General features: G+C 49.0%; 50 protein-coding genes and 1 tRNA gene (2 of these 51 running past the window's edge). 26 read left to right on the top strand and 25 right to left on the bottom strand.

Translation table 11 applies throughout. From position 1 onward, the window contains the following. Positions 1-542, bottom strand: partial view of a response regulator transcription factor gene (locus BC349_RS07875; RefSeq protein ID WP_187256207.1) — the 5' portion only. 163 nt of this gene lie to the left of the window's left edge; only the first 542 of its 705 coding nucleotides appear in the window; it begins with the start codon at positions 540-542; its stop codon lies beyond the left edge, outside the window. A 123-nt stretch (positions 543-665) separates the two neighbouring features. On the opposite strand from BC349_RS07875, the gene BC349_RS07870 reads away from it, so the two are divergent. From BC349_RS07870 to BC349_RS07860, 3 genes are all read left to right on the top strand, one after another. After that, positions 666-1,037, top strand: a complete 372-nt coding sequence (locus BC349_RS07870) for a co-chaperone GroES (RefSeq protein ID WP_187256206.1) — start codon at positions 666-668, stop codon at positions 1,035-1,037. Between the two features lie 42 nt (positions 1,038-1,079). Next, positions 1,080-2,663: a helicase HerA-like domain-containing protein gene (locus BC349_RS07865; protein WP_187256205.1), complete on the top strand. Its 1,584-nt coding sequence runs from the start codon at positions 1,080-1,082 to the stop codon at positions 2,661-2,663. 129 nt (positions 2,664-2,792) lie between these two features. Further along, positions 2,793-4,697, top strand: coding sequence for an LTA synthase family protein (locus BC349_RS07860; protein ID WP_222840119.1), 1,905 nt, complete (start codon positions 2,793-2,795; stop codon positions 4,695-4,697). Here BC349_RS07860 and BC349_RS07855 read toward each other — a convergent pair. After that, positions 4,694-6,598 (bottom strand): RecQ family ATP-dependent DNA helicase, encoded by a 1,905-nt coding sequence (locus BC349_RS07855; protein WP_187256203.1) that lies wholly within the window; start codon positions 6,596-6,598, stop codon positions 4,694-4,696. The genes BC349_RS07860 and BC349_RS07855 overlap by 4 nt on opposite strands. Positions 6,599-6,618: 20 nt before the next feature. Next, positions 6,619-8,769 carry a heavy metal translocating P-type ATPase gene (locus BC349_RS07850; protein WP_246456855.1) on the bottom strand — a complete coding sequence of 717 codons (2,151 nt, stop codon included), beginning with the start codon at positions 8,767-8,769 and terminating at the stop codon, positions 6,619-6,621. 143 nt (positions 8,770-8,912) lie between these two features. On the opposite strand from BC349_RS07850, the gene tsaE reads away from it, so the two are divergent. Together tsaE and BC349_RS07840 are read left to right on the top strand one after the other, a co-directional pair. Beyond that, positions 8,913-9,344 (top strand): tRNA (adenosine(37)-N6)-threonylcarbamoyltransferase complex ATPase subunit type 1 TsaE, encoded by a 432-nt coding sequence (gene tsaE, locus BC349_RS07845; RefSeq protein WP_187256202.1) that lies wholly within the window; start codon positions 8,913-8,915, stop codon positions 9,342-9,344. A gap of 39 nt (positions 9,345-9,383) precedes the next feature. Continuing rightward, positions 9,384-10,598 carry an alanine dehydrogenase gene (locus BC349_RS07840; protein ID WP_187256201.1) on the top strand — a complete coding sequence of 405 codons (1,215 nt, stop codon included), beginning with the start codon at positions 9,384-9,386 and terminating at the stop codon, positions 10,596-10,598. A gap of 8 nt (positions 10,599-10,606) precedes the next feature. Here BC349_RS07840 and BC349_RS07835 read toward each other — a convergent pair whose 3' ends face one another. From BC349_RS07835 to BC349_RS07815, 5 genes are all read right to left on the bottom strand, one after another. Continuing rightward, positions 10,607-11,224: an ABC transporter ATP-binding protein gene (locus BC349_RS07835; RefSeq protein WP_187256200.1), complete on the bottom strand. Its 618-nt coding sequence runs from the start codon at positions 11,222-11,224 to the stop codon at positions 10,607-10,609. Next, positions 11,205-12,011, bottom strand: coding sequence for an acyl-ACP--UDP-N-acetylglucosamine O-acyltransferase (gene lpxA / locus BC349_RS07830; RefSeq protein ID WP_187256199.1), 807 nt, complete (start codon positions 12,009-12,011; stop codon positions 11,205-11,207). The genes BC349_RS07835 and lpxA overlap by 20 nt, the downstream gene beginning before the upstream one ends. 72 nt (positions 12,012-12,083) lie before the next feature. Continuing rightward, positions 12,084-13,490: a bifunctional UDP-3-O-[3-hydroxymyristoyl] N-acetylglucosamine deacetylase/3-hydroxyacyl-ACP dehydratase gene (locus BC349_RS07825; protein WP_187256198.1), complete on the bottom strand. Its 1,407-nt coding sequence runs from the start codon at positions 13,488-13,490 to the stop codon at positions 12,084-12,086. A gap of 47 nt (positions 13,491-13,537) precedes the next feature. Continuing rightward, positions 13,538-14,590, bottom strand: coding sequence for a UDP-3-O-(3-hydroxymyristoyl)glucosamine N-acyltransferase (gene lpxD, locus BC349_RS07820; RefSeq protein ID WP_187256197.1), 1,053 nt, complete (start codon positions 14,588-14,590; stop codon positions 13,538-13,540). Positions 14,591-14,603: 13 nt separating this feature from the next. Further along, entirely contained in the window at positions 14,604-15,872 is a 1,269-nt protein-coding gene (locus BC349_RS07815; protein ID WP_246456854.1) for an HD domain-containing protein, read from the bottom strand. Positions 15,873-15,941: 69 nt separating this feature from the next. Here BC349_RS07815 and porX point away from each other — a divergent pair, with 69 nt between their 5' ends. From porX to BC349_RS07790, 5 genes are all read left to right on the top strand, one after another. Then, positions 15,942-17,498, top strand: coding sequence for a T9SS response regulator signal transducer PorX (porX, locus tag BC349_RS07810; RefSeq protein ID WP_187256196.1), 1,557 nt, complete (start codon positions 15,942-15,944; stop codon positions 17,496-17,498). Positions 17,499-17,636: 138 nt separating this feature from the next. After that, a complete protein-coding gene (locus BC349_RS07805) occupies positions 17,637-17,984 on the top strand; it encodes a hypothetical protein (protein WP_246456853.1) in 348 nt (115 codons plus the stop codon). A gap of 74 nt (positions 17,985-18,058) precedes the next feature. Then, positions 18,059-18,814, top strand: a complete 756-nt coding sequence (locus tag BC349_RS07800; protein ID WP_187256195.1) for an MBL fold metallo-hydrolase — start codon at positions 18,059-18,061, stop codon at positions 18,812-18,814. Positions 18,815-18,899: 85 nt separating this feature from the next. Next, complete coding sequence (locus tag BC349_RS07795) at positions 18,900-19,946, top strand: ComEA family DNA-binding protein (RefSeq protein WP_187256194.1); 1,047 nt, start codon at positions 18,900-18,902, stop codon at positions 19,944-19,946. A gap of 81 nt (positions 19,947-20,027) precedes the next feature. After that, the gene (locus tag BC349_RS07790; protein ID WP_187256193.1) at positions 20,028-21,170 is read left to right on the top strand and encodes an acyl-CoA dehydrogenase family protein; all 1,143 of its coding nucleotides are present in this window, start codon (positions 20,028-20,030) and stop codon (positions 21,168-21,170) included. Positions 21,171-21,332: 162 nt separating this feature from the next. Here BC349_RS07790 and BC349_RS07785 read toward each other — a convergent pair whose 3' ends face one another. Beyond that, positions 21,333-21,533 (bottom strand): helix-turn-helix transcriptional regulator, encoded by a 201-nt coding sequence (locus BC349_RS07785; protein ID WP_187256192.1) that lies wholly within the window; start codon positions 21,531-21,533, stop codon positions 21,333-21,335. Beyond that, positions 21,523-21,999 carry a hypothetical protein gene (locus BC349_RS07780; RefSeq protein ID WP_187256191.1) on the bottom strand — a complete coding sequence of 159 codons (477 nt, stop codon included), beginning with the start codon at positions 21,997-21,999 and terminating at the stop codon, positions 21,523-21,525. The genes BC349_RS07785 and BC349_RS07780 overlap by 11 nt, the downstream gene beginning before the upstream one ends. Before the next feature lie 172 nt (positions 22,000-22,171). On the opposite strand from BC349_RS07780, the gene BC349_RS07775 reads away from it, so the two are divergent. After that, a complete protein-coding gene (locus tag BC349_RS07775; protein ID WP_187256190.1) occupies positions 22,172-23,464 on the top strand; it encodes a helix-turn-helix domain-containing protein in 1,293 nt (430 codons plus the stop codon). 87 nt (positions 23,465-23,551) lie between these two features. Continuing rightward, entirely contained in the window at positions 23,552-24,643 is a 1,092-nt protein-coding gene (locus BC349_RS07770; protein ID WP_187256189.1) for an alpha/beta fold hydrolase, read from the top strand. A gap of 69 nt (positions 24,644-24,712) precedes the next feature. Here the strand turns inward: BC349_RS07770 and BC349_RS07765 are convergent, their stop codons facing one another. From BC349_RS07765 to BC349_RS07735, 7 genes are all read right to left on the bottom strand, one after another. Continuing rightward, positions 24,713-24,892: a hypothetical protein gene (locus BC349_RS07765; protein WP_187256188.1), complete on the bottom strand. Its 180-nt coding sequence runs from the start codon at positions 24,890-24,892 to the stop codon at positions 24,713-24,715. Between the two features lie 19 nt (positions 24,893-24,911). Beyond that, positions 24,912-26,144: an ATP-dependent Clp protease ATP-binding subunit ClpX gene (gene clpX / locus BC349_RS07760; RefSeq protein ID WP_187256187.1), complete on the bottom strand. Its 1,233-nt coding sequence runs from the start codon at positions 26,142-26,144 to the stop codon at positions 24,912-24,914. 130 nt (positions 26,145-26,274) lie between these two features. After that, positions 26,275-26,901: a ClpP family protease gene (locus BC349_RS07755; RefSeq protein WP_222840118.1), complete on the bottom strand. Its 627-nt coding sequence runs from the start codon at positions 26,899-26,901 to the stop codon at positions 26,275-26,277. Positions 26,902-26,929: 28 nt separating this feature from the next. After that, positions 26,930-27,616 carry a ClpP family protease gene (locus BC349_RS07750; protein WP_187256186.1) on the bottom strand — a complete coding sequence of 229 codons (687 nt, stop codon included), beginning with the start codon at positions 27,614-27,616 and terminating at the stop codon, positions 26,930-26,932. A gap of 189 nt (positions 27,617-27,805) precedes the next feature. Next, entirely contained in the window at positions 27,806-29,191 is a 1,386-nt protein-coding gene (gene tig, locus BC349_RS07745) for a trigger factor (RefSeq protein ID WP_187256185.1), read from the bottom strand. A gap of 219 nt (positions 29,192-29,410) precedes the next feature. Continuing rightward, complete coding sequence (locus tag BC349_RS07740) at positions 29,411-30,238, bottom strand: universal stress protein (protein WP_187256184.1); 828 nt, start codon at positions 30,236-30,238, stop codon at positions 29,411-29,413. 130 nt (positions 30,239-30,368) lie between these two features. Continuing rightward, positions 30,369-30,450, bottom strand: a tRNA-Leu gene (locus BC349_RS07735). A gap of 119 nt (positions 30,451-30,569) precedes the next feature. Here BC349_RS07735 and BC349_RS07730 point away from each other — a divergent pair. From BC349_RS07730 to BC349_RS07710, 5 genes are all read left to right on the top strand, one after another. Further along, the gene (locus BC349_RS07730; protein WP_187256183.1) at positions 30,570-32,813 is read left to right on the top strand and encodes a RelA/SpoT family protein; all 2,244 of its coding nucleotides are present in this window, start codon (positions 30,570-30,572) and stop codon (positions 32,811-32,813) included. A gap of 89 nt (positions 32,814-32,902) precedes the next feature. Then, the gene (locus BC349_RS07725) at positions 32,903-35,833 is read left to right on the top strand and encodes a SusC/RagA family TonB-linked outer membrane protein (RefSeq protein ID WP_187256182.1); all 2,931 of its coding nucleotides are present in this window, start codon (positions 32,903-32,905) and stop codon (positions 35,831-35,833) included. A gap of 12 nt (positions 35,834-35,845) precedes the next feature. After that, entirely contained in the window at positions 35,846-37,150 is a 1,305-nt protein-coding gene (locus tag BC349_RS07720) for a RagB/SusD family nutrient uptake outer membrane protein (protein ID WP_187256181.1), read from the top strand. 194 nt (positions 37,151-37,344) lie between these two features. Continuing rightward, positions 37,345-37,947 carry a YeeE/YedE family protein gene (locus BC349_RS07715; protein WP_222840117.1) on the top strand — a complete coding sequence of 201 codons (603 nt, stop codon included), beginning with the start codon at positions 37,345-37,347 and terminating at the stop codon, positions 37,945-37,947. Between the two features lie 10 nt (positions 37,948-37,957). After that, complete coding sequence (locus BC349_RS07710) at positions 37,958-38,371, top strand: DUF6691 family protein (RefSeq protein WP_187256180.1); 414 nt, start codon at positions 37,958-37,960, stop codon at positions 38,369-38,371. A 33-nt stretch (positions 38,372-38,404) separates the two neighbouring features. Here BC349_RS07710 and hypE read toward each other — a convergent pair whose 3' ends face one another. From hypE to BC349_RS07675, 7 genes are read right to left on the bottom strand one after another with little or no spacing between them, the layout of a single operon-like run. Beyond that, the gene (gene hypE, locus BC349_RS07705; RefSeq protein WP_187256179.1) at positions 38,405-39,442 is read right to left on the bottom strand and encodes a hydrogenase expression/formation protein HypE; all 1,038 of its coding nucleotides are present in this window, start codon (positions 39,440-39,442) and stop codon (positions 38,405-38,407) included. 11 nt (positions 39,443-39,453) lie between these two features. Further along, on the bottom strand, positions 39,454-40,557 hold the full coding sequence (hypD, locus tag BC349_RS07700; protein ID WP_187256178.1) for a hydrogenase formation protein HypD: 1,104 nt from the start codon (positions 40,555-40,557) through the stop codon (positions 39,454-39,456). 10 nt (positions 40,558-40,567) lie between these two features. Continuing rightward, positions 40,568-40,846: a HypC/HybG/HupF family hydrogenase formation chaperone gene (locus tag BC349_RS07695; protein WP_187256177.1), complete on the bottom strand. Its 279-nt coding sequence runs from the start codon at positions 40,844-40,846 to the stop codon at positions 40,568-40,570. Then, the gene (gene hypF / locus BC349_RS07690; RefSeq protein WP_187256176.1) at positions 40,819-43,137 is read right to left on the bottom strand and encodes a carbamoyltransferase HypF; all 2,319 of its coding nucleotides are present in this window, start codon (positions 43,135-43,137) and stop codon (positions 40,819-40,821) included. The genes BC349_RS07695 and hypF overlap by 28 nt, the downstream gene beginning before the upstream one ends. Positions 43,138-43,163: 26 nt before the next feature. Beyond that, the gene (gene hypB / locus BC349_RS07685) at positions 43,164-43,910 is read right to left on the bottom strand and encodes a hydrogenase nickel incorporation protein HypB (protein WP_187256175.1); all 747 of its coding nucleotides are present in this window, start codon (positions 43,908-43,910) and stop codon (positions 43,164-43,166) included. Positions 43,911-43,928: 18 nt separating this feature from the next. Further along, positions 43,929-44,270: a hydrogenase maturation nickel metallochaperone HypA gene (hypA, locus tag BC349_RS07680; RefSeq protein ID WP_187256174.1), complete on the bottom strand. Its 342-nt coding sequence runs from the start codon at positions 44,268-44,270 to the stop codon at positions 43,929-43,931. A gap of 1 nt (position 44,271) precedes the next feature. Further along, positions 44,272-44,487, bottom strand: a complete 216-nt coding sequence (locus BC349_RS07675; protein WP_222840116.1) for a hypothetical protein — start codon at positions 44,485-44,487, stop codon at positions 44,272-44,274. A gap of 140 nt (positions 44,488-44,627) precedes the next feature. Between BC349_RS07675 and BC349_RS07670 the strand changes: the two genes are divergently transcribed. The 9 genes from BC349_RS07670 to BC349_RS07630 all read left to right on the top strand — a co-directional run bounded on the left by BC349_RS07670 (position 44,628) and on the right by BC349_RS07630 (position 56,736). After that, positions 44,628-45,755: a hydrogenase small subunit gene (locus BC349_RS07670; protein WP_187256173.1), complete on the top strand. Its 1,128-nt coding sequence runs from the start codon at positions 44,628-44,630 to the stop codon at positions 45,753-45,755. Between the two features lie 18 nt (positions 45,756-45,773). After that, the gene (locus BC349_RS07665; protein ID WP_187256172.1) at positions 45,774-47,498 is read left to right on the top strand and encodes a nickel-dependent hydrogenase large subunit; all 1,725 of its coding nucleotides are present in this window, start codon (positions 45,774-45,776) and stop codon (positions 47,496-47,498) included. 21 nt (positions 47,499-47,519) lie between these two features. After that, positions 47,520-48,314 carry a Ni/Fe-hydrogenase, b-type cytochrome subunit gene (gene cybH, locus BC349_RS07660; protein ID WP_187256171.1) on the top strand — a complete coding sequence of 265 codons (795 nt, stop codon included), beginning with the start codon at positions 47,520-47,522 and terminating at the stop codon, positions 48,312-48,314. Positions 48,315-48,318: 4 nt separating this feature from the next. Further along, the gene (locus tag BC349_RS07655) at positions 48,319-48,813 is read left to right on the top strand and encodes a HyaD/HybD family hydrogenase maturation endopeptidase (protein ID WP_187256170.1); all 495 of its coding nucleotides are present in this window, start codon (positions 48,319-48,321) and stop codon (positions 48,811-48,813) included. Between the two features lie 271 nt (positions 48,814-49,084). Further along, complete coding sequence (locus BC349_RS07650; protein ID WP_187256169.1) at positions 49,085-52,060, top strand: SusC/RagA family TonB-linked outer membrane protein; 2,976 nt, start codon at positions 49,085-49,087, stop codon at positions 52,058-52,060. 21 nt (positions 52,061-52,081) lie between these two features. After that, positions 52,082-53,488 (top strand): RagB/SusD family nutrient uptake outer membrane protein, encoded by a 1,407-nt coding sequence (locus BC349_RS07645; protein WP_187256168.1) that lies wholly within the window; start codon positions 52,082-52,084, stop codon positions 53,486-53,488. 147 nt (positions 53,489-53,635) lie between these two features. Then, a complete protein-coding gene (locus tag BC349_RS07640; RefSeq protein ID WP_187256167.1) occupies positions 53,636-54,898 on the top strand; it encodes an adenylosuccinate synthase in 1,263 nt (420 codons plus the stop codon). 87 nt (positions 54,899-54,985) lie between these two features. Next, the gene (locus BC349_RS07635) at positions 54,986-55,420 is read left to right on the top strand and encodes a hypothetical protein (protein WP_187256166.1); all 435 of its coding nucleotides are present in this window, start codon (positions 54,986-54,988) and stop codon (positions 55,418-55,420) included. Next, positions 55,420-56,736, top strand: coding sequence for an anthranilate synthase component I family protein (locus BC349_RS07630; RefSeq protein WP_187256165.1), 1,317 nt, complete (start codon positions 55,420-55,422; stop codon positions 56,734-56,736). Before BC349_RS07635 ends, BC349_RS07630 begins: the two co-directional genes overlap by 1 nt. Here BC349_RS07630 and BC349_RS07625 read toward each other — a convergent pair. After that, on the bottom strand, positions 56,733-57,671 hold the 3' portion of the coding sequence (locus tag BC349_RS07625; protein WP_187256164.1) for a lytic transglycosylase domain-containing protein. 153 nt of this gene lie beyond the right edge of the window; the window shows 939 of its 1,092 coding nt (coding positions 154-1,092); its start codon lies off the right edge, out of view — the gene reads right to left on this strand; the stop codon is at positions 56,733-56,735. The two genes, BC349_RS07630 and BC349_RS07625, sit on opposite strands and share 4 nt — an antisense overlap.

The following is a 57,671-nucleotide window of genomic DNA, read 5'->3' as shown; positions in this document are numbered from 1 at the left end:
TCACGCGGCAGGAGGTCATTCATGTGTTCGCAAAGCATTTTCAATAATTCATTCTCCTTGGGCGACAGGGTCTGTGTCTGGCCGTTATGACTCAGTTCACGCAGCTTTGGGTTGAAATGAAAACTCGCCAGGTCAAACTCCTTGTTTTCAGTTTCCTTGTTCAGTTCCTCGTTGCGCTTGAGGATTGCCTTGATCTTCATCAGCAATACTTCGCTGTCAAAAGGCTTGGTGATATAATCATCTGCCCCGAGCTTGTACCCCTGGATAATATCCTCCTTCATGGTTTTGGCGCTCAGAAAAAACAAGGGAATATCAGGGTCGATATCACGGATCTCTTCTGCCAGTGAAAAACCATCCATATTGGGCATCATCACATCAAGCAGGCAGAGGTCGAATTTTTCTCTCTGGAAAGCTGCCAGTCCCAGACGGCCATCCCTTTCCAGCACCACGTCAAAATCATTCAACTCCAGGTAATTTTTCAATACCAGTCCAAGGTTCTGATCGTCTTCGCACAACAGTATTTTCGCTTTCTTTTCTTCCATGGCTAATTTTTTATGGTGATAAAATAAAATTAAATCATTTCTACCCGCTTACCAAAGGGGGATAATGTTTTGTTAATACAGTAAAGGTTCCAGTCCATATTTTTGTGTTTTCAAAGATATCTTATGCTTATTACCCCAGACAGTAAACTCAAAAAGCTGATTGTCATCGGCGACAGGGTCCTGATCAGGCCCTCAAGACCCAATGAACAAACTGCCAGCGGACTTTATCTCCCGCCAGGCGTTCAGGAAAAAGAAAAAGTGCAGCAGGGTTATGTGATCAGAACCGGACCCGGATATGCCATTCCAGCTCCGCCCGAGGAAGAGTCCTGGAAACAAACCGAAGATCAGGTTAAATACATTCCCCTCCAGGCCCGCGAAGGAGACCTTGCCATCTTCCTGGTCAGCGGCGCTACAGAAGTGATGTATGAAGGCGAGAAATACTTTATCGTGCCCCAAAGTGCCATCCTTATGCTGGAACGCGAGGAAGATTTATAGCCGGATCAATAATTCCTTTATCTTTCTTACCAAACTTATCAGATGCCAGATACCAATAGTTTTATCGAAACCATTAAGAAGGGGTATACATTTAAAGGCGATGCCGCCAAAATAGGTGTCGGAATGCTGGATGGACATCCTGTTCCGGAAGCGGATATCCTGCTTCCGCTGAAAACCATGAACAGGCACGGGCTTATCGCCGGTGCCACAGGAACCGGTAAAACAAAAACCCTGCAGATACTTGCAGAAGTGCTGAGTGATAACAGTGTTCCGGTTTTGCTGATGGACATCAAGGGTGACCTGAGTGGCATCGCGGCGGCCGGTGTGGCAAATGATAAAATAAAGGAAAGATACCAGCACCTGAATTTGAATTACGAACCTGCGGCCTACCCCGTTGAACTCCTGTCGCTCAGCGATGAACCCGGAGTTCGCTTACGGGCCACCGTTAGTGAGTTCGGTCCTGTGCTGCTGAGTAAGATACTAGGGCTGAATGATACCCAGGCAGGATTGGTGGCCATGATCTTTAAATGGTGCGATGATACCCGGCTGCCATTGCTGGATCTGAAGGATTTTATCAAGGTTCTTCAATATATCAGTGCAGAAGGAAAGGCTGAGCTGGAGAAGGATTATGGCAAAATATCAACCACTTCAACCGGAACCATCCTGCGCAAGGTGATCGAACTGCAGCAACAGGGAGCCGATCAGTTTTTCGGAGAGAAAAGTTTTGAAGTGGATGACCTGATGAGGATTTCTGATGATGGCAGGGGAATGATTTCCATTTTAAGGGTCACTGATCTGCAGGACCGTCCCAAACTGTTTTCCACCTTTATGTTGCAACTGCTGGCCGAACTGTATGGCTCCAGCCCGGAAGAAGGGGATATGGACAAACCCAAACTGGTGCTCTTTATTGATGAAGCGCACCTGATTTTCCAGGAAGCCAGTGAGGCATTGCTGCAACAGATTGAAACAATCATCAAACTGATCCGTTCCAAAGGGATAGGTGTCTTTTTCTGTACCCAAAACCCCATGGATGTACCAAAGGATGTGTTGGGGCAACTGGGTCTTAAAGTACAACATGCGCTGCGGGCCTTTACCGCAGCGGACCGTAAAGTGATCAAACAGACTGCCGAGAATTATCCGGAAACGGAGTTTTATAAAACCGACGAATTGATCACACAACTGGGTATTGGTGAAGCGCTGGTGACGATGCTGAATGAAAAGGGCATTCCGACGCCGCTGGCCCATGTCTTGCTGATTTCCCCGAGAAGCCGGATGGATATCCTCACCGATCAGGAAATAAGCGGAATTATTGGTTCCAGTAAACTGGTTAAAAAGTATAACCAGGATATCGACAGTGAAAGTGCCCATGAGATGCTGACCGCAAAACTGGAGGAAGCAGCAGGCATTGCTGAAAAGGAAAAAGCTGAAAAAGAAGCGGCGAAGGCCGCTGCGCAGGCACAGAAGGAAACCGGTCGCCGTACAAAAGAAGATAAATCCGTCATAGAGGAAATGCTTGACAGTTCAGCGGCCCGCCAGGTTGGACGCACTGCCGCCAGCGTTATTACCCGGACCTTGCTGGGTGCGCTGGGACTGGGTGGCAGGAGCCGTAAGAAAAGCCTCTGGTAGCGGCATTCAGGGTTGGGGGTGATATTTATCACATCTATGAAACAGGAGAAATTATAATTTGCCGACATGCAGTTAAACCGACAGCTTCTACAACGATTTCGCCTTTGGTGGGTTCTGATACTTGTTTTTATGTCCATCAGCTTTCTGACCAGGCTGGCATTGTTGGTTTATTCGGCCGGGGATTTGTCCTGGTCGCCTGTTGATATTGTTTCCCCCTTCCTGATCGGGTTATTGTACGATGCCGTAGCTGCCTTGTATTTCAGCATTCCGATGTTGTTGGTGGTGGGACTGGTATCCCAGCGCTTTCTGAACAGCAGGCCCGGAAGGATATTTTCCCATACTTTTTTTATTCTCAACCTGCTGGTGTTGCTCTTCAATGCCTTGTCAGAATGGCTGTTCTGGAATGAGTTCGCGGTTCGCTATAACTTTATCGCGGTTGATTACCTTATTTACACCAATGAGGTTTGGAAAAATATCCAGCAATCCTATCCCTTGCCAGCCATCTTTTCGGGCCTGGCACTGATCACATTTTTATCCTGGTTCGCCATCAGGAAAACGATTCATTCAAAAAGTGCACCTGCCGGCATTTTCAGCCGACTTGGGTTTATAATGCTTGTTGTTGCGGCCGGACTGCTCAATTTCTTCCTGGTGGACGATGGATTCAGGAATTTTTCTGCCAATAAACTGAACAATGAACTGGCAGGGAACGGACTTTACCAGTTTGGGAATGCTTTCAGGAAGAACTCCATGCCTTACCTGGATTTCTATGCGAACCAGGATGAACATAAAGTGTTCAAAACCCTGCGCCAGTTGTTGCGTGAACCCGGTGCAAACTTTACCGGGAAAAGTGAAACAGACCTGACCCGGCACATTGAGCCTGCAGGGAAGCCGGAGAAATACAATGTAGTACTGATCAGTATTGAAAGCCTGAGTGCTGAATTCCTGGGTTATTTTGAAGAATACCACAATCGTCAGTATCCCGAGGTGATCAGGCAGGCCATGGGTTATATTCCCAAAATAACGCCCACACTGGATTCCCTTGTGAATGAGAGCATCTTCTTTACCAACCTGTATGCTTCGGGAACGCGCACCGTACGTGGACTTGAGGCCTTAAGTACCGGATTGCCGCCAACACCCGGACAATCGGTGGTTAAACGACTGCCGACCTCATCCGGACTGTTCACCATTGGTGAAGTGCTGAAGCAGAACGGGTATGATTGTAAATATGTCTATGGCGGGAACAGCTATTTTGACAATATGGGCGACTTCTTTGGAAAAAATGGTTATGAGGTAGTGGATGAAGATGCCATCCCGGCTGATTCCATACACCATGAAACAGCCTGGGGTGTATGTGATGAAGACCTTTATACCCAGGCCATCAAAGAAATGGATAAAAGTTATGGTGACGGGAAACCATTCTTTGAACATATCATGACCGTTTCCCATCACCGGCCATATACTTATCCCGAAGGTCGTGTGAGCATTCCGCCTTCCATGAAACTTCGCGAGGGAAGTTTGCAGTACACCGATTATGCCGTTGATAAATTCCTGAAAGAAGCCAAAAACAAACCCTGGTTTAAGCATACCGTTTTTGTAATAATTGCCGATCACTGCGCATCCAGCAGTGGCCGCACGGATATGCCGCTGAACCGTTACCATATTCCGGCCTGGATATTTGCACCGGGTATAGTAAAACCTCAGAAGTTTGAACGCCTCACCAGCCAGATCGATATCCCGCCTACAATCCTGGGATTGCTGAACCTGCCTTACGAATCGAAATTCTTCGGCTATGATATGTTCAGGCTGGAAAACGGAAGGGAGCGATTGCTGCTGGTCAATTACCAGGATATTGCTTATGTAAAGAATGGTAAAATGGTGGTACTGTCGCCCAGGAAAGAAGTGCGCATGTATGAGCCTGAATTCAGGACAGGGAATGTGAAGCCGATTCCAATGGATACCCAGATGAAGGAAGAAGCCATTTCATATTTTCAGGGAGCTGCCTGGATGCTGGACCATGGCTCATTTAAATTTTAGCTCCTGCGCTTCAATTCGCCCTCAATGCTGATGATGATTAATTGCTCTGCCTGAAGTAAGGTGACGGCTTTCCGGAAGGCCTCGTCATCACATGGATATGGCAGTTGCTTTTTGACTGACTCCGCAGAACGTGCTTTGTCATTTAATAACGCCAGTATATCCGTGCTTAACTGATGCGTGGATACCTGTTTCTTTTTTTGTTTCAGGCAGTTGTCACATATGCCGCAGGGTCGGATGTTTTCATCGCCAAAATATTTGCCGATGAAAGTACTCCGGCACTGATTACCCCTGATATAAGACTGGAATTGTTTTAGCCTCTCCCTGGCCAGTTCCTTGCGTTTATTGAATGCTGCCTGGTCTATCCTGATATTGGCCGCTTTTACCCTTTCGGTCAGCAGCAATAGCTGGGGCTGGTCCTTCAATGCTTCATACCGGATGATGCCGTAATAGTGCAGTTTTTGGAGATCAGTCCTGATGGCCTCCTTGTCTTTCCTGAGTAACCTTGCCAGGGATAATTCACTGATTATGGCAGGGTAGGAGAAAATCCCTTCATAATGACGGAGCATGGTTGTGATCAAAGGCTCGAGATCGGGATGCTGGGTTTCGATGGTTTCCAGCCAATGGCGGTCGCAGGTAAATTGTACCCTGGGTGGAATGAAGACCGATTCATTTAATGCGCAATATCCTTCGGCCTGCAAGGTCTGCAGGGCGTTGATGGCGGTTACACGGTCAAAATGGAAATTGTTGCAAAACAGGGTTAGATCAAAATCATAGGAATTCCCTTCCCCCATACCTGAGGGAATCTGGAGAAAATCGGCAACAGCCTGGTAAACATTCCTGATGGTTTCAAGGGTGGGGAATTTTTTTTCCAGCTGGCTTTGGAGTTCATCCAGTTCCTGCTGGTTGTACAGGAGTACAGCAAATGCCTTCTGTCTGTCGCGGCCAGCCCTGCCGGCTTCCTGGTAATAATTTTCCAGGCAGTCTGGAACATCATAGTGCACCACTGTCCTGACATCGGGCTTGTCGATGCCCATCCCGAAAGCATTGGTACTGACAATAACCCTGACCTGGTTACTGGTCCAGAGATGTTGTCTTTCATGCCGGTCTTCCTGATCAAGTCCCGCATGGTAATAGGTAGCCGGAATTCCTTTCTCCTGAAGGTGGCGGCATACATCCACCGTGCGTTTCCTGCTTTTACAATAAACAATGCCGCAGCCCGGCACCTGCTGCAGTATGGTGGTCAGTTTACTGAGTTTGTTGTCTTCCTCAAAGCAACTGTAGGAAAGTGCTTCCCTTTCGAAAGAACCCCTGATGATGGTGGGCTTACGGAGCTGTAATTGCTGCACAATATCAGCCTGTACCATCGGTGTGGCAGAGGCAGTTAATGCAAGGATGGGAACTTCGGGTAGTGATTCCCGTAAGCTTGCGATCTTCAGGTAACTTGGCCTGAAATCATAGCCCCATTGTGATACGCAATGTGCTTCATCAACAGCAACCAGGCTTATCGGTAAAGAGGGAAGAAAATCACGGAACAGCCTTGTCTGAATTCTTTCGGGTGAAACATAAAGCAGTTTTACCTTTTCATTGAGGGCCAGTTCCAGCGTTTTCATCACTTCCTTGTAGGGCATACCGGTATGAAGGGCCAGGGCTGATATTCCCTTTTTCCGGAGTTGCTGCACCTGGTCTTTCATGAGTGCGATCAACGGACTGATCACCAGGCAAATTCCATCCTTTGCCAGTGCCGGAACCTGGAAGCAAACTGATTTTCCGCTTCCGGTTGGAAGCAGTGCAAGGGTATCATTGCCGGCAAGGGCAGACAGTATGATGTCTTCCTGCAGCGGCCTGAATTCCTCATGCCCCCAGTATTCCTTCAGTATCCTTTTTATCAGCCCCTCCTCCATAAGTTTTAATTCAGCAGTACTCAGGTGGTTTTCTTCACAAACAGGCGCACAGAGTTGACCGCGAGGACAACATCACTTAGTCCCATCACAAGAGCACCGATGGTGGGCGTCAGCAAACCGAATGCAGCAACCGGTATGGCTACAATATTATAGGCAAATGCCCAGAATAGATTTTGCCTGATGGTGATGAGGGTATGTTTTCCCAGGCCAAGTGCCAGGGGCAGGTTCTTGAGTCCGTGATTCATCAAAACCACATCCGCGGTCTGCATGGCCACCTGCGATGCTTCGCTGAGTGATATGCCGATGGTTGCTTTGGCAAGCGCCGGTGCGTCATTGATGCCATCGCCAACCATGGCGGTTGGAGTCTCCCTGTTCAGGGATTCAATGATCTGTAATTTTTCTTCCGGAGATTTTTCTGCGATCACGGTATCAATGCCCAGTTCCTTCGCCATCTGGTCACATTTTGCCTGGCGGTCTCCGCTGAGTAAGATTGTTTTTACATTCCTGCTATGGAGATAGTTCACCACAGCCCTGGCTTCTTCCCTTATTTCATCTTTCACATCAATCCAGCCGATAAGCTGGTTGTTTCGAAGGATGTAAATATTGTGATGGTCCTCACTGGTATGCGCAGACGCAGTTGAATAGGATCCAGCCAGGTATTCGTCACCGTCCTTGCTGAGGCCGTACATGCCTTTTCCTTTTGCTTCCTCGATCCTGCTCCATCGCAGGGTATTGCTGGTAAGCCATTCTTTGGAAATGCTTTTTGCAATAGGGTGGTTGGAGAATTTCTCCAGTGAATAGGCGATCCTTTTAAATTCTTCTTCCTCCACACCGATGGCTTTAAATGCCGAGATGTTGAATTCGCCTGTGGTAAGTGTGCCGGTTTTATCAAACACCACCTGGCTGATGTTTTTGAATGCTTCCAGTGACCTGGCATTGCGGAAAAGGATGCCATTGCGGGCTGCGCGGCCGAGTCCTACAGCGATGGCGGCGGGAGTGGCCAGCCCCATTGCACAGGGGCAGGCAATCACGAGCACGGCGATGCTTCTCATCAGTGCATCCCTGAAAACATGTTCTGAACTGCCGGCCAGTGCGATATAGTTGCCAATGAAAGTCAGTACCGCTATACCTATGACGATCGGAACAAATATGGCACTGATTCTGTCGGCCATCTTCTGAACGGGAGGTTTGTCGCCCTGGGCTTTTTTCACCAGGTTAATGATATTGGCCAGCACAGATTGATCCGCCGATGCCATCACCTGTGCCTTCACCGTGCCTTCAATCAACAGGCTGCCGCCAATGAGTTTGTCCTTCTGCTTTTTTTCTACCGGCATACTTTCCCCCGTGATGATGGATTCGTTGACACTTGCAGTGCCCCAGAGGATCTTGCTGTCGGCCGGCACCTGTTCGCCGTTTTTGATGAGTATCAGGTCCCCGCTTTTGAGGATAATATTTTCAACCGGGAAAATGATCTCCTGGTGCTTGTCGTCAAAAGCGATCATATTGGCCATTACTTTTTGCGAACGGGCCAGTTTGTTTAGTTCCCGCTGGGTGCTTTGGATGGACATGTCTTCCAGGTAATTGCCCAGGAAGACCAGGGTGATAATGGCAGCCGCTGTTTCATAAAACAGGTACTGGTCCGCCTGACCCAGCAGCGTTCCTGCCAGGCTGTAAAAAAATGCGGCAGTTGCGCCGATGGTGATCAGTACATTCATGTTGGGCGCTCCTGAACCAATGCTTTTCCAGGCACTTTTACCAAAGAAGGACATCCCGATCAGGTAGACCGGCAGGCTCAGTGCAAATTGTACCCATGGGTTCATCAGCCAGTGGATATGTAATCCGGGTACCATGTGCAGCATCAGAAGGAGGGTGAAGGGGAGGCACCACCACATATAGCGCAGATACCGGTTCATGGTTTTTTTGGTGGTGTGGCCCTGGGCAGCCATCTTTTCGTTCACCACCGTATAGCCCAGTGATTCTATCCCTTTGGTCAGGTTTTTTTGTGTATTGTCGTTCAGTTCAACCACTTCGAAATGTACGTCGCCGTCGATCGGATTCACCTTTACGTTTTTCATCCCTTCTTTTTCAAGGTATTTGGTAACGCTAAGTGCGCAATTGGCACAGGACATCCCTTCCACTTTCCAGTTAATTGTTTCCATTTGCTTTTCCATTTGGTATGAACAGTTGCAAATACAAATTTACGAAAGCGCCGGGCACCGGCGGTGGCATTTGTTGGAGGAATTTGGAAACCAAGTTGCAATACGGTGAATGGTGAATGGTGAATGGTGAATGGTGAAAAATGTAAATTTGCAATATGCATTGGACCTTTTCACTAAATGAATTACCGGCAGTGGCGGAAGAAATCCTGAAAGCTATGGGCAATAACAGGGTGATCGCTTTGTCGGGGCCGATGGGGGCTGGTAAAACAACCCTGGTTCATGCTATTTGCGACCAGCTCGGTATAAAGGCTGCCGTTGGCAGTCCCACTTTTTCCATCATCAACGAATATCCGGCCAGTGACGGACCTGTTTACCATATTGACTGTTACAGGCTCAGGGATGAGGCCGAAGCCATAGATGCGGGCGTGGAAGATTGTTTGTTCAGCGGTCATTGGTGTTTTGTGGAATGGCCCGAAAAAATTCCCCACCTGTTTCCTGATAATACAGCCCGGCTGACCATTGTAGCCGGGGAACCAGGTCAGCGCACCATTGATTTGCAGGTCATGGCATCTGCACCAGCCCGATAAACCAGTTTTAATTGTAATTTACTATTCCTTAATCAACACATGGCCCAGCAAAAACCTTTCATCAGTCACTCCTTCAGTTACGAAACCCTCGAGGAAACCCTCGATGTAAAACCCATCGGGGCGCAATTACATATCGGGATACCAAAGGAAGTCGCCTTCCAGGAAAACCGGGTGGCACTTACCCCGGATGCTGTTGGGGTATTGGTAAGCAATGGCCACCATGTGGTGATAGAGCACAATGCCGGGGATGCAGCGCATTACCGCGACAAAGACTACAGTGAAGCCGGTGCTAAAATTGTGTATGAAAAGGCCGAGGTCTACCGAGCGCCCATACTGGTAAAAAGTGCGCCGGTAGTGGAAGAAGATATTCCCTTCCTGCAACCCAACCAGGTGATCATTTCGCCCATGCATATTACCCTGTTGAAGGCTGAATTGCTGGAGAAAATGATGGAAAAGAGGATCACTGCCATCTGCTTTGAGCAGTTAAAGGATGAAAGCGGTTCGCTGCCCATCGTACGCAGCATGAGTGAAATTGCTGGCAGTGCGGTGATGCTGATCGCAGGCCAGTACCTGGGTTCGGCCAACCATGGCAAGGGCGTTCTGCTGGGAGGTATTTCAGGCATCCCGCCATCCAAGGTGATCATTCTCGGCGCCGGGATTGTTGGTGAATATGCCGCAAGGGCAGCCATCGCGCTGGGGGCTTCCGTGAAAGTTTTTGACAACAATATATACCGGCTCAAACAACTTCAGAATAATATCGGTCACCGGCTCTGGACATCCGTGCTGGAACCCAAGATACTGGCCAAGCAGTTAAAGACCTGCGAGGTGGCAGTGGGCGCTATGGGCAGCAGTACCGGCCGTGCCCCCATTGTTGTTACGGAAGAAATGGTCAGCAATATGCGCCCCGGCAGTGTGATCATTGACGTTAGTATCGACTCCGGCGGCTGTTTCGAAACTTCCGAGATTACCAGTCATGAACAACCGATTTTCATGAAATATGGTGTGATCCATTATTGCGTGCCGAATATCCCGTCGGGCTTTGCCCGTACCGCCTCTCATGGTATCAGCAATGTGCTGATGCCTCTTCTGCTGGAAGCGGCTGATGAAGGTGGTATTGAAAACCTGATCTGGCAGAAGGTTTACCTGAGAAGCGGTATCTATCTCTTTAAGGGGGCGCTTACACATTTCCACCTCAGCCAGCGTTTCAACCTGAAATTTACCGATCTCAATTTGCTGATTGCAAGCAGGAGGTGAGGGTGGGGTTATTTGTAATCCTGGATGCGCAGGATCTCTTTGCAAAAACCATATTCCTGGGGATCATTGCTGCTGACAATCACGAGCCGGTTGTCGGCATAGGAGGATATCAACTCCTGGTAAATGGCTATTCCCGCAGCATCCAGGTTGGTGCAGGGCTCATCCAGTAACAGGAGGGAGGTATCCGAAAAAATAGCCTGTGCCAGTTTCAGCCTTTGCTTCATCCCCGAAGAGAAATAACGGATCTGCTTATGCGCAGCCTTATCCAGCCCCACTTCCGATAAAATGGCTTTAATGGGATGCCCGGGCAGCAGGGCCTTGAATCCCTGGTGAAACATCAGCAACTCTGTAGCTGTCATCTCTTCAATTAATTCCAGGTAGGGTGCCGCAATGGATAAATGACGGTAAACGGCGTCTGCTTCTATACTTGTTTCCCCGTGTGAATAGGAGATGGTTCCTTCAGAATGCATTACTGCACCGCCAATGACCTGGAGTAAGGTTGATTTGCCGGAGCCGTTGGGGCCGGTGATGGCATATGAATTACCGCTTTCGAACCGGTAACTCAGCTTGCGGAAGATCCAGTCGCGGTTGAAACGTTTGCCGGTGTCAGATAGAGATATCGTCATCCGTGCTGCCTTTGGTGAAGCGCTTGATGATACCCCTGCCGCTTTCCCTGACGAAGGTTACGATCTCATCCCGCTCGTCAGTAGCGCTGAATTCCTCTTCTATAAACTCGAGGGCCTGGGAAGTATTCATTCCCTTGTTGTAAAGAATGCGGTATATGTCGAGGATATGATTGATACGGTCTACGCTGAATCCCCTGCGCTTGAGGCCTACTGAATTCACCCCTGCGTAGGACAGGGGTGTGCGGGCTGCCTTGATATAGGGCGGTACATCCTTACTGACCAGTGAGCCTCCGCTTACGAAAGCGTGTTGCCCGATCTGAACAAACTGGTGTACGGCACTGACGCCACCAATAATGGCCCAGTCGCCCACCGTAACATGCCCTGCCATCTGTACATTATTACTCATGATGACATTATTGCCAACGATACAGTCATGTGCGAGGTGGCTGTAAGCCATGATCAGGCAGTTTTTACCCACCGCCGTGCGGCCCCGGTCCTTGGTTCCGCGGTTGATGGTTACAAATTCGCGGATAGTGGTGCCGTCTCCGATTTCAACCAGTGAATATTCACCCTCGAATTTCAGGTCCTGCGGAACGGCGGCGATTACCGCACCCGGAAAGATGCGGCAGTTCTTGCCGATTCGTGCGCCTTCCATGATGGTCACATTGCTGCCGATCCAGGTCCCTTCGCCAATTTCCACATCCTGGTGGATGACGGTAAATGGATCAACCTTTACATTGGTGGCAAGGCGGGCATTCGGGTGTATATAGGTATGTGGATGAATCATATTAAAAAAAACGTCAGATTTTTAATCTGACGTGCAAAAATAGGTGTAATTAGGGAATAATCAGGGAGCTTGTTAGTCACGCCTGACAACCTGTGCCACCATGTCCGCTTCTGCGCAAAGCTTGTTCCCGACATATACGGTTCCCCTCATTTCACAGATGCCGCGGCGGATTGGCTGTGTCAGTTCCATTTTCAGCAGCATGGTATCACCCGGAACGATCTTCTGCTTGAATTTGCAGTTGTCGATCTTCAGGAAATAGGTGTCATATGTGCCTTTGGGCATGGAATTGATGGCCAGGATACCGCCGGTTTGCGCCAGCGCCTCACAAAGGAGTACGCCCGGCATCACCGGGTTACCCGGGAAGTGGCCGGTGAAGAAAGGTTCGTTAAAGGTTACGTTTTTCACGCCCACAATGATCTTGTCACTCAGTTCAATGATTTTGTCCACCAGCAGGAAGGGATAACGGTGCGGCAGGGTCTGTTCGATCTGCTGTGCCGTATAAATGGGCGGCTGGGTGCAATCATACACCGGCACATCTTTCAGGTGACGGTTTTTCTTGATGTATTGCTTGATCTTTTTGGCAAACTCCACGTTGGTACTGTGTCCGGGCCTGTTGGCGATGATCCTTGCCTTTACCGGGTAACCAATGAGTGCGAGGTCACCCACCACGTCCAGCAGTTTGTGGCGGGCGGGTTCATTGGGGAATCGCAGTTCGAGGTTGTTCAGGTATCCTTCGTGTTTTACTTCGATTTTGTCGCGGCCGAATGATTTGGCCAGGCGGTGCATTTCGTCCAAGGTAACGGGTTTGTCCACCACCACAATGGCATTGTTGATATCGCCTCCCTTGATGAGATTGTGTTCCAGCAGCATTTCCAGCTCATGGAGGAATACGAAAGTGCGGCAGGGGGAGATCTCCTTTACGAAATCACGCATGTTCTTCAGTCCGGCATGCTGGGTTCCCAGTACAGGTGAATTGAAGTCGATCAGGGTGGTGATCTGGTAATCCACCGATGGCATGGCCACCATTTCAACCCTTTTTACATCATCGTAGTGGTAGATATTCTCGTCAATGCTGTACCAGGCTTTTGCCGCCTGCTGTTCCTGTACACCCACTTCCTGGAGCAATTCCACAAATGGCTGGGAACTGCCGTCCATGATGGGGGTTTCCGGGCCATTGATCTCGATAAGACAGTTGTCAACACCCATGCCTACCAGTGCAGCGAGCACATGTTCTACGGTGCTGACCTTCGCGCCGTTGTCTTCGATGGTGGTTCCACGGGAAGTATCGGTCACCAGGTCACAATCGGCCTTGATCACCGGGCGACCTGGCAGGTCAATGCGCTGAAACTGGATGCCGAATCCCGGAGTGGCCGGCCGGAACGTCATGTCAACTTTAACACCGGTATGTAATCCGGTTCCTGAAATACTGATTTCTGCCCCTACTGTGTGTTGTTTATCGGGATTGAAGGTTGCGTCCATGCTTGCAAATATATTGGTTTGTGGTTTGTAGTGCGAGCCACAAACGGTTAAATGGTTGTTCTTTCAGCCATTAATTGTTTGAGTTGATGTTCCAGTTCCAGGATCCTTCTTTCCAGTTCGGGAAGGTTGCGGCTCACAGCCTGGCTGCGCAGGGCGCTGGTATAATCAAAGGCCGGTGATCCGGTTACTGCGGTGTTCGGTTGTTTGATGGATTTGCTGACCCCGCTCTGGGCATTGATCTTGCTGCCATCTGCGATCGTGATATGTCCCACGATGCCGGCCTGTCCGCCAATCATAACATTGCTGCCGATTTTGGTGCTGCCACTGACGCCCGCCTGCGCGGCAATGACTGTGTTGTTGCCAACTTCCACATTATGGGCCACCTGGATGAGGTTGTCGAGCTTGGCACCTGACCGGATAATGGTAGAGCCGATGGTGGCACGGTCGATCGTGGCATTGGCGCCAATCTCTACCCCGTCTTCCACTACCACATTACCGATCTGGGGAACTTTTTTAAAACTGCCATCCGCCTGGGGCGCGAACCCAAAACCATCGCTGCCGATGACCGTACCGGCATGAATGGTTACTTTCCTGCCGATTTTGCAATCGTGGTATATTTTAACTCCGGGATGGATAATGCTGTTCTCACCCACGCTGGCATTATTGCCGATATAGGCATTCGGGAAAATTTTGGCGTTATCGGCAATGGTTACATTTTCACCGATATAGGCAAATGCGCCGATAAAGACCCCCTGGCCAATTGTTGCACTGGGTGATACATAGCTGGGCTCCTGCCGGCCAACCAGTTGCTGGGTTTTTAATTCCTGGTATTTGGACAATAAGGTTGCGAAGGCGGTATAAGCATCGGGAACCCTCACCAGTGCAGCCGATACCGGTTGTTTCAGTTCCAGGCTTTCGTTCACAATGACGATGGAAGCCGAAGTACTGTACAGGAAATCTTCGTATTTGGGATTGGCCAGAAAGGAAAGCTGTCCGGCAGCAGCTTCTTCAATTTTTCCGAATGAACCAACGGCGGCATTCGGATCCCCTTCTACTTTCCCATTGACCAGAAGAGCTATCTGCGAGGCAGTGAATTGCATATAAAATAATTGTTTAACAGGTCCTTCCCTGCAACAGTGCGGGTGCCGCTGCAGGATTCAGGTAGCAAAAGTAGTATTTTTTGACAGGGCGGGACAAATTGTGCTGGATGAGCGCATTGTCCACTTGTGAGATGTCTTTTACCGTACCGTCCTTGAACAGGATATTGATTCTTTCCTCATAAGGGTCGTAGGTGGTATTACTGGCTTCCCCGCTGAAAACCAGGCAGGCGGCATCTTCCACACCGATACCCGCCTGTTCGGCGAGGGCCCTGCGTTGCGCTGAAATGATTTCCTCGCTGACCGGCTCCGCCTGCAACTTTACCTTTAGCAGTTGCCTGTCCACCAGCATCCGGCAGAGGGCCGCCAAAACCTTGTCGGGATGACCGGTCCAGTCTTTGATCGCTCCCATCACATCGTAGTCATCGAGCTGGCAGAACTTGTCCAGATGCTGCGCGATGTCCACCGGTTCCTGTTGCTGCAGGAAATAATTCAGCACCCTGGAAGGCGCTGTTACGATTTCTCCCGACCGGATCAGGTGCCTGGCGCGGCGGATGATAGTCACCAGCATTTTTTCCGCGCAAAGCACGGTTTTATGCAGGTAAACCTGCCAGTACATGAGGCGGCGGGCCACCAGGAACTTCTCAATGGAATAAATTGCTTTTTCTTCCACCATCAGCTCTCCATCGTGCACGGTCAGCATTTTCAGGATGCGATCGTAGCCAATGACCCCTTCGGAAACACCGGTAAAAAAACTGTCCCGCGTGAGGTAATCCATCCTGTCCACATCCAGTTGCCCCGAAATAAGCTGGTGCAGGAAGGGCTTGTGGTATTTTCCGGTAAAGATGCAGATGGCCAGGTCAAGGGCGCCATCAAACTGCTGGTTAAGTTTCTGCATGATCAGCAGGCTTATCGATTCGTGGTGAACACCTTCAATCAGCGTTTGTTCAAGGGCGTGGGAATAGGGTCCATGCCCGATATCATGCAGCAGGATGGCAATCTTAACGGCTGTATCCTCCTCCGCCGTGATTTCCGCACCCTTGCTCCTCAGTTCATTCAGGGCATTACACATGAGATGGTAGGCGCCGAGGGAGTGATGGAGGCGGGTATGCACGGCACCAGGATAGACCAGTTGCGCAAAAGCCATCTGCTGAATGCGCCGCAGGCGCTGGTAGTAAGGATGACTGATCACCCTGAAAACCAGCGGGTGGTCAATGGTGATGAAACCATAAACCGGATCATTCACAATCTTCCTCGGAACGGGTGCAGTCATCGGTTTTTGCATTTTGTTAAATTCGGCAAATAGTAGCCGGCAAAAGTACGAAGCCGCTACAGATAAATTACATTTGAATCCATGCCATTAGCAACAATACTCTGGGTCGACGACGAAATGGAAAGCCTGCAGTCGCAGAAACTTTTCCTGGAAACAAAAGGTTATTCGGTTCACACCCTTACCAATGGGTTTGATGCCATCGAGTTTATCAAGTCACAGCTGGTGGACGTGGTGCTGCTGGATGAGACCATGCCAGGTATCACCGGCCTCGAGACGCTGGCCAAGATCAAGGAGATCAACCAGCAGATCCCGGTGGTGCTGATCACCAAAAATGAAACGGAAAACCTGATGGATGATGCCATCGGATCCCAGATCAGCGATTACCTGATCAAGCCGGTGAACCCCAACCAGGTGCTGCTGAGCCTGAAAAAAATCCTTGACAATAAGCGACTGGTGGCTGAGAAAACAACCTTCGCTTACCAGCAGCAATTCCGTAACCTCTTCATGGCGCTGAACAGTAATCCCGACTACAATGAGTGGATGGACATCTACAAAAAACTGATCTACTGGGAACTGGAGATGGAGAAAAGTGATAGTCCGGAAATGCAGGAAGTGCTGCAGTCCCAGAAAAAAGAGGCCAACAATGAGTTCTGCAAATTCGTTTCCAGAAATTACCTTGACTGGGTGAACCCGAAATCTTCGGATGCCCCGATCATGAGCAATACCCTTTTTAAGTTTAAGGTATTGCCGCATATTGAGCCGGGTGTGCCGACCTTTTTTATCCTGATAGACAATCTTCGATTCGACCAATGGAAGGCCATACAGCCTGTATTTTCGGAATATTTCCGGATTCTGGAGGAAGATAGTTTCTACAGTATCCTGCCAACAGCCACGCAGTATGCGCGGAATGCGATCTTCGCTGGACTGATGCCGCTGGAAATAGAGAAACAGTTTCCGCAGTTGTGGAAGAACGATGAGGAAGAAGGTGGAAAGAACCTGGAAGAGGAAATGTTTTTTAAGGGACAGCTCAAAAGGCTGAAGCGGGAGGATATCAAGTACTCCTATATTAAAGTGGTGAACCACCAGGCGGGAAACGAACTGGTGAGCAATATTCACAACCTGCTGGGGAATGATCTCAATATAATCGTTTACAATTTCGTGGATATGCTGAGCCATGCGCGCACGGAAATGGAAGTGCTGAAGGAACTGGCCAGCGATGAGATCAGTTACAGGAGTATTACGGTGAGCTGGTTTGAACATTCCCCGTTATTCCAGGCATTGAAAAAGATTGCTGATAAAAAGATCAATCTGGTTTTGGCAACAGACCATGGATCGGTGCGGGTCAATACGCCGCACAAGGTGGTGGGTGACAAGCAAACCACTACCAACCTGCGGTACAAGCATGGCCGCAACCTGAATTATGAGGCCCGTGATGTGCTGGCGGTTCGTGATCCGCGTGAGGCAGGCCTGCCGGTGCCAACCGTCAATTCCTCCTATATTTTTGCGAAGGAAGATGGGTATCTGTGTTATCCGAACAATTACAATCATTACGTGAACTATTATCGTAATACGTTTCAGCACGGAGGGATAAGTTTGGAGGAGATGATCGTGCCGGTGATAAAGATGTCAAGTAAATGAGCAGCCGGTATCAGGCAGCTAGTGGAGGGAGCGCGGACTGGCGGTTGTGGAAAATTGGTGATAACTGAGACGGGGAGGCCGGATTCGATTTGGTATTTTTGCACCGTCAATTGTTTTTTTACAATTGACCCATTGACCATGAAATACACGCAGGCAACGCTTAATAAGATTGAACAGGTGCTGGATGAAGCATCCTATATTGTGCGGTATGAACGGGGCACTTTCCAGAGTGGCTATTGTATCCTGGAACAGAAGAAAGTGGTTGTGTTGAATAAGTTTCTGCCACTGGAAGGACGGATCAATACCCTGGTGGATATTGTTCCCCAATTGCAGATCAACCCGGAGGATCTTTCGCCCGAGGCGCGCAAGACCTATAATGAAATCCTGGAGCGCGTAAGGTTGGCGGCAGAAGAAGATGCACGGGATGCAAACCGGCATAATACAGACGCTCCTTCATCAACTGATATACCTGCTGATCCCCAGTAACCCTGTTAATAATTTATCTGCATCCAGCACTCACCATAACATTTTTAGGAACCGGAACCAGCAGCGGAGTGCCTATGATTGCCTGCGAATGTGAAGTATGTACTTCTGCTGATCACCGCGACAATCGTCTTCGTTCAAGCATTCTCGTGAGGTCGGCCACCACCACCATTGTGGTTGATTCCACCCCTGATTTCCGTTATCAGATGTTGCGCGCAGGTGTGAAGCACCTTGATGCCATAGTGTTTACCCATCCGCACAAGGATCATATAGCCGGACTGGATGATGTGCGGGCCTATAATTTCTTTTCGCGGCAGCCCATGCATATTTATGCCAATGAGATGACGCAGATGGCCATCATCCGTGAGTTTCCCTATGCTTTTGCGGAAAGCAAATACCCGGGTGTGCCTGATATCCAGATACACCCGATTGACCTGGAACCCTTTATTATTGGTGATATTCCTGTTACGCCGATTCTGGTCTGGCATCTGCGAATGCCTGTATTGGGATTCCGGTTTGGTGATTTTACCTATATCACCGATGCAAACCGGATCGATGAGCCTGAAAAGGAAAAGATCCGCGGCAGCTCCCACATGGTCCTCAATGCCCTCCGGCATGAAAAGCATATTTCCCATTTTACGATTAGTGAAGCGGTTGAACTGGTCGGTGAACTCGGGGTGCCCAATGCCTGGTTTACACATATCAGCCACCAGCTGGGCCTGCACGAAATGATCGATGCCGGTCTTCCCGATGGAATGCATCTGGCCTACGATGGATTGGTTATCCCAATTCACCCGTCGGGTGGCACCCGACGGGTGGCACCCGACGGGTGAATTGGTCAGTCACTGGCTGGTTCCGGTACTCAAATTCCGTGAAAAAACGGTTGACGGGCATTTTTATGGAGTGTAGTTTACCTGCATGAAGAGTGGAAAATGGAAATCAGATGTCGCCGATTATTTCAGTTTCTCCAAAAGTGAGCGATGGGGCGTATTGGTATTGATTGCAATTGTATTGATCCTGTTTATTGCGCCCGATTACCTGCCTGATCAGCCTGCACCCGTCGAGGTCCCGGATAGTATGGTAAGCAGGTTGCTGTCAGACTGGGAAAAATCTGACAGCGTTTACTCACGCCGGTTCGGAAACGACCGGTCTTCCGGCAGTATCCGGTCTGATCGCTATTCCTCCTCCGGGGGCTACCAGCCGGATGGGAAGGTTTTTGATGCGGAGGGGGCACATCCCGCCAGAACTGAGGTGAAACGGTTTTATTTTGATCCCAATACCATCGGTGAGGAGGAAATGCGTGGCCTGGGCATACCAGCCAAAACGGCCGCTACTATTTCTAAATACCGTTCGAAGGGAGGGCGGTTCAGAATTCCCGAAGACCTGCAAAAAATTTACAGTCTACCGCCTGCTCTGGCGAATGAGCTGATACCCTGGGTGCGGATAGCTGCGGATAATCCGGTTGCGAAGGGGGGCAATAGTAGTAATGAAAGCAAATCGGTTGTTCCTGGCCGTGAGCAATTGCCTGGCGTGATTCATGCCGGTAAATCCCGGGAGGTAAATATTTCTCGGATTGTCATGAATCAGGCAGACAGCATGGCCTGGCTTGCCCTGCCCGGGATCGGACCGCGACTGGCCGGACGGATCATCGCATTCCGGGAGAAACTGGGTGGATTTTACAGTGCCAGCCAGGTGTCGGAAGTATATGGTTTGGCGGATTCGGTTTTTCAAAAGATACTGCCCATGCTTGACCCGGGTGATGGTGGCATCCGCCAGCTTGATATTAACACGGCTACAAAGGAAGAACTGGCGGCTCATCCATATATCAGGTGGCAGTTGGCTACCGCCATAATTCAGTACCGACAGGCGCACGGACCATTTGGAGCGGTGACCGACCTGCTTAAAATCCATCTTATCAGCGATGAGCAATTCCGGAAAATGGCCCCATATTGTAAAATACGCTAACTAACACTTGTTAGTATAAGAAAAATCGCTTTATATTGCAATGCAATTTGGATTGAAGAATTGCATTTAGGAAAGCAAATTATGAATTTTGAAACACCAGAATTAACCCTGCAGGTTGCGCAGACTGCAAGGGATTTCGCAAGGCAGCACATTCTTCCTCATGTGATGGAATGGGATGAGCGCCAGGAATTTCCGCTCGATGTATTCAGGCAGATGGGTGCATTGGGGTTGATGGGAGTGGTGGTTCCAGAGAAGTATGGAGGGGCGGGACTGGGTTACCTGGAATATGTGGCCATCATCCAGGAAATTGCCAGGGTTTGTGGCTCGATAGGATTGAGTCTTGCGGCGCATAATTCACTTTGTACGGGTCATATCCTGGCATTTGGATCGGAAGAACAGAAACTGCGATACCTCCCCAAACTCGCCACAGCAGAGTGGTTGGGGGCATGGGGGTTGACGGAAGCAAATACGGGCAGTGATGCCGGCAACATGAAAACAACTGCCATCAGGGATGGCAACGATTGGCTGCTTAACGGCACCAAGAACTGGATCACACATGGGAAAAGCGGCGATATTGCAGTGGTGATTGCCCGTACGGGTGAACCCCGGACGAAGAACAATGCCACTGCATTTATTGTCGAGCGCGGAACGCCTGGTTTCAGTGGAGGTAAAAAGGAGAATAAACTGGGCATGCGTGCCAGTGAAACCTCCGAAATGATTTTTGACAATTGCCGTATTCCGGATGCCAATCGCCTGGGTGAAGTGGGGGATGGGTTCAGGCAATCCATGAAAATATTGGATGGGGGCAGGATTTCTATTGCAGCATTATCAGTGGGAATTGCCAAGGGGGCCTGTGAAGCAGCCATACAATATTCAAAGGAACGGTACCAGTTTGACCAGCCGATCTCCAATTTCCAGGGAATATCCTTTAAGCTGGCGGATATGGCAACGGAGATTTTGGCTGCTGAACTGTTGACCAACCAGGCGGCGGACCTGAAAAACCGGGGCCTGAAAATGACTAAGGAAGCCGCGATGGCTAAATATTATGCCAGTGAAGTGGCGGTAAAAGTTGCCACCGATGCAGTGCAGGTTTTTGGTGGCTATGGATATACCAAGGATTTTCCGGTGGAGAAATTTTACCGCGACAGTAAACTCTGTACCATCGGCGAGGGAACATCCGAAATCCAGAAGATCGTCATCGCCCGTGAGGTTCTAAGCGTCTGACGCACGTCTGACGTACGTCAGACGCGCGTCAGACGGGTATTAAAAAGTCTCTTTCGTTTGCTTGCTATAATAAGGCTGTTTCATTCCTGAAACGGCTTTTTTTGTTTACAGGTGTCTGACATGTGGTGTCTGACATCATATGTCAGACACCTGCAGGTGCAACTAGTCGGTTTCTTCCAGCCAGAATATTTCTTCTACAGGTTTGCTGAAAACCCGGGCTATTTTCAGGGCCAGTACTGTGGAGGGGACATATTTGTTGGCTTCCATCGCATTAATGGTCTGCCGGCTGACGGAAACCATCCTGGCAAGGTCTTCCTGCGTAAGTTGCTTTATGGCTCTTTCCACCCTAATATTATTTTTCATCGGAAACGGTTGGTTTTGATTTGTACAGGAGATAATTGAACCGTGCAATGAAGATCACCAGCACAGTGAACATGTTGTAGATCATAACATTCATAAAAGCCAGCCCGTAAATAAACAGAAATCCCAGCAGAAGCAGCCCATAACTCAGGAGTACAGCCCACTGAAGAGAAGAAAGCCTGAGTCCGGAAATAAACTCGTCTTCCTCTTTTTCCTTTGAAAAGGAGACCAGGAGCCCGCCAACCAGAAACAAAGTTCCTACCAGGGTATTGGTAATATTGGTTCGGATGAACTGAAAACTTCGGTCTTTTTCAAAAATTGAGTCATCGATGATTGCAAATACCCTTCCACTGACCCAGTTGGCATCAAATTCCTGAAAGGCCAAAGCAATGCCTGCAATGGTAGCCGGTATAAATATCAGCCAGCCGATTTTCTTAAAACGTGCCGGAAGTAAGAGTTGGTTCGCCATAAAAAAATGTTTTAACGAATGTAAGAATAAAATGACAATATGTAAAATAGACTTTACATATTGTAACATAAAATTTACATTTCGAGGTCTCGGTTGGTATAATTTCAGGGCCCCGGACATTTATAGACACTCAATTAACTTCTGTATTTTCGCCCTCACCTTATTAATAAATATGGAATTAATTCATGTTGCCAGTGAAGTATTGGTCCTATTTATTTTACTGGTCATCCTGGGGAAAAAAGGGAAGCAGGTCCATGATAAAATATTAATTCTATGGCTGATCCTGATCCTGGTCAATACACAGGGCTTTAACCTGCAAACAGCAAATCCCTATCATTTTTTTATTGAATTTAGCAGCGCAGTTGTATTTCTGCATGGACCAATAATCTGGTTATACTTTTTAGCGCTCAGTTCGAAAAAATGGATTTTCAAAATTGAATACCTTCTTCACCTGCTTCCGTTTAGTATTAACCTCCTGCTAATTTTACCCGCATTGTTAGAGCAGAGACTGGCTTCCTTCACCGAAACTGAGCGAAATATATTGTTGGTGGCCAAGCTCACCAGTATTATCCTTTATACTGTCATCACTATCGTACATATTAACTGGTTCAAAAAAACGATCAGGGATTATTTCTCCAATACAGGTAAGAAAGAATTACAATGGCTGCAGCTGTTGCTTTATGGGGTTCTGATGGTTTGGGTATTGGCTGTAGTCAGTCAGCTGGTGGTTCATTTGAGTAATCAGCCGATCATGAAAAAAAATGAGGACCTGGTAGTAAACCTGGCTGTCAGCCTGCTGGTAATTTTTATCGGCTATTATGGGTTCAGGCAGGGGGCGGTCTTTCAAAATTTCCCTGTTCAGGCTGAAAAATACATAGTTGAAGATTCACAGTGCCAGGGACCGGAAATACCTGCGAGCCAGATTCCTGAAATGCAAAAGTGTTCCACTCCTGAAGGCCAAGTGCTTCCCGAACCGGAAAAACCGGGACAAAAAAATCCGGTAAAAAATAGTGGGGAGGCAGCCGCAAAACAGTCAGAGATTCCAGAACAAGAACGGGTAACTCCAAATGGGAGTGACCGCACAGTGAAATATAAGAAGTCCGGCCTTGATAAAGTAAAGCTGGAACATCTGGCCAGTTCTCTGAAGGTTTATATGGAACATGAACAGCCGTATCTTGAACCGGAACTAACCTTGTTGCAACTGGCCGGGGCTGTCAACCTGTCTGCGAACGATTTGTCACAGGTGATAAATGAACAATTTGGCGTAAACTTTTTTGATTTTATCAACAGCTACAGGGTTGAAGCTTTTAAAAAGTCCATTGCCAACGGTGAAATGAATAATAAAACAATGATCGGGATAGCCATGGAGGCTGGCTTTAATTCAAAAGCATCCTTTAACAGGGCATTTAAAAAAATGACCGGACAAACCCCCACGGAATATAGTTCGGGCCTTGAAATGGGATAAACCGGATCAATTTCCGGCTTTCTTTGTCTCAGCCTACCCGTTGCAACCTTTGCTGCAATCCGAAAAGCTATCCTTGCAGAAAAAAAGATGAAGAAGTTTTTCTTTGCAGCAATCATTTGCCTGGTAGTAGTTTTGTTCTACGACGGCTGTTCCTCTACCCCTCCCATATCCTATTCTGATGGGAAAAAAACAACCCGGTCCATTGCTGAAATGAAGTACCTGGATATCAACGGGTGGAAACAGTTTATCCTTGTCCGGGGTACGGATACTGTCAATAACCCCGTTTTGTTATTATTGCATGGGGGACCAGGTGCATCCACAACAGCCCTATCACGCCATTACAATTCGGCTTTGGAAAAAGATTTTACAGTGGTTTATTGGGACCAGCGTGGTGCCGGGAAATCGTACAGTAGTAAAATAGATACGTCAACTTTGCATGTAAAGCAACTGGTGGATGATGCCAGCGTGTTGATTGATTACCTGCGAAACCGGTTTAAAAAAGAAAAAATATTCATCATCGGGCATTCATGGGGTAGCAGGCTGGGGATGTACCTGGTCAGAGATTTTCCAGGGAGGATCAATGCCTTCATTGGGACTGGTCAGGAAGTGGCTCCATATGAGGGAGAACTTCAATCTTACGAATACACTTTAGAGCAGGCAAAGGCCAACCGGAATACTGAAGCTATTAAAGACATGGTCGAGATGGGTGAACCGCAAAACGGCAACTATTTATCCATGTATAAAACCGGTTTCTGGGGTACAGTAAAACAAAAAGACTGGTTGTTGGAATTCGGTGGTGAGCGATATGAAAAAACCTCTTATACCGACTGGCTTTTCCAGATGCTGCTAAGTGATGAATATAGCCTTGCGGACCTGGTAAACTGGGGCAGGGCATCTGCTGCAACTGCGGGAAAAATGGTTAGGGATCCTGATTTCAGTGATTTTGATTTCAGGCAGGACATTCCAACGGTTGAATTGCCGGTCTATTTCATATCAGGTTTACATGATTATAATACGCCATGGCCCCTGGTTAAACAGTATTGTGAACAATTGAAAGCTCCCGTTAAAGGATTTTATCTTTTTGAAAAATCCGGCCATAGCGTTCCTTTTGAAGAACCGGACAGGTTTAATGCTTTGGTGAGAAAACTGTTTTTACATGCGGGGCCGCAGAATAAATAATTGCAATCAATCCGGCTGAAAAAACAAAAGCCCCTCAACGGGGGCTTTTATTGAATAATTTGAAAAGAATCAATCCAGGAAATCGTCCTCCGGCTTATCCTTCGGACCGTATTTGTCAAACAGCCGGTCGATGGCGCCACCGAAAATGGGGAACTTTTCCCTGGCAAAATTCTTGACGATCTCAACCGCTTTATATGCCTGGGCTTCGGTTAATCCTTCGGCCATCAATTTGTCGATAAGTTCCTTCATGAACAGGTATGTTGTTTGATTAAGCTACTTTCAGCAAACTCATCTTGCTCTTGTCGAATTTCTTTTCAGCATATTCGAGGGTCAGATGGAATTTGGTTTCCTTGCTGGATGGCAGTTCAAACATGGCATCGGTGAGAATGCTTTCACAAATGGAACGCAGTCCGCGTGCCCCCAGTTTAAATTCCATAGCCTTGGAAACCATGAAATCGAGCACATCATTGTCGATGGTCAGTTCAATACCTTCTATCTCAAACAATTTCTTGTATTGTTTGATCAATGCATTTTTGGGTTCGGTAAGAATAGAGCGCAGGGTTTCAGCATCCAGAGGATTCAGGTAGGTAACTACCGGCAGACGTCCCAGCAGTTCAGGAATGAGGCCGAAATGCTTCAGGTCCTGGGCGTTCACATACTGCAGCAGATTTTTCTTTGCAGCTTCCTGTTGTTCTTTATTCACATTGAAACCAATGGCGTTGGTGTTGACCCTGCGGGCGATCAGTTTGTCCACCCCATCAAAAGCACCACCACAAATGAAAAGGATATTTTGTGTGTTGATCTTGATGAGTTTCTGTTCGGGATGTTTGCGTCCTCCCTGGGGTGGAACCAGTACATCGGTTCCTTCCAGCAGTTTCAGCAATCCCTGCTGCACACCTTCTCCACTTACATCACGGGTAATCGAAGGGTTATCTCCTTTCCGGGCGATCTTGTCAATTTCGTCGATGTAAACAATGCCTCGTTCTGCAGCGGTTACGTCATAGTTGCAAACCTGCAGCAGACGGGTAAGGATGCTTTCCACATCTTCGCCCACATAACCTGCTTCGGTAAAAACTGTAGCATCCACAATGGCAAAGGGAACGTTCAGGAGTTTGGCGATGGTTTTTGCCAGCAGGGTTTTACCGGTTCCGGTTTCACCCACCATTACGATATTGCTTTTTTCGATATCGATATCCCCTTCGGTAACTTTTTGCTGCAGTCGCTTGTAATGATTGTAGACAGCTACAGCCAAAACTTTCTTGGCATCATCCTGTCCGATAACATATTCATCCAGAAAGCGCTTGATTTCAATTGGTTTCTTGACAGTCAGTTTAAATCCGGATCCCGGTGTTTCATTCCGGGTCAATAATTCCTGTTCTATGATTTCACGAGCGTGCTCCACACAGTTCTCGCAGATATGTCCATCCTGGCCGGCGATCAGAATTTTGACCTCATCCCTGCTTCGGCCGCAAAATGAACAGTGTAAAGTGTTTTTTGCCATACTAGTTGCTTGATTGCAAAGGTATCTAATCCATTAGATTGATAAAGATAAAAAACCGCTCCGCAAGGACGGAACGGTTTTTTACCGTAATTTATTACAGTGATTTGACGGTAAAATGGCTTAAGTACCGTTAAATCTTGTCAATTGTACCATCCACGATGCCGTATTCAATGGCCTCTTTGGCATCCATCCAGTAATCGCGGTCGAAATCCTTCATGACCTGGGCTACTGTTTTACCACAATTGTCTGCCAGGATCTTTGCCCCCAGTTCTTTTACACGCCTGGTTTGTTTGGCCTGGATTTCGAGGTCAGCACTAACGCCCTGCATGTAGCCGCCCAGGCTTGGCTGGTGGATCATTACTTCACCATGGGGATAGATGAATCTCCTGCCTTTTTCACCGCCACTGAGCAGGATTGAACCCATGGAAGCGGCCAGTCCCATACAGATGGTGCTGATCGGGCTTTTAAGCAGTTTCATGGTATCATAGATGACCATTCCGCTGGTAACCACTCCGCCCGGACTATTGATATAGAATTTTATTTCATCGTGGTTGTCGGAGTCGAGCAGCAACATTTTGGTTACTACTTCTTTGGCTGACTTATCGTCAACCGGGCCCCAGAGGTACACGGCTCGCTGGTCGAAGAAATATTTTTCAAGGCGCTTATTGAGCATCATCAGCTCATCACGCTTGTCTTCCCTTTGTTTTTCTTCCTCGTCATCCATTTTGAAAGGACGGGTGTAACTATAGCTGTACATAGAATTAGTTTGTGATTTGTAGTGTTTACTAATCGCGGTGTTCCTTGCGGGGATTAACCAGCAGGACTTCGTCTACCAGTCCATATTCCCTGGCTTCCTGTGAAGTGAGCCAGTAATCGCGGTCGCAATCCTTTTCTACCTGCTTCAGGGGTTTGCCGGTATGGTGGGCGATGATTTCGTAGAGCTCTTTTTTGAGCTTTTTGATCTCATTCACGGTGATCTCGATGTCTGAAGCCTGTCCGCCTATGGCGCCGCTTGGCTGGTGCATCATGATGCGACTGTGTTTGAGGGCTGTGCGTTTTCCCTTTGTGCCTGCGCACATCAGTACCGCACCCATGGATGCGGCCATTCCGGTGCAGATGGTGGCCACATCGGGTGTGATGTATTGAATGGTGTCATACATGCCAAGGCCAGCATAAACACTGCCCCCAGGGCAGTTAATGTACATCTGGATATCACGGGTACGGTCAGTGCTTTCCAGGAAGAGTAACTGGGCGGTAACAATATTGGCTACTTCGTCATTGATGGGATAGCCCAGGAAGATGATTCGGTCCATCATCAACCGGCTGTACACATCCATCACTGCAATATTCATGGGGCGCTCCTCAATGATATTGGGAGTCAGATTGGTTACCTGGTGTTTCTGGTAATCGTGCAGGGTCAGGCTCGAGATGCCCCGGTGCTTGACTGCGTATTTTTCAAATTCTGAACTCATAGTATTCCGGGTTATTTTGATAAAAATAAGATAGAACTGTGGTGCAAATATCTTTCCAATTGAAAATCATTGCAAAAAGCGACAGTATGGCAGGAAATCGGTCAGTGGTCAATGGTGAATGGTGAAAAGAAAGGCCGGCAATTTTTGCCGGCCGGTCTTGAATACTTTCTGCTAAATACAGGGTGCTTCTTAATGGTGGTGCTGGTGTGCTGCCTGCAGTTTCTGAAAGTCTTCCAGGCTGATGGCTTTTTCATCTTTCTTCACCAGGCTTTCTCCCAATCCGAAAATCTTGTCGGTCTGGATGCGATGGAAACTGTCTTCCACAAATTTCCTGTCTTTCATCATACGCTCCACATAATCGTTCACCCATGGCTGTTCTGCATCAAGCTGTCCCATATTCATGTTGCCCATATAACTGAACAGTTGTGCCTTGGCGAATTCGCGGATATCTTCAGGTTTAACTTCCACATTGTGGTCTTTCACCAATTGATCCACAATCAGTGTCCATTTCAGGGAATTGGCGAATGAAGGGAATTCTTTTTCTGCTTCTTCGGCAGTTTTTGGTTTGTCGCCACCATTCTGCATCCAGCGCTTCAGGAAACTTTCCGGGAAACTGATATTGGTACTGTCGAGCAGGAAATGATAGATGGCATCATGGAGCTGGTTGCGGCTCTGGCTGTCGAGCTGCGCCTGGATGTCCTCCGCAATGGCAGCGCGGAATGCATTTTCATCGGCTATTTCCTTACCTGGGAACACAGCCTTGAAAAAGTTCTCATCCAGGGGCGATTTTTCTACCAGTCCAACTTTGGTGATGGCCATACTGAAATGCTTGTCAGCGGCAGTGGCATCATCTTTCGCAAGCCCCAGGTCGCTCATGATCCATTCCCTTTCCTTCGCATCAAATGCCTGGCTGAGCTGAATGGTAATGGTGTCGCCATTTTTCTTTCCGATCAGGCCCGGGCGGAAGCTTTCCGCGAAATATTTAACCAGCAGGGAATTGTCCTTACGAACACCGCCTTCCACTTCATTGCCATCGGCATCTACTTCTGTGAAGGTGACATTCAGGACATTCTCATCACCGGTTACCGTTTCCGGCTCGGTCATATTGCCATTGCGCAACTGCAGGCGCTCCACTTCTTCGTTCACCATCTCATCAGTAACAATGATCTTATGGAAAGGCAGTTTGGCGCTGGCCAGGTCTGCAACCTTGAAATCAGGCTTCAGGCCTACTTCAAAGGCAAATGCGTATTCGTCAGGATTATTGAAATCAAGCTGACGGCTGTCGTTTTCAGAAAGTGGCAGGGGCTGTGCAAAAATTTCCAGTTTTTCGTTGACCATGTAATCGTTCAACTGCTTTTCCACCGAACGCAGCACCTCGTCTGTAAATACAGACTGGCCGTGCATTTTACGGATCAGCCCGGCGGGAACCATTCCTTTGCGGAATCCTGGGATATTAGCCTGCTTGCTATAATTTTTCAAAGCTTTCTCGAAGGATGGCAGGTAATCTTCTTTTGCCACTTTAACGGTGATCTTGTCGTTCAAAAGACCGATATTTTCCCTCGTAACGGTTGCCATACAATGCTATTTTGATTTGATTCAATAAGGCATACGGAACCCCCGCAGCCTCAAAATGGGGGGCAAAGGTATGAAATAGTTTGAAGTTTGCGGTTGGAGGTTTGAAGTTTGTAGGAAGGGCGGGCCCTGAGCGAGGACCGGGCCCGAAACGGCATGAAAAAGCCGGCGTCCAGCGCCGGCATATATTTTTGATTTCCAATTAGTTCCCCTGACCAAATATTAGTCCTTGTCCTGCAATACCAGCAGCGGAATATCGGAGCGGTAGGCCATCTCGCGGGTATGACTACCGCTGAACAGGCGCTCCCACCAGCTGTGCTTATGGGCAACCATCACCAGTACCTGGCTGGGATTTTTCCGGAGAAACTGTTCAATGCCGCTTTCCACGGTAGTGTCTTCCACGGTAAAATATTCATGCTTCATTTCTTCCATCATGGGTTCCAGCCTCACCTTACCGGCAATCTGTTCTACGCTCAGTATTTCCCCGGGCCGCTGGATATTCACCACATTAATGGTCGCTTCCGGAGAATCATGCATCAATGCCTGGAGGGTGGCAAGGCAACGGGCACTCATGGTATAACTGAAATCTGTAGCATAGGTCAGTTTCATGACCGGTGCGAAAACGGTTTTCTCCGGGATGACCAGTACGGGAATATGTGATTTTCTGATGATAGCCGCGGTGGTACTGCCGATCAGCTTGTCAATGGCGCCACTTTCCCCCCTCATTCCCACCACAATTATGTCGGCCCCTATTTCTTTGGCCTGGAAGGTGACCTCATCTGCCGGCAAGCCGATATTTACCATTGTTTTGATGGAGACCCCCGTTTGTTCATGAAGGCTGTCTGCCAGTTCGCGGGTCATTTTCTCATTATCCTTCTGGAGTTCTTCCACCGACACCATTACATATGGTACTTCACTTACCGGGGTTGGTAACAGGTAGGCATGAAGCAGGGTCAATTCAGCGCCAATGGCTTTAGCCAGGTTGGCTGCATAAAGGGCCGCCGCTTTGGAAGAAACAGAAAAGTCGGTGGCTACCAGGAAAGATTTCATATAATGAGATTTTTATTGATATAAAAATAAGGTATCACGTTAATTGAACAACTGATTATTGTCATGGCAGGGGCTGAGATGGGAGGAGGAAATGAAAAACGGAAGAGCAGGTCTTCCGTTTTCGTTTGTGTGCGGGCGATAGGAGTCGAACCTACATGCCTCGCGGCGCCAGATCCTAAGTCTGGTGCGTCTGCCAGTTTCGCCACGCCCGCAAAAATGTAAAACACCCTTAAGGGGCAGCAAATGTATGCCTTTTCACGAAATATCGAAAACAACCTTCTTTTCTTTAAATTCGTCTTATTCCCGATATTGAGCGGGAACAAAGATTTGAATGGAAACTGTAGCAGCGATACCGAAATACAACCTTACCGAAGAACAGGAAAAGAAACTGATCCTCAGGGAATACCGCGCATTACTTCGTGCCCTGAAACCCAAATTGAAGCCGGGCGACAAGGAATTGGTGCGGATCGCTTTTGAAATGGCCGCCGATGCCCACAAGACCATGCGCCGGAAAAGCGGTGAACCCTATATCCTTCACCCCCTGGCCGTTGCCAGGATCTGTGTGGAAGAGATCGGTCTCGGTGTGCGCTCCACCATCTGTTCCCTGCTGCACGATACCGTAGAAGATACCGATATCACCCTGGATGATATTGAAAGACAGTTCGGGCAGGAAATCGCCCGCATAGTTGACGGCCTTACAAAAATTGCCAATGTCATCGATGTGAACGCCTCGCAGCAGGCCGAAAACTTCAAGAAGATCCTGCTGACCCTCACCGACGATCCCCGCGTGATACTGATCAAACTTTCCGACCGCCTGCATAATATGCGGACCCTGGAAAGCATGAAAAGGGAGAAACAACTGAAGATCGCTTCTGAAACCGTTTATGTGTATTCTCCCCTTGCCCACCGGATGGGACTCTACAACATCAAAACGGAAATGGAAGACCTGGCCATGAAATACATGGAGCCGGATACTTATAAGGAGATCGCGAGGAAACTGGCTGAGACCAAACGTGAAAGGACCCGGTATATCAACGAGTTTATCCGCCCCCTGCGCGATAAAATGGAGAAAGCAGATTTCAATTTCGAAATACATGGGCGACCCAAGAGCATCCATTCCATCTGGAACAAGATGAAAAAGAAGGGGGTCAGTTTTGAAGAAGTGTATGATCTGTTCGCCATAAGGGTAATACTGAACTCACCGCATGAAAGAGAGAAGGAAGACTGCTGGAAGGTTTATTCCATGGTAACAGATGAATATACCCCGTCGCCGGAACGCCTGCGCGACTGGCTGAGCAATCCCAAAAGCAACGGATATGAAGCATTGCATACAACGGTGATGGGGCCTCAGGGCAAATGGGTGGAAGTGCAGATCCGTACCAAAAGGATGAACGAGATCGCTGAAAAAGGAGTGGCAGCCCACTGGAAATACAAGGAAGGCGCCGCCGACGAAAGCCGCTTCGATAAATGGTTCCACCAGATCCGGGAAGTGTTGCAGACAGCAGACAACGATTCGGTAGATTTTCTGCAGGACTTCAAGACCAGTTTCCTGGCAGAAGAGATTTATGTATACACTCCCAAAGGCGACGTGAAGATGCTGCCGGTAGGATCCACCTCACTTGATTTCGCATTTTCCATCCACTCGGCCGTGGGCGCACATTGTATTGGTGCGAAGGTCAACCACAAACTGGTGCCGCTCAGTCACAAACTCAGGAGCGGCGACCAGATTGAAATCATCACTTCCAACAAACAAAAGCCATCAGAAGACTGGCTCAATTTTGTGGTTACCACCAAGGCGAAATCCAAGATCAAGGATGCACTGAAGGAAGAAAAACGGAAGATCGCCGAAGATGGTAAATATACAGTTCAGCGCAAACTGGAAAGCATGGGCGCCGGCTATAACAGCAATAATATTGAGATCCTGGCTGATTTTTATAAACAGCCTTCCACCCTTGATTTCTTTTACCAGATTGCCACAAAGGGAATTGACCTGAAAGAACTGAAAGATTTTCATGTGCTGGGTGACAAGCTGGAGGCGCCAAAACCACCAAAACCCATAAACGAAATCAGGCCTGAATCAGGTTCTAACGTTACCGACTACACGAAAAAAGATGCCGAGCTGATTATTTTCGGGGAGAGCAGCGACAAGATCATGTATAACCTGGCTAATTGCTGCAAACCAATTCCGGGCGATGATGTATTCGGGTTTGTAACCACCGGTAAAGGCCTTACCATCCATCGGACCAATTGTCCCAATGCGTCGAAACTGTTGGCCAATTACGGGCACCGGGTGGTTAAAACCAAGTGGGCCAAGAACAAGGAGATTTCCTTCCTCACCGGACTTAATATCATCGGACTTGATGATGTGGGAGTGGTGAACAAGATCACCAACCTGATATCAGGCGAAATGAAAATCAATATCAGCGCCCTGTCCATTGAGGCCAACGAGGGTATATTCAGGGGCTCCATTAAAGTGTTCGTGCATGACAAGGAGGAGCTGGATGAACTGGTGCACCGCCTTAAAAGCCTGAACGGAATCCATTCGGTTGACCGCTTCGACGCGGAACTTTCCTGAGAAATATATTAGGAAAAATCGTAAATTATTGGGTGTAACGGAACTTCCCGTTACAGATGGATTCTATTTGTCATTCAAAATTGCTTGCTATGAGAAAAATGCCTGGCTATATACTGCCCATGCTCCTGGCAGTATTATGCCCAATCCTCCTGTTCGCCCAGGTCATGGTGACCGGATCGGTGAACGACACCAAAAACAGTCCGGTTCCCGGCGCCTCAGTAAAACTCCGAAACACATTGCTGGGTACTGTCACGGATGCCACCGGGCGATTTGCACTGAATATCCCGGCCGCAACCGGTGAGCTTGAAATTTCATCCATCGGTTATAAAACCCAGGTGGTGAACCTGGCAACTGCCAACCTTTCTGCTCTTTCCATCCAGCTCAGCGAAGACATCGGCAGGCTCGATGAAGTGGTGGTTACGGGGCTTGCGACCAACGTGAAAAGGCGAAACCTTGCCAATGCAATTGCAACCGTCAGCAGCAAGGACCTGGCGGGCACAGCTCCGGCCCAGACGCTGGATGCCGCCCTGAATGGAAAAATCCCCGGAGCTTATATCAATTCCAATTCCGGTGCTCCGGGTGGTGGTATTTCTGTAAGGTTAAGAGGGGTTACTTCTATCTTCGGCAATACCCAGCCATTGTATGTGGTGGACGGCGTTTTTATTGACAACAGTTCCGTACCAGGTGGCCTGAATGTGGTTACTGCAGCGGGGGCTGCAGGTAATACCTCCAACCAGGATAACCCTTCCAGCCGGATCGCCGATCTGCGTCCCGAAGACATTGAAAGCATAGAAATACTGAAAGGCGCTTCTGCAGCTGCCATTTATGGTTCCAAAGCTGCTGCCGGCGTAGTGATCATTGCCACCAAGCGGGGCAAGCAGGGGAAGACCAGGTTTAATTTTTCCCAGGACCTTGGCTTCGTAAAAGCCCGGAAATTACTGGGTGCACGGGAATTTACAGAGGAGCGGGTGGCCAATTCTCCCCAGGGGTGGGACCTCGACGAATACAAAGCTGCCGTTGCTGCGGGCAGGATTTATGATTATGAAAAGGAGATCTATGGCGAAACAGGGTTAACCCGTAATTCGGCATTCAGCATGACAGGTGGCAGCGACAGAACCAGTTTCTATTTCGCGGCTGCACAAAAGAATGAAGAAGGTATCATCCAACGCACCGGCTACCGGAATAACAGTATCAGGCTTAACCTCGATCACAGGATTACCGACAATATCAAAATCGGTTTTTCATCCAACTACATCAATTCCTCCGCAGACAGGGGCCTGACCCAGAACGACAATGCGGGGGTTACCTTCGGCGTGGCGCTCTCCTCCACACCGGGCTTTACTGACCTGCACCCCGATGCCAACGGTAACTATCCGAGGAATCCATACGGTGCCTCCAATCCCATCGAAACCCGCGACCTGATGACCAATAATGAAAAGGTCAATCGTTTCGTTACCGGCATCAACCTGGATGCAATTCTGCTGAAGACAGACAAAACAACCACCCGGTTGATCGCAAGGGGTGGGGTGGATTATTACAACCTTAAAACAAATGCGCTTTTTCCCAGCTCCCTGCAATTTCAGCAGGTGGCAAAAGGCACGTCTATACAGGGTTTCGCTAATAACCTGAACACGAATTATATCCTTTCCCTGGTGAATAATTACAACCTGTCGGACAACCTGGCTTTCACCACCTCCATGGGACTGACCCAGGAAAAGCGCGATTTTGACAACCTGCTGAACGTTGCCACCCAGGTGATCTCGGGCCAGTCAAATGTTGACCAGGCAGGCTCCTTGTCGGCCAGCCAGTTCCGTAATAAAAACAAGGATGACGGGTTGTTCCTGCAGGAGGAAGTGACGCTTTATGATGCCATTACTGTGAATGCGGGAATGCGAATTGATAAATCCACCAACAATGGTGATCCTGATAAGTATTATGCCTATCCGAAAGCCAGCCTGTCATGGAATATCACACGGTTAGGCATGCCCGAAAATACATTTGTTGATAACCTGAAACTGCGGGTGGCCTATGGGGAGGCCGGAAACTTCCCCGCTTTCGGATCCAAGTTTTCCTCCCTGCTGGTTTCCAATATTGAAGGACTGCCCGGTTCATTGGTGAGTACGCAAAGGGGGAATTCACTGATAGAGCCCGAAAGGCAAACCGAATTGGAAGGAGGGTTTGACTTTACAATTTTAAACAACAGGCTCAGCCTTGAATTCAGTATGTACCGGAAAGTGGTGAAAGATTTCCTGTTGCAGCGCAGCATTTCCACTTCTTCCGGGTTCAGCACCGAATGGGTGAATGCCGGCGACCTTCGCAACAAGGGAATTGAGATCGGCCTGAATGCCCTGGTGTTGTCACAATCAACCATCAGGTGGAATTCAACCGTCAATTTCTGGAAGAACAGGTCCAAGGTAACCCGGCTGGATATACCACCAACAGTGCTGGGTGCTTTCGGAAATTCACTGGGCACCTTCAAGATCGAAGAGGGCGCATCCGCCACACAGATTGTCGGCATAGACCAGGGGGGCGTTAAAAAACTGGGTGACCAGGAACCGGATTTCCAGATGAACTTCTGGAATGAACTGGTTTTCTTTAAGAATCTCAGCCTGCGTTTCCTGCTGCACTGGAAAGAAGGCGGGGATAATATTAACCTCACAGAACTGCTGACTGACCTGGGTGGAACCAGTCCGGATTACGATGCGGATGACAATAAAAACGGAAAACCGGATGCTGAAGACAGGATTGATGCCCTCGGGTCCACTGCCACTATTTTTGTGCAGGATGCCAGTTACCTGAGACTGCGTGAAATCGCCCTCTATTATAATTTCAAAGTACCGGGAAACCTGATCAAAGGACTTCGGATCGGCGTGTCTGCCAATAATTTCTGGACCAGCACGAAGTACAAGAGCTACGACCCTGAGGTATCCAATTTCGGATCAGGATTCTCAACAGGTGTGGAAGTAATGCCCTTCCCTGCTTCCAAACGCGCGAGTCTCCATCTATCCATTGATTTTTAAAATGTCATCATCATGAAAAAGATAATTTTTGCAATTATATCCGGCCTCGCGGTGATGGTATTATCACCCTCCTGCAAAAAGGAAATCGGGAACCTGAATAATCCGACTATCGAGGATTTCCTGGAAAACGCAACCAAACCGGAATTGAACAACCTGGTTACAGGAATTGAATCGGGGATGAGGAATAACCTGGCCATGTACCTTGATGTGGTTGGTTTGATCGGGCGGGAAATGTACCGGTTTACGGCAGCAGATCCGCGCTATTTATCCGACCTGCTGGGCGCCAAAACCGCCACCCTTGACAACAATACCTTTTACCTGACCAATCCATGGGCTTCCCGCTACCGGGTGGTGAAGAATTGTAATATTCTCATTGAAGCCGCTACCAATTCAGGGTTGCTTACAGACGACGAAAAAAAGGGGTACACAGGTTTCGCCAAAACCATCAAGGCCTACCAGTTATTGCTGAACCTGAACCTTACCCATAGCAACGGAATCAGGGTGGAGGTGGCCGATCCGGATAACCTGGGCCCGGTACTGGCGTACAAGCCATCTCTTGCAGCCATCAAATCCCTGCTGGATGAAGGCCAAACGGAACTGGGCGGAGCTTCGGTGGCGTTTTCACTTACTTCAGGCTTTACCGGTTTTAACGACAATGCTTCACTGGTAGCATTCAACCGCGCCATATATGCACGGGTCGCTGCATACGACGAAGATTGGGCCGGGGTGCTGACTTCACTGGATAATTCATTTATGGATATGGATGCTGACCTGGGCCTGGGCATATACCATGTTTTTTCAACGGCTTCCGGCGACATACTTAATCCGGCATTTGTCAGGCAGAATGAAGCAGGTGAAGTGCGGGTGGCCCATCCATCCTATGCCACCGACCTGCAGCCGGGAGATGACCGGATCGGTAAAGCCACGCTCCGTAATTCCCCTGTAAGTTCCAGTGACCTGACCAGTAACCGGGATGTATGGGTTTATACGAGTGCCACGGCACCGGTGCCGCTCATCCGCAACGAGGAGTTGATCCTGTTATATGCTGAAGCGAAGATCCGGCAGGGAGCAGCAGGCTTCAATGATGCCGTTGAAGCGATCAACACCATCCGTAACGCGCATAATTTAACGCCTTATTCCGGCCCGCTCACTTCAACTGCTTTAATCGATGAAGTATTGTACAACAGGCGTTATTCCCTGTTTTTTGAAGGCCATCGCTGGGTTGATATGCGCAGGTATAACAGGCTTGCGCAATTGCCGAAGGACAGGGCGGAGGATGATGTTTGGGAGATGTTTCCGCTGCCGCTGACAGAATGATTCTTATACGCAACTGATCTGATAGGAAACCGGGACTGTTCAATTGAAACAGTCCCGGTTATTTTTTGTGACCTCCGGCACTTAACCAATTTCATTGAAGGAACTGATTTTTATCAGACTCTTCCTTGCTGATCTGTTCTAATTTTCAGGCCGGAAGTTTATATTTATCTCATTTTTATTTTAATGAACATTATATGAAAGAATCAATCGAAGCATTTATCACCTTCCTGTCGCAGCCATGGCCATGGTATGTCGCCGGCCCGCTGCTGGCATTGGTCATGTTCATCCTGCTTTACTTTGGGCATGAGTTCGGTATTTCAGAAAACCTGAGACTGATGTGTGCCGCGGATGGTGCAGACGAACTGAACGAGTTTTTTAAAATCGACTGGAAAAACGGAGGCTGGAACCTGATGGTTGCCCTTGGCGCCGTCATCGGCGGATATATGGTGTCGCATTATTTCCTGGGCAGCGAGGGCAATATTGCCCATGTAAGTGATGCCACCGTTGCCAGCCTGAATGAAATTGGCATCAATGTAAAGCAGGGCGAAGTGCCGATGGTGCCTGATTTTATTTCCTGGGAAGCCCTGCTGAACTGGCGCGGCTGGCTCATGATTGCAGGTGGCGGGTTCCTGGTTGGATTTGGTGCCCGTTATGCAGGCGGCTGTACATCCGGACATGCCATCAGCGGATTGTCTGCCCTCCAGGTGCCTTCGCTGATTGCGGTTATGGGTTTTTTTATCGGCGGACTTTTTGTGAACTACGCCATCATCCCTTTATTATTCCCCTGGACCCTTTAAAACTTATTTTATGAGAATGTCAAGATATATTTTGATTGGAATGCTGCTCGGATTCATTCTGTATAAGAGTGAGGCAGTGAGCTGGTACCGCATATTTGAAATGTTCCGCTTCCAGAGCTTCCACATGTATGGTGTCATTGGCTCTGCCGTCATTTCAGGAATCATCATTGTTCAGATCATCAAGCGCAGGCAGGTTCACAATGTGGAAGGCCAGCCTATCGTGATAAAAGACAAGAACAAAAGTATCCCCCGCTACCTGATTGGCGGCGCCATGTTCGGCACCGGCTGGGCCCTTGCAGGAGCCTGTCCCGCCCCCATGTTTATCCTGATGGGAGCCGGCTATTCCGTGTTTGTGGTGTACATGCTGGCTGCCATGACCGGTACTTTTGTCTATGGCTTACTGCGAAGTAAACTTCCGCATTAAATACAAGTAGCCTGTTTCAGGGAAAGCAGGCATTCAGCAGATCCGCGGCAGCTGTTCGCCGGTCAGGTAACTGACCACACGGCTGCCGCCAATCCTGCTCTCCATGATTACTTTACGGGGATGGTTAACCGAAACAACGCCGATCTCCGCTGCATTAACTCCCAGTTCATCTTCCTTCAGTGCCTGCAGGAAGGGGGCGGCTATATCTTCCGAAACGATCGCCAGGAAAATTCCTTCATTGGCAACATACAGCGGATCCAGTCCCAGCATTTCACAGGCTGCTTCCACCTGTTCTTCCACAGGCACCCTGGATTGAACCAGGTCAACACCCAGTTCAGTCAATTCTGCCACTTCATTCAGGACAGAGGCAACACCTCCACGTGTCGGATCACGCAGGAACTTAATTCCCTTCCCGAAACGGTTAACCAGTGTATAAACCGTATGGTTAAGTGCAACCGTATCTGAAATGATGCTGGTTTCAAATTCAAGTCCTTCCCGCACACTCATGATGGCCATGCCGTGGGTGGCAATATTCCCGGAAATAATAACGCGGTCGCCTGGCCGGATATGCTGGTGGTGGATGGCCGCCCCAGGGTGTACTGTGCCAATGCCTGAAGTATTGATGAACAGTTTATCTCCCTTTCCTTTTTCAACCACCTTGGTGTCGCCGGTTACAATTTTGACGCCGGCTTTATCAGCCGCTGTTTTGATGTCGGCCAGAATCTGCGAGAACTCGTCTGTTTTCAATCCTTCTTCCAGGATAAATGAAAGGGAGAGATATTGGGGTTGCGCACCGCACATGGCCAGGTCATTGACTGTTCCGTTGATGGCCAGGTCTCCAATGGATCCGCCGGGGAAAAAGATCGGGTGTACCACAAAACTATCGGTGCTGAAAGCAAGTTTGCCATCCATATGGAAACTGGCGCCATCATGCTGCTGGCCAAGGAATTCATTGCCCAGGATATCGAACACGCCTTTCTGCAGCAGCCGGTGGGTCAGCAGGCCACCGCTTCCGTGCCCGAGGGTGATGACATCAAAATCAAATTTCGGTAAGGGACAGGATAATTGCATTTGCGGGGCATTTATGGCAGTGGTGCTGCCAGGTTGGAGGAATAATGATAATAGGCGGCGCAGGCGCCTTCGCTGCTCACCATCGGGGCTCCCAGCGGATGTTCCGGTTTGCAGGCTGTTCCGAAATTCGGACATTGAAATGGTTTTTTCAATCCCCGCATGATCTCGCCACTGATACAGTTTTCATTTTCTGCCACAGCCGGCAGGTGCAGGTTGAATTTCAGCCGTGCATTATAGTTCCGGTACTGGTCATTCACCTCATATCCGCTGGCAGGTATATTGCCAATGCCTCTCCAGGCGCGGTCGCTGATCGTAAATACTTCCTGCATGGTGGCCTGTGCCATCCGGTTGCCTTCTCGCTGCACATAACGTGAATACTGGTTCTCCACCTTGAATTCGCCCTGTTCCAGTTGTATAACGGTCATGAGTATCCCCTGCAGCAGATCCACCGGTTCGAAGCCGGTGATTACTATCGGGGTCCTGTATTTTTCCGCAATCGGGTAGTATTCTTCCATCCCCATGATGGTGCACACATGTCCCGCAGCCAGGAATCCGTCAATTTTGTTTTCAGGGTCAGACAGCAGCGCCTCCATCGCCGGTGGCACCAGCACATGGGAGGCCAGGATGGAATAATTTTTTACGCCGGACTTGTGCGCGTGTACTACGCTTAATGCATTGGCCGGAGCAGTTGTTTCAAAGCCTACGGCAAAGAACACTACTTCTTTGTCGGGATTGGCAACGGCCAGTTGCACGGCTTCCAGGGGCGAGTAGAGAATACGTACATCGGCGCCAGCCGCTTTTGCTTCCAGCAGGCTTTCTTTTGATCCGGGTACCCGAAGCATGTCACCAAATGAACAGAGGATGGTATTGGGCTGGTGGGCCAGCCAGATGGCCTCATCAATTACACCCAGGCTGGTCACACAGACCGGGCAACCCGGGCCATGTACCATGGTAATCTTGTCCGGCAACATATTCAGCAACCCGTTTTTTACCAGGCTATGGGTTTGTCCGCCGCAGATTTCCATCAGCGTCCAGGGCCTGGTGGTTAGCTCCTGTAATTTGCCCAGGTATTCCTGCACCAGTTCGGGGTCGCGGTATTCGCTCAGGTATTTCATATTGCCTGGTTTATATTTTGGTTTCCTGTTGGGTGCCGCCTTCTGCCTGTAACTCATCCAGGTCGCCGATCTGCCGGAGGTACTCAAATGTTTGGTTGGCTTCTTCCTCATCTACCGTGCCGATGGCTACGCCTACGTGCACCAGCACATAATCGCCCACAGATGCATCGGGAACCATACAGAGGTTGACATCCTTCATGATGCCCCCGAACGATACTTTACCCTGTCGGAAGGTTTCATCCAACTGCCCGGTAATGGACACTATTTTTCCTGGAATGGCAAGGCACATGGTAGATCTGTTTTAATGGTTTCATGATTCGTAATGCAGGTATAGGCCAGTTGTCCAAACCCTATACATTCATCATTCGGGCTTAGCCGCTGGTGGAACAGCAGCCTGAAACGGCCATGCAATCCTGCTTTCAACCGGCTGACAAGAAAAGCGTTCTGAAATACACCGCCACTGAAGGCAATTGTTTTTACATCATAACGGATGGCGAGTTCCAGTACCAGCATGGCAAGGCTTTCAAATACACCTGCGGCAATCTGTTCTGAAGGTACACCCTTCTGCCGGTCCCTGATAATGGCGGAAAGCATTGGCTGCCACTCCAGCAGCCTCCCGTTTATCCTGATCGGATAGGTCGGTATTTCCTGTCCTTTGTGACGGAGGGCTTTCGCCTCCAGTTTCATGGCCGCTTCCCCTTCATACCGGTTGATGAAAGTGATGCCCAGTAATGCGCTGATGCCATCCAGCAGCCTGCCCATACTGGAACTTAGCAGGTCCGGTTCCTGCCTTAGTAATTTTTCATAATAATTCCGTTCCTGTTCACTGAACATGTTTTTCAGCAGGGCCGGTTGATCAGGATGTTTGCGTAACAAAGATGCCGCCGATAACCTTGGTTCGCGGTTCATCTTATCACCCAGTAATTGCGGAAAATAATCCAGGTGTGCTACGCGGCTGAAGCCGTCCTGTTCCAGCAGGAAAGCCTCCCCGCCCCATACCTGGCCGTCATCACCATAACCATTGCCATCCCAGATAATACCCAGTATGGGTTCCGGCGGTGAAAATATTCCGTACTCGGCGAGCAGGGCAGAAAAATGCGCCAGGTGGTGCTGCACTTCCTGCACCGGCGTATCATATTCGTCGGCAAGTTCCCTGCCCAGTGCCGCCACCTGGTAATGGGGATGCCGGTCCAGCAGTATCCTGTCTGGTGTGGCACCCATTATCTTCAGCAAATGATTCAGTGTATGGCGGTAACCCAACTGGCTCGCCCAGGATTGCTGGTCGCCCAGGTACTGGCTGATGTACAGGTTGTTCCGGAGGGCCAGGGCAAATGAACTTTTCAGTTCGGCGCCCATTGCCAGCTGGCATCCGTCCATCCGGAAAGGCGAGGGGAAATATCCCGGCGCCAGGCCTCTTGCCCGCCTCAGCCAGATCGGTTGCCCGCCGGAAGCGAACTGCACCACGCTGTCGTCTGCAGGCACCAGTATATTTCGGTTATAGCTTACCGTTATATCGGCAATATCCCTCAGTTCCCTGAAGGCGATTTCATCTTCATAGATTATGGGAGAACCGCTGAGATTGGCGCTGGTGGCAACCAGGGGCTTGTGGAAGTCCTGTGAAACCAGCAGCAGTAAAGGGGAATAGGGCAGGAGGACTCCGATCCCTGAAAGTCCGGGTGCAATGCTTTCAACGGCTATACCTGTTTGCGGAGTTTCCTTTAGCCGGCATATCACTACCGGCGCCACGGCAGATTCCAGTGCCGTTTTTTCATGTTCACCGATTTCGGCATCCTGTTCAGCCATTGCTAAGGAAGGGTATAGGACTGCAAAAGGTTTGGCCGGACGTTTTTTTCTGGCACGCAGGGTGGCGATGGCTGTTTCTGAAGTGGCATCGCACAACAGCAGGTAACCGCCGATGCCTTTTAATGCAACAATTTTTCCGGCCGACAGGTATTGTTCTATGATTTTCAAAACCTGTTCATTGCCGGTAGTTTCGGGAAACCCGGATAAGTCCGTTACCTGCAGGGTGATGGGGCAGTCGGGGCAGGACTGTGTCTGGCTGTGACACCTGTGATCATTGGGGTCGGAATATTCCAGCCGGCAGGCGGGGCAGGTTTCCATATCGGCCATGGAAGTGAGTTTGCGGTCATAAGGGAGTCCGGAAATAATGGTGTATCGCGGACCGCATGACAGGCAGGTGATGAAGGGGTAACGGTAACGCCTGTTCGAAGGATCCGATAATTCCTGTCTGCAGGAAGGACAAATGGCCCGGTCGGGCGGCAGCAGGAGGTCAATGGTATCATGCGCCGTGCTGTGCATGATGGTGAAACCATCGTACACGCGTTCACTCACCTGTTTCATCCGGTAACTGCTGACGATGGAACCTGCAGGTGAATTTTTGATGACCTCATCATAAAACGCGGCAGCCTTTTCTTTATCACAGTTTACTTCGATTTTGACGCCATCACCACTGTTCTGAACCCAACCAGTAACGCCATAATGCCTGGCTGTTTTGAGCACATGTGGCCGGAATCCGACTCCCTGTACCAGTCCTTTGATATGTAGCTGATAATTGGGCATTAGCCATGAATGGGTTATTGCCTGGGTCAGGTAATTGCTGACCCGGCAAGGGTTTTTGATTCCAGCCACTGGTACCATTTATCCAGTCCCTCGCCGGTGGTGCAACTGACTTCAATGATCTCGAGTTTCGGGTTTACCTGCCGCGCATATTCCTTCGCCTTTTCCAGGTTAAAGGGAACATAGGGGAGCAGGTCGGTTTTATTGATGATGCAAAGTGTTGAGCTGTGAAACATGTCGGGGTATTTGACAGGTTTGTCTTCCCCTTCCGTAACGCTCATCACCACCACTCTTTCGCTTTCGCCAAGGTCAAACATGGCAGGGCAAACCAGGTTGCCGACGTTCTCGATAAACAGTACGGATTCGTTCTCCGGTTTCATTCCCTGCACGGCGTGTAAAACCATGTGTGCATCCAGGTGACATCCTTTTCCGGTATTGATCTGGACCACTTTGGTTCCGGTGGCATGAATACGGTCAGCATCATGCGAAGTTTGCTGATCCCCTTCAATAACGCAGGATTTCATGCTGTCTTTCAGGTCGAGCAGGGTTTTTTCCAGCAGGGTGGTTTTGCCGGAACCGGGCGAACTGACGAGGTTGATGGCCAGGATGTTTTTGGCTTCAAAATAACCCCTGTTCCGCTGGGCGAGCAGGTTGTTCTGGTACAGGATATCCTGTTCCACATCTATTTTTACTCCGCCGGAACTGTGTTCACCGAAATGATCGTGTGAATGATGGTGATCGTGATCAGCAGTACCGCAACCGCAGGTGGCGCACATATTATTTTGTATTTATGATTAAACAACTATCAATGACCTGACCCTTAATTCCTTTCCGGAAACTATATCCAGCAGGTGGTTGCCGCAAACGGGGCAGGGGTCGTATAACTGCCGGATCGGAAAACTGGCGGAACAGTCGAGGCATACAGCCTTCCCCGGAATACGGTTGACCTGCCTGCGTGCGCCCTCAAGTAAGGTTTGTTTTGTTGCCTGCTGCCAGGCAAAATCAAAACTTGCCATTTCAACGCCGCTCAGTTCGCCGATATCGAGTTCCACTTCCTCTATGGCACTGCTGCTGGCATTTCTGGCATGGGTTTCAGCAATGTCAATGATGCTCATCACTATGGATAACTCGTGCATATCAGGCTTTGTCAGATTGTTTTTTCCGGGCGGGATTCAGGGCAACCAGGGCAACCAGGACAATTAGCAATAATGCCACTCCCAGGTGAACTGGTTCTGTAAAATAATGCTTGATGGTAAACCCATGGGTATGACCATGACCCTCATGCGCTGCCAGGAACAGGGGCGATGCCAGGATTGCAGCAACAGCCGCCAGGATGCCGGTAATTTTTTTCATGCTGTTTATTTTGATTCAAATTATCAACAGTTCCATCTCCGGAGGATGACGAGTATCAATCCTATTATTGAAATTTGTCATATTCCTGTAAAATTTTTAGGGGTAAAATTGGGTATTCATTTCTCCTAATTGAATTGCTCATGCCTACTCCAATTAAAGAAGCCCCAACTTATTATGATGAGGTAAGGCGAAAAGGTTATTCGCGCCGCGAATTCATGCAGTTCTGTACCATGCTGGCCGCCTATATGGGCCTGTCACAGGCAGGTATAGCCCAGATTGCCAAGGCCATGCAACAAAAGACCAGGCTGCCCGTCATCTGGTTACATTTCCAGGAATGCACCTGTTGCAGTGAGAGCTTTATCCGTTCATCGCATCCCATGGTTGCGGACATCCTTCTCGACCAGATCTCCCTGGATTATACGGAGACCCTGATGGCTGCTTCCGGTTTCCAGGCGGAGGAGGCCATGAAGAATACCATGACCAAATACAAGGGAGAATATATTCTCTGTGTGGAAGGCAGCGTTCCGACCGATGCAGACGGCGTGTACTGCATGATCGGCGGCAAGACATCCCTCCAGATTCTGGAAGAAGCGGCCGAGGGAGCAAAAGCAATTATCGCCTGGGGCAGTTGTGCCAGCAATGGTTGTGTACAGGCTGCCAAACCTAATCCTACTTCAGCCACCCCGATACATAAACTCGTACATGGAAAGCCCGTGATCAAAGTTCCGGGTTGCCCGCCGATTGGCGAGGTGATGGCCGGCGTAATTGTGCATGTGGTCACATTTGGCAAGATTCCCGAACTCGACGGAATGGGCCGGCCCAAGGCATTTTACAGCAAACGCGTTCACGATACCTGTTACCGCCGTCCATATTATGATGCCGGACTGTATGTGGAAAGTTTTGATGATGAGAATGCGAAAAAAGGCTACTGCCTGTATAAAGTTGGGTGCAAGGGACCTTCTACCTATAATGCCTGCGGTGTAACCAAGTGGAACAACGGAACCAGTTTCCCCATCCAGAGCGGACATGGTTGCTTTGGCTGCAGTGAAGCCAATTTCTGGGATAATGGCAGGATCTATGAACGTGCTTCGGCCTTCCCCGGATTCGGTATTGAATCAACAGCCGATACGGTGGGTAAGATAGCCCTGGGCGTAACGGCAGGTGCCATTGGCGCCCATGCCATCATGACCAATATCAGGAAACATAAAATGATTACCGACCTGGAAAAAGAAGGCCGGAAGAGTGAGCAGGATCTGGAGAATACCTAACGCAATAATATCACTGTTATGAGTAAGCGAATTGTCGTTGATCCGGTTACCCGGATAGAAGGACATCTAAGGGTAGAAGCCGAAATAGAAAACGGCAGGATCACGGAAGCCTACAGCAGCGGCACGATGGTGCGGTTGCTGGAAGAAATTTTAAGGGGAAGGGATCCGCGCGATGCATGGGCCTTTGTAGGCAGGGTTTGCGGGGTTTGTACCTCCGTGCATTCCCTCACATCAGTAAGATGTGTGGAAGACGCGCTGGGAATTAATATTCCGCCCAACGCAGAATGGGTGCGTAATATCATGTTCTGCACCCAGTACCTGCATGACCATGTGGTACATTTTTATCACCTGCATGCGATGGACTGGGTGGATGTGGTGAATGCGCTGAAAGCAGATCCGAAAAAAACATCCGAGCTGGCACAGAGCATATCACCATGGCCCAAGAGTTCGCCCGGTTATTTCAGCGACCTGCAGAAAAGGATCGGCAAATTCGTGGAAAGCGGCCAGCTGGGCATTTTCGCCAATGGCTACTGGGGTCACCCGGCCTACAAGCTGCCGGCAGAAGTGAACCTGATCGGTTTGGCTCACTACCTGGAAGCGCTTGAATGGCAGAAGGAGATCGTGAAAGTGCATGCCATCTTTGGCGGTAAAAACCCGCACCCCAACTACCTGGTGGGTGGAATGGCCTGTTCTATTTCGGTGGACGATGTAAGTGGCATAAATGCAGAAAGACTGGCGCATGTGAAACAACTGCTCGACCAGGCGAAGGTATTTGTGGAGCAGGTTTATATTCCGGACCTGATGGCTATTGCATCTTTCTATAAGGACTGGGGTAGCATTGGCGGCGGGCTTGGAAATTTCATGGTCTATGGCGACCTGGGCGAGAACGGTTACAAAGATGAAAAGTCCTACAAGTTTCCGTCTGGTGTGATACTGGATAAGGACATCAGCAAGGTACACGAGGTGGATCTTCGCAAGGACGATGAGATCCAGGAATTTATTTCACACAGCTGGTATGAATACAAGGATGGCGATAAGGTTGGCCTGCATCCCTGGAAAGGGGAAAGCAAGGTGAAATATTCAGGACCCAAGCCTCCTTTTGACTACCTGGATACCACCCAGAAATACAGTTACCTGAAAACACCCCGTTGGAATGGTCATGCTATGGAAGTAGGTCCGCTGGCAAGGGTGCTGGTTGGATATGCTAGGGGCCGGCAGGATTACCAGGAAGTGGTGAATAAAACCCTGAAGGACCTGGATATCCCTGTTACTGCCCTGTTTTCCACATTGGGACGTACCGCGGCGAGGGGATTGGAAACCATCCTGGTTGGCCAGTGGGCAATGGAGTTTTATGATAAACTCATCAACAGCATTAAGTCGGGTGATACCCGGATGGCAGACACCAGTAAATTTGATCCTTCCACCTGGCCTTCAAAGGCAGTGGGAGTAGGGCATTCGGAAGCACCCAGGGGAGCCCTGGCGCACTGGATCAATATCGATGACGGAAAGATTGCCAATTACCAGCTGGTGGTGCCCACCACCTGGAACGCCTCCCCGCGGGATGGGAATGGTAAACTGTCGGCTTATGAAGCGGCTTTGATCGATACGCCTGTGGCTGATATCAACCAGCCGGTTGAAATCCTGCGCACCATTCACTCCTTTGATCCCTGCCTTGCCTGTGCCGTACACCTGTATGATGAAAACGGAAAACATATCAACAGAATCAGTATTCTGGGCGATTGATTCATTCTCAAATCAACGGTTATGATACATCCTGACAGTGTCCATAAACTTCGCAGAGTATATGTCTGGGAACAGCCGGTAAGAATTTACCATTGGCTGAATGCCTTGTGTATTTTGGTTTTGATCGTAACCGGCTTTTACATCGGCGATCCCCTGGCCATCCTGTCTTCCAGGGAAGCATCCGCCCAATTCCTGATGGGCTGGATGAAACTGATCCATTTCATTGCGGCCTATATCTTTCTCTTCAATTTTATCTTCCGGATCTACTGGGGTTTTGTGGGTAATAAATATGCGTCCTGGAAGAATTTTATTCCTACCAACAAAAAGTTCTTCCGTGAAATCTGGCAGGTATTGAAGATGGATATCCTGATGATGAAAGGCAAAGAACACCTGAGCGTGGGACATAATGCCGTGGCCGGGATCAGTTATTTCCTGGTGTTCATCCTGTTTCTGTTACAGATACTGACAGGATTTGGTCTCTATGCCGCCACCAGTGATTTCTGGCTGGCGAAAATGTTCGCATGGGTGCCCTATCTGACTGGTGGTGATGCCTTGCTGAGACAGATCCACCATGCGGTGATGTGGCTGTTCATATTATTTACCGTGGTGCATGTGTACCTGGTTTTCTACCACGATTATGTGGAAGGCCGGGGTGAAATCAGCAGCATGGGCGGCGGCTGGAAGTTTATAGAAGAAGAAGTGTTCCAGGAAATGAAGCGGGAAGCTGCAGCCAAAAAAAAGAAGTCGCCGCAGACTGCAGGCGGAACCGGATTCAAGTCAGTTCCTGAATCTGCTTTAAAACCGGGAACAAAGTGAAAATATGAAAGCTGCGCATAGCATACTTGTATTGGGAATCGGCAATTACCTGATGGCCGATGAAGGCGTAGGCGTTCATATCGCCGAAGCATTATCCATGGAAACACTTCCGCCAGGCGTGGATGTGCTGGATGGTGGTACAGGAGGATTTCACTTACTGGAATACCTGCAGTCATATTCCACCATCATCATGATTGATGCCACGCTGGATAATAAACCACCGGGAACTATCAGGCTTATTAAGCCCAGATTTGCCGCGGATTTTCCCAGGGCCATGAGTACCCACGATATCGGGTTAAAAGACCTGGTCGGGGCTTTACAGCTTTTGGGTTCAGCACCCGATATACAGCTCTATGTAATCAGCATACCATCCATCCAGGAGCAGGGTGTTGAGCTAACGCCGATCATTAAACGAAAAATTCCTGCATTGCTGGATTTGATCCGGCAGCATATTCACCGGATACTGGTGGATAATAATGCAGTTCCTGTTATCGCCTGAATTTTATCCTGTCTTCATTCAGCGGCAGTGCCGCTTAGCATCTTCCGGAACAGGCGCCCCGCCTGTGTCTTATCATGATGCATCCTCTTCTTATCATGATTATCCGACAACTTATCGTGTCTGAGTTTACAACTTATCAAGGCCTTTTTTTCGTGATGAGTGGCATGCAACGTCAGCAACGTTAGAACTAAAATTGCGGTCAAATCCGCTTGTTAACACATTAACTGAATGTTTAGTTAAGCTTTTAGTTCTAAAATCAAAATTGAATTTCATGAGAAAAATCATGGGGAGATTTCTGCCGATCCTGATTGGATTGGCAATACCCGTACTGGCTGCTGCCCAGCAAACTGTAAAGGGCCGGGTTACAGACGCCACAGGTGCTCCGCTGCCTGGTGCTACGGTTATAGTCAGGGGCACCAAGATTTCCGCGCAAACAGATGCCAACGGAAATTTCAGCATCAACATGCCGGCCAATACCACAAGGCTTGAAGTTTCTTATGTGGGTTTCCTGGCCCAGACATTATCACCCAGGGCCGGTGACAATGTTATTGTATTAAAAGAAGATGATACCAACCTGAATGAAGTGGTGGTAACCGGCCTGGCAACATCCATTAAAAAATCAAATGCAGCCAACTCTGTGGCGCGTATCAGTGCAAAAGAACTGACCGGATCAACCCGTCCGCCTACACTCGATGGCGCCATTAGCGGTAAGGTTCCCGGAGCCCAGATATCAGCCAACTCAGGTGCACCGGGCGGTGGCGTGAGTATACGCTTAAGGGGTGTATCCACTGTTGCCGGATCATCCCAGCCTTTGTTTGTGGTGGATGGTGTGATTGTGAACAATGACCAGTTTGCCACAGGTACGGGTACCCGCGCATTTACAGGGGCTACCGGCCTGGATGCGGGTTCGCAGGACCAGGCACCCAACAGGATCGCCGACCTGAACCCTGCCGATATCGAAAGCATTGAAGTGCTGAAAGGACCTTCTGCCTCGGCCATTTACGGATCCCGTGCAGGTGCGGGGGTGATTGTGATCACGACAAAACGAGGTAAGTCGGGTAAAACGAGGATCAATGTGAACCAGGATTTTGGTTTTACAAAGGCCAGCAAATTCCTGGGTTCTTCTGACTGGACGCCTGAGAAAATTGCTACCTATGGCGGGGCTTACAATATTCCTGAAGAGGAAGCCCTGGAACTTTTAGATGCAGCTGATGGCAAGACCTGGGATTATGAAAAAATGATCTGGGGAAATACAGGTAAGATCAATAACACCAGCCTGAACCTTTCGGGTGGTAATGACCGTACCAAATACTACATTGCCGGATCCTACCAGAATGAAACCGGTATTCAGAAAAAGACCGGTTATACCCGTAAATCATTCCGTATGAACCTCGATCACAAGCTGAATGATTACATCGACTTTAAAGTGAGCAGTAATTTCATCAACTCCTGGGCCAGCCGTGGTTTCACCGGAAATGACAACAGGGGTGTGTCGCTGACTTATGCGATTCCATACATTCCGAATTTCATTGACATCAGCCGTCGCGCCGATGGTACCTATCCGACTATTCCGGGTCGTTCGCAGAACCCCATGGAAATCATTGACCGTGCTTCGAATATTGAAAAGACCAACCGTTTTCTGAATTCAGGTGAAATAAATGCCTACCTGTTTAAGGGTGAAAAATCAACCCTGAAAATGTCCCTGCGCGGGGGAGTTGACTACCTCGTTTCAGAGCCTACGGTGTATATGCCTGAAGACCTCCAGCTGATGGAAGAATCTGCACTCAAGGGCGCCATCCGCCAGACCACCAATAAGTCGAGGTACACTTATATGCAGGCCGGACTTAATTTCAATACCAATATTGGCAATAACCTGGATCTTACCACAGGTCTGGTTTTCCTGAGGGATGACCAGCGGACCGATCAGTCTTATATCCAGGGTGAAGGATTGCTTCCTGCACAAACCAATCCGAGCATAGCACAGCGTATTACTACCGGAAATATCATCAACAGGAGTTCCGTGGTAGCATTCGATGCCAGCCAGGAATTGAACTGGGATGATAAAGTGATTGGCCGGGTAGGTCTGCGTGCAGATAAGTCTACACTGTCTGGTTTGAATTATGACAAATATTACTATTATCCCCGTGCTGCTGTTGCAGTGAATATTGCCAATTTCGGTTTCTGGAAATCTGATGTGATCAACCAGGTGAAACCCCGTTTTGCTTTTGGTGAAGCATCCGGTTTTCCCTCATTTGATGCGGTTTACTCCAACCTGCTGGGTGTGAATTATGGCGGGGAACTGGGTTCTGTGACTCCAACCCTGTTGGGCCTTGGAGCACTTGATCCCGAGCGTGCCCAGGAAATTGAATTCGGGCTTGACCTTGGCTTCCTCAATAACAGGATCAGCCTGGAAGCTACTTACTACAATAAGAAAGTGAAGAATTTCCTTTTCCCCTACACGCTTTCTCCCGGTAGTGGTGTGAGTTCAATTAAGCTCTTCCCGGTGGGTGATATCATGAACAAAGGAATCGAGATCGGACTGAATGCACAGGTGATCAAAAGGAGTCAGTTGGAATGGACAACATCCGTTCAGTACTGGACAAACAAGTCTGAAGTTACCCGGCTGAACATTCCACCTTCCTATGTGGCCAATTCCGGATTCGGAACCTATGGACGGAAGCGCATCCAGCTGGGTACCTCCCCAACTGCATGGTGGGGTGTGGATGAGAATGGAAACACGATCAACTACAAAGATTACCAGCCTGATTTTCAGATGAGCTGGAACAACAACCTGCGTTTCGCCAAAAACTTTGAATTCAACATGCTGTGGCATACCAGCCAGGGTGGATACAATGCCTCCCTCACCCGCCTGCTGAAAGACGAAGGCGGTACTACGGAAGACTGGAGCACCGTGGGCAAATCAGGTGAACCGGTGGGGGTTGAACGCCAGGGATCCGAGATATATAATTTTGTTTTTGATGCAAGTTATATTCGCCTGCGCGAAGCCGGTTTGTATTATAATGTTCCTTCAGCTTTCCTGAAAGGCGCGTTCAAGAGTTTTGTTCAGAATGTACGTATCGGTTTGTCGGCACAGAACCTGCTCACCATCACCGATTATTACGGGTACGATCCAGAAGTGTCCAACTTCAATACCGGTAACGCCGGCGGTGCCCTCACCGGTGGTGTTGACCTGGCGCCGTTCCCGCTGGCAAAACGCTATTTCTTTCACCTGAATATTGGTCTCTAATTCACCTTTCAATTTGAATCTATGTTAAAGAAGTTTTATAAAGGCAGTGTGTTGTTGCTGTCTGTCATAACGGTCCTCGGCAGTTCCTGCACCAAAACAGATTATGTTCAAAACCCGAATGCTCCCACACAGGAATCGGTTTTGAGAGATGCTACCCGGGCACAGATCGGCCAGTTGGGTGTTGGTGTACAGTCCGTGATGCCGGACGGCGTGTTTTCTTTCCGTGCCTGGTCGGGCTCCATCGGTCGTGAGATCGTATACTTTGCCCAGACTGAAAGCCGTTACTACCGCGAGTTACAGGGAGAAATCCCACTCGATGCAGCCGGCATTATGTATGGCTGGTACCTGTCATTCAACCAAACCCGCCGTCGTGCGGAAATCATGCTGCAGTCGGCCCAGAATACTTCGGCGCTTTCCGACGCGGAAAAAGCCGCAGCAAAAGGGTTTGGCAAAACCGTACAGGCTTATGCCATGCTGAATTGCCTGAATATGATGGGCAACAATGGTATCCGTACCAGTTTCTCTGATCTGAGTTCAGAGGGCGATCTGCTGAAGCCTGGCTGCTTCAAGAACTATACGGAATCCCTTACCTACCTGAAAGGCCTTGCAGACGAAGGTCTGGCTGCATTGGAGCAGGCGGGTTCCGCTGCTTTCCCTTTCACAATGGTAACCGGTTGGGGTGACCTGTCAACTGTGGAGGGTTTCAAGAAATTCAACCGTGCGGTCGCAGCCCGTATCGCCATGTACCAGAAGGACTGGACCGGCCTGGAAACTGCATTGAATGCATCCTTTATGGATCTTGATGGCGACCTGCAGGCAGGGCCTGAGTTTATGTTCTCGAACGTTTCCGGCGATGTGACCAATCCCCTCTGGCGTTCATTTGACAATACCGGCACTCCGATGCTGGTGCAGTCAAAATTCATTCCTGAGGCTGAAACTGGCGACAAGCGTGTATTCGGAGCCAGTATGGCCGAGGGTGGTATTGCAAGGGTAAGGGAGCGTGAAGAAGCATCTGCTCCACCCGATTACCCCCTGATGAGCCATGAAGTACAGATGTATGCAACCAACACCTCGCCCATTAAGATCATCCGTAACGAGGAGCTGGTGCTGATGTATGCTGAAGCCAAATTGCAAAAAGACGACCTGTCCGGTGCGGTTGCTGCCCTTGATATCATCCGGGAGGGTAATGGTCTCCAGAAACTTGCCACTGCCAAACCTGCTGTCATCGGTGACAAGGCCAAACTCATCGATGAACTGTTGCAGCAGAGAAGGTATTCCCTTTTCATGGAGGGGCACCGTTGGTTTGATATGCGCCGCTATGACAAACTCAATACACTGCCACTCGACAAGGCAACCCACTCGGTATTTACCCAGTTCCTGGTTCCAAAGGCCGAATCGGATTGGGATAGTGTGAACCCCTGTCAGTAACCATATTTGTTTGGGGTTTAAACTTTGGCCAATTAGCTGAAATTCAGGGCGTCTCTTCGGGGGCGCCCTTTTTTGCTTTTTTTATTTGTCTTTGTTACACCTATTTTTGCTGGCTGATTCAATTCAGCAAGCATACAAAAAACAATCATGGTAGATGCAATTTTAGGCCTCCAGTGGGGCGACGAGGGTAAGGGTAAGATAGTAGATTATTTTGCCCCCCAATATGATATCATCGCCCGTTTCCAGGGCGGTCCCAATGCAGGTCATACCCTTTATGTCGGAGGGAAAAAAGTAGTTCTGCACCAGATCCCTTCCGGTGTTTTTCATGAAAATACAACCAACCTGATCGGAAACGGTGTGGTGCTGGATCCGGTAACCCTGAAAAGGGAATGCGAAACAGTAGCCGGTTTTGGTGTAGATGTAAGGAAAAACCTTTTCATTTCACAGCGTACTCACCTGATCCTGCCTACCCACCGTGCACTGGATAAGGCTTCAGAATTGCAGAAAGGAAATGACAAGATCGGTTCCACCCTGAAAGGGATCGGGCCTGCCTATATGGATAAAACCGGCCGTAATGGCCTTCGGGTGGGCGATCTGCTCGATAAAAGTTTTACCACTTCCTATATCCGGCTTCGGCTCAAGCACCAGCGCCTGCTCGATAATTTTAATTTCCAGGAAGATATCACTGCCTGGGAAGAAGAGTTTTTCGAGGCAATTGATTTCCTGCGCAGCCTGAATGTTGTCAATGGGGAGTATTTTATCAATGAAAAGATTTCTGCGGGTAAAAAAGTGCTGGCAGAAGGTGCACAAGGCAGTATGCTGGATATTGATTTCGGAACTTTCCCATTTGTAACTTCTTCGAACACAACTACATCCGGCGTTTGCAACGGTTTGGGTGTGGCTCCGCAGAAGATACGTGATGTGATGGGCGTAACCAAGGCCTATTGTACCCGTGTTGGTAGCGGACCATTTCCAACTGAGTTGGAAGATGAAACCGGCGAAGAACTTCGCAAACTGGGTAACGAATTCGGCGCCACTACGGGCCGTCCGCGCCGTTGCGGCTGGATCGACCTGGTGGCACTCAAATACGCCTGCATGATCAATGGTGTTACCAAAGTGATCATGACAAAAGCCGATGTGCTGGATAAATTCAAGGAATTGAGCGTTTGTACCGCCTATAATGTGGATGGGCAGGTTACCCCCTATGTTCCTTTCCAGATGACCCGTCACCAGATCGTTCCCGAATTGCAGGCATTTCCTGGCTGGAATACCGACACCACCCAGATTACTGATTATGCCGGATTGCCCGAAAAAATGAAAGAGTATGTTGGCTTCATCAATGAGTTCACCGGTGTTAAGGTGAGCCATATTTCCAATGGTCCCGGCCGCGACCAGATTGTAACGGTATAAGTGATTGAAGCCGGTTAAAAAAATTATTTAAAAATTTGGCCAATTAAAAAGAACGCTGAAATTTTACAACGTAATCCCTTTTGTGATATGGCTTCAAAATCTGATAAGGAAAAAAAGACGACCCCGAAGGCTGCTGATAGTTCAGATAAGCCTGTAAAGAAAGCATCTTCAAAATCCAAAAAGCAAATGGAAGATGAGGAGGATGATTTAGAGGATGATGAGGAAACCCCGAAAGCACCCGCAAAGAAATCCGCCAAGGCAACCAAATCAAAATCCGAAGATGAGGAAGAGGAGGAGGAAGATGTGGAGGAAGAAGATGATTGGGATAAAGTAGAAGAAGATGATAGCTGGGACCCTGATTTCGAAGAATTCGATCTTCCAAAATCAAAGACCAAGAAAAGTCCGGCCGGAGGCAGTAAAAAAGCAGGAAAAGACGAAGATGACCTTGGCCTTGATGAAGATTTTAAGGATATGGATCTCTTCAATGATACCGGCTTTGACGATGACGACGATGATTTCTGATGTCTACACAAGATAATGCTTCAGTGCGTTCCTTTACGGCATTTGCCCTCACTGTAACGCCTGTTCTAAAACAGCAAATGTTGAATTGGGCCAACCAGTTCAACATTTGTTGCTTTATGGACAATCATGGTTACCATGACAAGCATGGCAGCTATGAATGCCTGGTGGCTGCAGGTGCCTGGAAATGGGTGAAGGTCAATGCAGGGAACGCTTTCGGCCTGTTGAACGCATTTGCTTTTCAGCAGCGCGACTGGCTGTTCGGTCATTTTGGTTTTGACCTGAAACAGGAAACAGAGCAGGTGCCATCACGACTGCCTGATCCGCTTGGATTCCCCGACTGTTATTTTTTTGTACCCGAGCATCTGCTGCTTGTGAAAGGGAAGGAAGTTCTTGTCAGCAGCTATTCCCTTGATACCTCTGAGTTGATGCGGCTGGTGCTGGCTTCCCCGGCTGAAACAACTGGCACGACAGGAGCAACGCAGCCTGTGGAATTAACGCCTGCTTTTAAAAGGGAAGAATATGTCAGCAGGATAAACATCCTAAAAGCGCATATCCATAGGGGTGATTGTTATGAAATAAATTTTTGCCAGGAATTTTTTGCCGGGGAGGTAAGGATAAATCCTGTGGCAGTTTACCAGCGGCTGGCGGCCATCTCGCCCAATCCGTTTTCGGTTTATTACAGGATCAATGAGCTTTACCTTGCCTGCGCCAGTCCGGAACGATTTCTGAAAATCGAATCTGGCCGTGTGTGGTCGCAGCCGATAAAAGGAACCGCAGCGCGCAACCTGCAGGATCCTGCGGAAGATACCCGGCTGGCAGAGGGCCTGGTGTCCAGCCTTAAGGAACGTTCCGAAAATGTAATGGTGGTTGACCTGGTGAGAAATGACCTGTCGCGGATCTGTAAGGCCGGAACGGTGGAGGTAGAGGAATTGTTTGGCGTGTATAGTTTCCCCCAGGTTCACCAGATGATCTCTACGGTTACCGGGCTGCTGGCAGACGGGTTGAACTGGGTGGATGCGGTAAAAGCCTGTTTCCCGATGGGGTCCATGACAGGTGCGCCGAAGAAAAGGGTCCTTGAGCTGATTGAGCAATATGAGTTGGTGCGACGCGGTATTTTCTCCGGTGCAGTAGGGTATGTCAGTCCCACGGGAGATGCCGATTTCAATGTAGTGATCAGGAGCATCATGTATAATGAGTCCAAAAAATACCTGAATTGCCTGGTCGGATCGGGCATCACCTGGTATGCAGATGCAGCACTCGAGTATGAAGAATGCCTGTTAAAGGCTGCTGCCATCCGGGAAGCCCTGGGTAGTTAAAGAATGGTATTCAAAGCCGCTGAACTGCTCAGCAGTAACTGTACGGACTCCTGTAAAATATTGTATTTGTTGGCGTTGAAAAGTTCCATTTTTTCTCCTGGTAAATGCATTTCATACCCTGTGGCGGCAGTGGACATAACCCGATCAAAATCCGGATTGTACCTGTTGAATTCGCTGAGGTCCATCAGGATATGCTTGGCGATTACCACCGACTGGTATTTGCCCGAAATCTTCTGGCTTTTTGCCGATTGCTGCTCCTCCTGGGTTATTTTCCTGCTGAATGCATATAAGCTGGGGCCATAATGTTCCTTTACTTCAGCCTTTGTAAGTGTGGTCAGGCCACCCTGGCCCTCGAAAATATAGTGGGTGCCGATGAATTTTTTTACATGGTTACGGGTCTCGGTGGGCAGGAAATATTGAAGATCCCAGAAATTACGGCTACCGCTGCGCGCAATGGCTTTCTGTACATTGCCGGGACCGGCATTATAGGCGGCAATGGCCAGTAACCAGTCTCCGTAGATCCGGTAAAGTTCTTTCAGGTATCGGGCAGCGGCATGGGTACTTTTAACGTAATTGGTGCGTTCGTCAACAGCCTTGGTTACTTTGAGTCCATGTCTGATAGCCGTGGAACGCATAAACTGCCAGGGACCAACGGCTCCGGCCCAGGACACTGCGTTCGATTTGAGTTTTGATTCGATAACGGCCAGGTATTTCAGTTCCCTGGGCAGGCCATGCTGCACCATGATGGCATCCATCATATTAAAATAGGGCATAGCCCATCCTTTCATGGCAGTGAGGGATTTGGTATGACTTTCAATATACCCTTCCACAAAACTTACCGCCCTGGGATTCAGTCGGGGGGCTGATGATGCTACTGCGGCATCAGCTTCAAAAAGGTCCCTGATAACAGTGGGAGTGGTGATTTCTACTGATGA

This window comes from Flavihumibacter stibioxidans (assembly GCF_014332695.1).
Classification (GTDB): domain Bacteria; phylum Bacteroidota; class Bacteroidia; order Chitinophagales; family Chitinophagaceae; genus Flavihumibacter; species Flavihumibacter stibioxidans.
Note: the sequence above shows the minus strand (reverse complement) of the source record. Positions and strands in the feature narration are given on the sequence as shown.

Excerpts from the sequence above, each read along its gene's own strand:
- BC349_RS07870 (WP_187256206.1), top strand. The coding sequence starts at position 666 with ATGCTTATTACCCCAGACAGTAAACTCAAAAAGCTGATTGTCATCGGC.
- BC349_RS07865 (WP_187256205.1), top strand. The coding sequence starts at position 1,080 with ATGCCAGATACCAATAGTTTTATCGAAACCATTAAGAAGGGGTATACA.
- BC349_RS07860 (WP_222840119.1), top strand. The coding sequence starts at position 2,793 with ATGTCCATCAGCTTTCTGACCAGGCTGGCATTGTTGGTTTATTCGGCC.
- BC349_RS07855 (WP_187256203.1), bottom strand. The coding sequence starts at position 6,598 with ATGGAGGAGGGGCTGATAAAAAGGATACTGAAGGAATACTGGGGGCAT.
- BC349_RS07850 (WP_246456855.1), bottom strand. The coding sequence starts at position 8,769 with ATGGAAAAGCAAATGGAAACAATTAACTGGAAAGTGGAAGGGATGTCC.
- tsaE (WP_187256202.1), top strand. The coding sequence starts at position 8,913 with ATGCATTGGACCTTTTCACTAAATGAATTACCGGCAGTGGCGGAAGAA.
- BC349_RS07840 (WP_187256201.1), top strand. The coding sequence starts at position 9,384 with ATGGCCCAGCAAAAACCTTTCATCAGTCACTCCTTCAGTTACGAAACC.
- BC349_RS07835 (WP_187256200.1), bottom strand. The coding sequence starts at position 11,224 with ATGACGATATCTCTATCTGACACCGGCAAACGTTTCAACCGCGACTGG.
- lpxA (WP_187256199.1), bottom strand. The coding sequence starts at position 12,011 with ATGATTCATCCACATACCTATATACACCCGAATGCCCGCCTTGCCACC.
- BC349_RS07825 (WP_187256198.1), bottom strand. The coding sequence starts at position 13,490 with ATGGACGCAACCTTCAATCCCGATAAACAACACACAGTAGGGGCAGAA.
- lpxD (WP_187256197.1), bottom strand. The coding sequence starts at position 14,590 with ATGCAATTCACTGCCTCGCAGATAGCTCTTCTGGTCAATGGGAAAGTA.
- BC349_RS07815 (WP_246456854.1), bottom strand. The coding sequence starts at position 15,872 with ATGCAAAAACCGATGACTGCACCCGTTCCGAGGAAGATTGTGAATGAT.
- porX (WP_187256196.1), top strand. The coding sequence starts at position 15,942 with ATGCCATTAGCAACAATACTCTGGGTCGACGACGAAATGGAAAGCCTG.
- BC349_RS07805 (WP_246456853.1), top strand. The coding sequence starts at position 17,637 with ATGAAATACACGCAGGCAACGCTTAATAAGATTGAACAGGTGCTGGAT.
- BC349_RS07800 (WP_187256195.1), top strand. The coding sequence starts at position 18,059 with ATGATTGCCTGCGAATGTGAAGTATGTACTTCTGCTGATCACCGCGAC.
- BC349_RS07795 (WP_187256194.1), top strand. The coding sequence starts at position 18,900 with ATGAAGAGTGGAAAATGGAAATCAGATGTCGCCGATTATTTCAGTTTC.
- BC349_RS07790 (WP_187256193.1), top strand. The coding sequence starts at position 20,028 with ATGAATTTTGAAACACCAGAATTAACCCTGCAGGTTGCGCAGACTGCA.
- BC349_RS07785 (WP_187256192.1), bottom strand. The coding sequence starts at position 21,533 with ATGAAAAATAATATTAGGGTGGAAAGAGCCATAAAGCAACTTACGCAG.
- BC349_RS07780 (WP_187256191.1), bottom strand. The coding sequence starts at position 21,999 with ATGGCGAACCAACTCTTACTTCCGGCACGTTTTAAGAAAATCGGCTGG.
- BC349_RS07775 (WP_187256190.1), top strand. The coding sequence starts at position 22,172 with ATGGAATTAATTCATGTTGCCAGTGAAGTATTGGTCCTATTTATTTTA.
- BC349_RS07770 (WP_187256189.1), top strand. The coding sequence starts at position 23,552 with ATGAAGAAGTTTTTCTTTGCAGCAATCATTTGCCTGGTAGTAGTTTTG.
- BC349_RS07765 (WP_187256188.1), bottom strand. The coding sequence starts at position 24,892 with ATGAAGGAACTTATCGACAAATTGATGGCCGAAGGATTAACCGAAGCC.
- clpX (WP_187256187.1), bottom strand. The coding sequence starts at position 26,144 with ATGGCAAAAAACACTTTACACTGTTCATTTTGCGGCCGAAGCAGGGAT.
- BC349_RS07755 (WP_222840118.1), bottom strand. The coding sequence starts at position 26,901 with ATGTACAGCTATAGTTACACCCGTCCTTTCAAAATGGATGACGAGGAA.
- BC349_RS07750 (WP_187256186.1), bottom strand. The coding sequence starts at position 27,616 with ATGAGTTCAGAATTTGAAAAATACGCAGTCAAGCACCGGGGCATCTCG.
- tig (WP_187256185.1), bottom strand. The coding sequence starts at position 29,191 with ATGGCAACCGTTACGAGGGAAAATATCGGTCTTTTGAACGACAAGATC.
- BC349_RS07740 (WP_187256184.1), bottom strand. The coding sequence starts at position 30,238 with ATGAAATCTTTCCTGGTAGCCACCGACTTTTCTGTTTCTTCCAAAGCG.
- BC349_RS07730 (WP_187256183.1), top strand. The coding sequence starts at position 30,570 with ATGGAAACTGTAGCAGCGATACCGAAATACAACCTTACCGAAGAACAG.
- BC349_RS07725 (WP_187256182.1), top strand. The coding sequence starts at position 32,903 with ATGAGAAAAATGCCTGGCTATATACTGCCCATGCTCCTGGCAGTATTA.
- BC349_RS07720 (WP_187256181.1), top strand. The coding sequence starts at position 35,846 with ATGAAAAAGATAATTTTTGCAATTATATCCGGCCTCGCGGTGATGGTA.
- BC349_RS07715 (WP_222840117.1), top strand. The coding sequence starts at position 37,345 with ATGAAAGAATCAATCGAAGCATTTATCACCTTCCTGTCGCAGCCATGG.
- BC349_RS07710 (WP_187256180.1), top strand. The coding sequence starts at position 37,958 with ATGAGAATGTCAAGATATATTTTGATTGGAATGCTGCTCGGATTCATT.
- hypE (WP_187256179.1), bottom strand. The coding sequence starts at position 39,442 with ATGCAATTATCCTGTCCCTTACCGAAATTTGATTTTGATGTCATCACC.
- hypD (WP_187256178.1), bottom strand. The coding sequence starts at position 40,557 with ATGAAATACCTGAGCGAATACCGCGACCCCGAACTGGTGCAGGAATAC.
- BC349_RS07695 (WP_187256177.1), bottom strand. The coding sequence starts at position 40,846 with ATGTGCCTTGCCATTCCAGGAAAAATAGTGTCCATTACCGGGCAGTTG.
- hypF (WP_187256176.1), bottom strand. The coding sequence starts at position 43,137 with ATGCCCAATTATCAGCTACATATCAAAGGACTGGTACAGGGAGTCGGA.
- hypB (WP_187256175.1), bottom strand. The coding sequence starts at position 43,910 with ATGTGCGCCACCTGCGGTTGCGGTACTGCTGATCACGATCACCATCAT.
- hypA (WP_187256174.1), bottom strand. The coding sequence starts at position 44,270 with ATGCACGAGTTATCCATAGTGATGAGCATCATTGACATTGCTGAAACC.
- BC349_RS07675 (WP_222840116.1), bottom strand. The coding sequence starts at position 44,487 with ATGAAAAAAATTACCGGCATCCTGGCGGCTGTTGCTGCAATCCTGGCA.
- BC349_RS07670 (WP_187256173.1), top strand. The coding sequence starts at position 44,628 with ATGCCTACTCCAATTAAAGAAGCCCCAACTTATTATGATGAGGTAAGG.
- BC349_RS07665 (WP_187256172.1), top strand. The coding sequence starts at position 45,774 with ATGAGTAAGCGAATTGTCGTTGATCCGGTTACCCGGATAGAAGGACAT.
- cybH (WP_187256171.1), top strand. The coding sequence starts at position 47,520 with ATGATACATCCTGACAGTGTCCATAAACTTCGCAGAGTATATGTCTGG.
- BC349_RS07655 (WP_187256170.1), top strand. The coding sequence starts at position 48,319 with ATGAAAGCTGCGCATAGCATACTTGTATTGGGAATCGGCAATTACCTG.
- BC349_RS07650 (WP_187256169.1), top strand. The coding sequence starts at position 49,085 with ATGAGAAAAATCATGGGGAGATTTCTGCCGATCCTGATTGGATTGGCA.
- BC349_RS07645 (WP_187256168.1), top strand. The coding sequence starts at position 52,082 with ATGTTAAAGAAGTTTTATAAAGGCAGTGTGTTGTTGCTGTCTGTCATA.
- BC349_RS07640 (WP_187256167.1), top strand. The coding sequence starts at position 53,636 with ATGGTAGATGCAATTTTAGGCCTCCAGTGGGGCGACGAGGGTAAGGGT.
- BC349_RS07635 (WP_187256166.1), top strand. The coding sequence starts at position 54,986 with ATGGCTTCAAAATCTGATAAGGAAAAAAAGACGACCCCGAAGGCTGCT.
- BC349_RS07630 (WP_187256165.1), top strand. The coding sequence starts at position 55,420 with ATGTCTACACAAGATAATGCTTCAGTGCGTTCCTTTACGGCATTTGCC.